Raw genomic sequence first — 56,733 nt, 5'->3', positions numbered from 1 at the left:
GGGCCGGGACGGCGGAGTCGCTGGAGAAGCTGCGCAAGGGTGACGTCATCGCCGTGCCCGCGGGACGGCGGGCGGGGCTGGCCGTGGTCGTCGACCCGGGGCTCGACCCGATCCGCGAGCCGCGGCCGGTGGTGGTGACCGAGGACCGGTGGTCGGGGCCGTTGTCGGTGGCCGACTTCCCGGCGCCGGTGGAGGCGCTGGGGCGGATCAAGCTGCCGAAGCACATCGAGCTGCGGTCGCCCAAGACGCGCCGGGACATCGCTTCGACGCTGCGCAATGCCGGGATTTCGTTGCCCGGCAGGCAGAAGCGGCGGTCGGGGGCGAACGAGGACGGCGAGCTGGCCGCGTTGCGGCGGGCATTGCGCGCGCACCCGTGCCACGGGCTGGCCGAGCGCGAGGCGAACCTCCGCTGGGTCGAGCGGTACCAGCGCCTGTCGGCGGAAACCCAGCAGCTGGAACGGAAGGTCGCCGCGACGACCCACTCGCTGGCGCGGGCTTTCGACCGAATCTTGGCTCTGCTGGGGGAGCGCGGGTACCTGGGGCCCGAGTCGGCCGGCGACGGCGAGGACCGCGTCACCGAGAACGGGCGGCGGCTGACCCGGCTCTACAGCGAGTCCGACCTGCTGGCCGCGGAGTGCATCCGGCACGGCGTGTGGCGCAAGCTCGGGCCGGCCGAGCTGGCCGCGGTCGTCTCGACGCTGGTGTTCGAGGCCCGTCGCGACACCGCCGGTGAACCGCGGCTGCCCGGTGGTGCGGTGCCGGAGGCGTGGCAGGAGACGGTGAAGCTGTGGGTGGACCTCACCGAGGACGAGCGGCGGCACCGGCTCGACCGCACCCGCGAGCCCGACGCCGGGTTCGCGTGGCCGGTCTACCGGTGGGCGCGCGGGGAGTCGCTCGAGAAGGTGCTCACCGCGGCTGAGGCCAACGGCCAGGAGCTGTCGGCGGGGGACTTCGTGCGCTGGTCGCGTCAGGTGATCGACCTGCTCGACCAGATCCGGGACGTGCTCGGCAAGGGCGATCCGGTCGGCGCGGCGGCCGCCGACGCGGTGAAGGCGCTGCGGCGGGGTGTCGTCGCCGCGGGCGCCGCGTGAATTTCGTGTTAGCCCTGCTCCGGACGGGGCAGCGCGGTGAGCGTGGGCACGTGTGCTCGGCTCCGACCTGTGGTTGGATCGCCTGCGACACCGTGCGTACGCGGCTTTACGGCGGTTTCGGGGTGGACAGTGAGATGAGCGAAGCAGGCGGAGGCAGACGATGAGCACGCCGTATGGCGGCAACGACCCACAGCAGCCCCACTACGGGCAGCAGCCGGGCGGCGCGTACCCGCCGAGCGGCCCGCAGGAGCAGCCCCAGTGGGGGCAGCAGCAGCCGCCTTCGTACGACCCGAACCAGCAGCAGTGGGGCCAGCCGCAGCAGCCCCAGCAACCGCAGCAGTGGGGTCAGCAGCCCGGGGGGTACACGCCGCCGCAGCAGCCGCAGTGGGGTCAGCAGCCGCCGCCCTACGGCCAGCAGCCAGGTGGTGGCTACCCGCAGAGCGGCCCGCAGGCGCAGCCCCAGTACGGGCAGCAGCCCGGTGGTGGCTACCCGCAGAGCGGTCCCCAGCAGCAGCCCCAGTACGGGCAGCAGCCGCAAGGCCAGTACGACTACGGCCAGCAGCAGTTCCCAGGCGCGCCGGAGGGCGAGCAGCCGGCGAAGTCGAAGAAGGGCCTGCTGATCGGCGTCATCGTGCTGGTCGTGGTCGTCGCGGTGGTCGGCGTCCTCGGCTTCGTGACGCCCGGGTTCTTCAAGACGCAGGTCTTCAACAACACGCAGATGCAGACCGACGTCCAGAAGCTGCTCACCGAGACGTACAAGATCGAGGGCGTCACCGCCGTGACCTGCCCGGCCGAGCAGAAGGTCGAGGACGGTGCGAAGTTCGAGTGCACCGCGACCATCGCGGGCAAGCCGACGCAGATCCCGATCACGGTCAAGGGCGACGGCGGCAACTACGAGGTTTCGCCCCCCGCCACGAAGTAGCTTCGCCACGACGGGATCCGGTCGCCGCGCAATTTGCGGTGGCCGGATCCCGTCGTTTCCGGAGATGATCCGGGGATGAGCGACTTCGAGATCCGGACGCTGGACCCCGGCGAGCACCGCGCGGCGAGCAACCTCTTCCGCGCGAGCCTGCACGTTCCGCCGAGCGACGACACGGACTGGGAGCGCGCGTCCCGCGCGTTCCAGCCCGGCGGGACGATCGGCGCGTTCGATCCGGACCTGATCGGCACGGCCCGCTCGTTCGACGCCGAGCTGACGGTTCCCGGGGGCGCGCGACGGCCGATGGCGGGGGTCACCGGGGTCGCGGTCCGGGCCGACCGGACCCGCCGCGGGGTGCTGCGGGCGATGATGGCCGCGCAGCTGGAGGACTTCGCCGGGCGGGGTGTCGTGTTCGCGAGCCTGCTGGCGTCCGAGGCGCCGATCTACGGCCGGTTCGGCTACGGCCTGGCCACCCGGTACCGCTCCTACACCGTCGACCGGCACCGCGCGCGGTTGCACCCCGGTGCGCCGGCGACGGGCGAGGTCCAGCTGCTGGAGCTGGACGAGGCGTTGAAGGTGCTTCCGGGTGTCTACGAGGGCCTGGCGCGGCGTCCCGGGGCGATGTCCCGGCCGGAGGTGCTGTGGCGGCTGTACGAGGGCCAGGCCCGCCGGAACACCCAGCCGGTCAAGGCGATCGTGCACCACGGGCCCGACGGGCCCGACGGCTTCGCCACCTACTACGTCGACGGTCTGCAGGCGCACCCGTGGACGAAGAGCCTGCACCTGGTGGACCTGTTCCCGGGCACGCCGGCCGCGTTCGCCGGGCTGTGGCGGTTCCTGCTGGGGGTCGACCTCGTCGACACGATCGTCGCCGAGGCCCGGCCGCTCGACGAGCCGATCGAGCTGATCCTCGCCGACCACCGCCGGAGCACGGTCGACCGGATCGGGGACGAGCACTGGGTCCGCCTCGTCGACGTCCCGGAGGCGCTCTCCGCGCGGGCGTACGGGCACGCCGAGCCGGTCGTCGTCGAAGTGACCGACCCGCTGCTGCCCGCCAACAGCGGGGCCTACCGGATCACCCCGGACGGCGCCGAGCGCAGCGACGACCCCGCGGCGCTGCGCCTCGACGTCACCAGTCTCGCGATGGTGTACCTCGGGACGTGGCGGCCCTCGGCGCTGGCCGAGGCGGGCCGGATCGAGGTCCGGGACCCGGCGGCCGCGGCGGCCGCGGACGTGCTGTTCGGGACGCGGGTGGCGGCCTGGAGCGGCACGCACTTCTGACGCCGCCGGCGGAAATCGAGATGCCGCGGGCGGGGCCGGGCGGCAGGATCGGCGGCATGACCGACTTCGACGTCCGCCCCGTGGCCGAGGACGAGCGCCGCGCCACGTTCGACCTGCTGGGCCGCTCGCTGCACAGCAACCGCGTCAGCGACGAGAACTGGTCCCGGTACGGGGAATCGTGGCCCGCGGCGCACAAGTTCGGCGCGTTCGACGGTGCCACCCCGATCGGGATCGCCAGTTCCTACGACACCGAGATCGCGGTGCCCGGCGGCGGTGTCCTGGCGCTCGGTGCGGTCGACGGCGTCGGGGTCCGCGCCGACCGCACCCGGCGCGGGGTGCTCACCGCGATGATGGTCGCGCAGCTGGAGGACTTCGCCGCGCGTGGGATCCCGCTGGCCGCGTTGCACGCCAGTGAGCCCACCATCTACGGCCGGTTCGGCTACGGCTCGGCCACGCTCGGCAAGACCGTGTGGCTGCCGCGGCCGGCGGCCCGGCTCCACGACCGGGTGGCGGTGAGCGGGGACGTCCGGCTGCTCACCCCCGAGGAGGCCGTGCGCGAGATTCCCGCGCTGTACCGGCGGATCGGGCTGCACCGGGCCGGGATGATCGGCAGGCCCGCGCTGTGGTGGCCGATCGCGCACGACCGGCTCGTGGGCCCGCATGGCAGTCACGTCGTGGCCGTCCACAGTGGACCGGACGGGGACGACGGGTACGTCGTGTACGACACCGTGGACGCCCGCACGCCGGAATCGCCGGACGAAGGCGCGGTGCTCAAGATCCGTGAGCTCAACGCCGCGGACCCGGCCGCACACGCGGCGCTCTGGCGGTTCCTGCTGTCGGTCGACCTCGTCTCCGGGATCCGGGCCCGCTACCGCCCGGTCGACGAGCCGCTGGCCCCGATGCTGGCCGACCACCGCCACGCCCGCACGGCCGACGTCGAGGACGACCTGTGGCTGCGGCCGGTCGACGTCGCCGCCGCGCTCGCGGCCCGCACGTACCGCGCGGCGGATCCGGTGGTGCTGGCGGTGCGCGACCGGATGCTGCCGGGCAACACCGGGCACTACGAAGTCGGCCCGGACGGCGCCCGCCGCACGGACGCGGCCGCGGACCTGGCCCTCGACGCCGACACCCTCGGCATGCTCTACCTCGGGCAGTGGACCGCGACCGCGCTGGCGCACGCGGGCCGCGTCGAGGTCCTGCGCCCCGGTGCGGCCGCGCGCGCCGACGAGCTGTTCACCACGATCGCCGCGCCGTGGTGCGGCACGTACTTCTAGACGCCGGGCAGGGCCTTGAGGAGGCGTTCGACCGAGTTGCCGAGGTTCCACCGCTCGGCCAGCTCGGCGACGCGGTCCGGGTCGGCGGGGGAGGCGGGCACGGTGTCGGGGCGGGACTGCTCCACCGGCGCGTCGACGGCGACCCGGACCACGGTCGGGGCGACGGCGAGGTAGTCCGCGGCTTCGGACAGCCGCAGCCGCGTCTTGAGGGGGACGCGGTTGTCACTGGCGGCCGAAGCCTTCAGGAGCGCGTCGAGCGACCCGAACTGGGTGATGAGCTTCGCCGCGGTCTTCTCGCCGATCCCGGCGACGCCGGGCAGCCCGTCGGAGGGGTCGCCGCGCAGCGCGGCCATGTCGGCGTAGGCGGGCCCGGCGGTCTCGCGGGGGAGGCTGTAGCGCTCGGCGATCTCGGCGGGCCCGAGCACCTCGGCCTTGGCCCAGCCCTTGCCGACGTAGATGACCGACGTCGGGGTCGGCTCGGTGCGGACCAGCTGGAAGAGGTCGCGGTCGCCGGTGATCACCTCGACCGGGTCCTGCTTCTCCTTGGTGGCCAGCGCGCCGATGACGTCGTCGGCTTCGTAGCCGGCGGCTTCGGCGGTCGCGAACCCGAAGGCCTCGAGCAGGTCGAGGATGATCGGGACCTGCGGGGTGAGCGTGTCGGGGACCTCTTCGACGTCGGGGCTGCCGCCGCCGGTCTCCTCGGCCACCCGGTGCGCCTTGTAGCTGGGCAGCAGGTCGGTGCGGAACTGCGGCCGCCAGTCGGCGTCGAGGCAGCACACGAGCCGGGAGGGGCGCCGGTCGGTGAGGATCCGCGCGATGGTGTCGGCGAACCCGCGCACGGCGTTGACCTGCGTCCCGTCGGCGGCGCGCATCGAGTCGGGCAGGGCGAAGAACGAACGGAAGTACAGGCTCGCGGAGTCGAGCAGGGCAAGTGGTCCGGTCACCCGCACAGCCTGCCACGCCGGGCGGCGGCGAAGGACGAGCCACGCACGTTGGGAGAGCACGCGGGGGAGGGGAGGGTGGTGCGTCACCCGGCCCGGCATGTCGCGGCCCCACGCCGACCGGGCACCCCGCCCGCCCCACTAGGCTCGCCCTCATGTCGCGCCGTTCCCTCCACACGCCCGCCCCCGACGCCGCCGCCCTCCGGGCCCGCCTGGACCGCGCCCGCTCCGCCGCCGCGGCCGCGGACACCGATGCCCTGCTGATCGCGCCCGGGTCCGACCTGCGGTACCTCCTCGGTCAGGCCGGCGGCTCGTTCGAGCGGCTCACCACCCTCGTCGTGCCGGCCGACGGCACGCCCGCGCTCGTCGTGCCGAAGCTGGAGGCGCCCGGCTACGCCGACGTCCCGACCGACGAGCTCGGCGTCGAGCTGCTCACCTGGGTGGACGGCGACGACCCGTACAAGCTCGTCGCGGACCGGCTCGGCAAGCCCGGCCGGGTCGCGGTCAGCGACTTCACCCCGGCCCTGCACGTCCTCGCCCTGCGCTCGGCGCTCGGGAGCGCCGAGCAGACGCTGGCCGGGCCGGTCGTGCGCGAACTGCGGATGCGCAAGGACGCCGCCGAGATCGCGTCGCTGCGGGACGCCGGCGCGGCCATCGACCGGGTGCACGCCCGCGTCCACGAGTGGCTGCGGCCCGGACGCACCGAGGCCGAGGTCGGCGCCGACATCGCCGCGGCCATCGTCGAGGAGGGCCACGCCCAGGCCGACTTCGTGATCGTCGGGTCCGGCCCGAACGGCGCCAGCCCGCACCACGACGTCTCCGACCGCGTCATCGAGCAGGGCGACGTCGTGGTCGTCGACGTCGGCGGCCCGCTGCCGGCCGGCTACAACTCCGACTCCACCCGCACCTACGCGGTGGGGGAGCCGCGCGACGCCGACGTGGCCGAGACCTACGCGGTGCTCCAGCGCGCCCAGGCCGCCGCGGTGGCCGCGGTGAAGCCGGGCGTCACGGCCGAGGCCGTCGACGCCGCCGCGCGGGACGTGATCGCCGAGGCCGGGTTCGGCGAGTTCTTCATCCACCGCACCGGGCACGGCATCGGCCTGGACGTGCACGAGGAGCCGTACATCATCGCCGGCAACGCGCTGCCGCTGGAGCCGGGCATGGCCTTCAGCGTCGAGCCGGGCATCTACCAGCCGGGCCGGTGGGGCGCCCGGATCGAGGACATCGTCATCGTCACCGCCGACGGCGTCGAGTCCGTCAACAACCAGCCGCACGAGCTCGTCGTGCTGGACGCATGACACCCGGCGGCCTGGAGCCGCTGGACCAGGCGATCGTCCAGGAGCTCGCGGCCGACGGGCGGCGCAGCTTCACCGACCTCGCCGAACGCGTCGGGTTGTCGGTGTCGGCGGTGCACCAGCGGGTGCGCCGCCTCGAGCAGCGCGGGGTCATCCTCGGCTACACCGCGCGGCTCGACGGCGAGCAGATCGGGCTGCCGCTGACGGCGCTGATCTCGCTGACGCCGAACGACCCGGCCGCGCCGGACGACTACCCGCAGCGGATCCAGCACATCAAGGAGATCGAGTCCTGCTACTCGGTGGCCGGCGACGAGTCCTACATCCTGCTGGTGCGCGTCCAGTCGCCGCTCGCGCTGGAGGACCTGCTGCGCCGGATCCGCGAGGCCGCGAAGGTGTCGACCCGCACGACGGTGGTGCTCTCCACGCCGTTCGAGGGGCGTTCGCCGACGTTCTGACGCCGGCGCCCCGCTGGTGTCGGAACCGGGGCGCTGGTACGGTAAAAGGTATGGCAACACGTAAGGTGACCCTTTCGCTGGACACCGGCGCGCTGGAATTCGCCGAACGAGCCGCGAAAGCCCACGGAATCTCGGTCTCGTCCTGGCTGTCGAAGGCGGCCAGGCGCGAGGCGGTTCGCACGGGCTACACCCCGCAGAAGCCGGAACCGGCCGTCGCGGAATCGGACGAGGCCGAGCGCAGCGCGGCGGAACGGGATCTGCGTGCGCAGGGGTGAAGTCTGGACGTACCACCCCCCGACCGAACCGGCCCGGCAGCGCACCGTCGTGCTGCTGTCCTCGGACGGGGTGAACGAGTCCGAGCGCCCCTGGCTGCTCGGCACCGAACTCCTCGAACGCGACCCGATGGACATCCTCGGCGTGGCGATCGACGCCCGCTACTGGGTGTCGACGCTCAACCTGACCCGGCTCTACCGGCCGTGGTTCGACGAGCGCCTCGCCGAGATCGACCAGGACGTCCAGGAACGCATCGACATCGCCCTGCGAGCAGCGCTCGATCTTTAAGTGTATAACGCCCTATACCGCGTGCCGGGTTTTGAGAAACCGACGCCGGTCAGCGCCTAGCTCACCTGACAAACAGCAGGGACGGGGAAGGCCTCAGCGGGCCACGACCTCCGGGGCCGGGTGGAGCTTGCCGTCGGCGCCCGCCAGGCAGGAGGCGTTGCCTTCGCGTGCCGCGATGAACTCCGTGATGCAGTTCGCGATCGCCGTGTGGCCCGCCGCGTTGGGGTGGAACGACTCCTGCAGCGCGTGCCCCGCCCGGTCCGCCTGGCCGAGGTCCGCCAGCTGGAGCGTCAGGCGGGTGAACCACTCCGTCGCCGGGTTCGCGCCGCCGCTGCACGCTTCGTGCTTGACGCCGGCCTTGGCGAGGTCGAGGAACCGGGCGCCCGTCTGCTGGGCGGCCGCCTTGAGGCCGGCCGACAGGACGCCGATGCCGGTCTGGGAGATCCAGCGCAGGTCTTCGACCCGGAACGGGCAGCCGTTGAGGCTGCGCAGGTCCTCCGGCAGGTCCGGGCCGATGGGGGCGGCGTAGGACTGCAGGATCAGCTGGTAGTCCGCGGGCACGTACCCGGCGGCGGCCAGCACCTTCTTGACGTCGGAGACGGCGGTGACGACCTTCGGCACCATCGCGTCCACTTTGGACTGCCAGGTCTGCTTGAGCGCTTCGCTGCAGGCCGGGCCGCCGGGGTCGAACCAGGCCTTGAAGCACTCGGTGACCTGGTTGGAGAACTTGGGTTCGTCGTTGGCGCCGACCGCGATCACGACGGCGGCGACGCGGTGGTCCTTGACGAGCGCGGCGAGCTGCTGGGCCTGCGAGGGTTCCGTCCACTGCTTGACGTCGCCGAGCGCGACCTGTTCGGCGGGTGCGCCGGAGCAGCCGAGGTTGACGTGGGCGGTGATGCCGGGGACGGCGATCTTGTCGACGAAGGCGTTGGGGGAGCGGTGGCACCAGTTGCCGCCCTGGCCGTTGGTGGCGGGGGTGTACTGGCCGGCGCCTTCGCCGGAGACGGTGCTGTCGCCCATCGCGACGACGGTGAGGGGGCCGGTGCCGGGTGGGCCCTGGCGGGGCTGGGGGCGCCCCGGTTGGCTTTCGGAGCCGAAGAAGACGAAGAAGCCGGCCAGCAGGGCCACGCACGCGAGGACCAGGGCCCCCCAGTACCACTTGAGACGTCGCATCGTCGTCGATTCTACGGATGGGGTGGTCCGGCCGGCGGTGCGTTGCCGATCACGCTGTGCGGGCGATGGGCCGGCGGGGGACGAGTTCGACCGGGAGTTCGCGGACGCCGAAGATCATCGGTGAGGGGTAGCCGACCTGGACGCCGTCGCGGACGCGGATGTCGGCGAAGCGGTCGAGGAGCTGTTCGAAGACGATGCGGCCTTCGAGGCGGGCGAGCGGGGCGCCGAGGCAGAAGTGGACGCCACCGCCGAAGGCGAGGTGGGTTTCCTTGCGGGGGCGGGGGTCGAACTCGGTGGCGCGGGTGTGGTGGCGGGGGTCGCGGTTGGCGCCGAGGACCCAGGGGGTGACCATCGACTTGGCGGGGATGGTGACGCCGCCGAGGTCGGTGTCGGTGGTGGTGATGCGCAGGAGCCGCATGATCGGCGGGCGGTGGCGGGTGACTTCTTCGAGCAGGCTGGGGATGAGGGTGTGGTCGCGGCGGACCGCGGCGGCAGCGTCGGGGAAGTCGTGCAGGGCGAGGACGGTGTTGCCGAGCATCATGGTGGTGGTGATGTGGCCGGCGGCGAGCAGGAGTGAGGCGAAGTTGAGGACTTCGTGGTCGGCGAGCCGTTCGCCGTCGACTTCGGCGTGGGCGAGGCCGCTGAAGAGGTCGGTTCCGGGGTGGCGGCGGCGTTGGGAGAGCAGGTCGGCGAGGTAGTCCTCCATGACTTCGGTCAGGGAGGTGCCGTCTTCGCGGGGTGCGCCGCCGGCGAGCAGGGTGTCGGCCCAGCCGCGGTAGAGGGTCCGGTCTTCGGGTGGGATGCCGATGAGGTCGCCGATGACGACGACGGGGAGGGCGTAGGCGAGGTCGCGGATGAGGTCGGGGTCGTCGCGGTCGGCCATCGCGGTGATCAGGGTGTCGGTGGCGGTCCTGATCCGTGGTTCGAGGTCGGCGACGACTTTCGGGGTGAACGCTTTGCTGACCAGTTTCCGGAGGCGGTGGTGCACCGGGGGGTCGACGGCGGCCATATTGCCGCGCACGGCTTCGGCGGTGTCGGGCAGCAGGATTCCGGGGTCGGAGGAGAAGGTTTGGTGATCGGTGAATACGCGGCGTACGTCGGCGTGGCGGAATACGTGCCAGACGTCGTCTTCGTCCGCGATGACCGGGGAGTTCTCGCGCATTTCGTCGACCCAGCGGAAGAGCGCGGATCCGCCGTCGTCCAGCGAAGGGGGGTGGACTGGGGGCGGGGTCATCCGGTGGCTCCTTTGCTGAAACCGATTTCGCCGGGGGGAGGCAATTGTGTGTTGGCATCGAACACGCTATGAGCGTTGCCGGTTGGGCGTCAACGAGAAAAGGTGATCATGTTGGTCAACGAAATGGGCTTGCCGATCAACTTTGGGTGACAACGGGACGTTTCGGCGTCAGCCGGCTTCGGTGAGGTCGGTGGTCGCGGCGAGTTCGGCGGCGAGGGCGGTGAGCACCGGGATGGCGGGGTTGTCGTTGCCGGGCAGCCAGACGAGTTCGGTGCGGGCGATGTCGTTCTCGAGGGGGACGAACGCGACGCCGCTGCGGCGCAGGCTGTGGGAGGAGCGGGTCAGCCGGGTGACCCCGACGCCGGCGGCGACGAGGCCGAGCAGGCCTTGCACGGTGGCGGCGCGCTGGACGACCCGCGGGGTGAAGCCGGCGGCGGCGAAGTCGTCGTCGTAGCTGCGGTGCCAGGGTTCCCAGCTGGTGCGCGGGGTGAGCACCCAGGGTTCGGCCGCGAGGTCGGCCAGTTTCAGGGACGGGCGGGTGGCGAGCGGGTGGTCGGCGGGGAGGACGGCACAGACCTCTTCGGTGAGCAGGGTGCGCGTGGCGAGGCCGTCGACCAGCGGCGGGCGGGTGAAGGCGAGGTCGAAGCGGGCGTCGCGGAGGCCGTCGACGAGTTCGGCGATCGAGGCTTCGGCGGTCGTCACCTCGAGGTCGGGGTAGCGTTCGCGGACCGTGCGCAGGATCGGGGGCAGCAGGTAGTTGGCGGTGGTGGTGAGGAACGCGAGGCGGATGCTGCCGATTTCGCCGCGCAGCGCGCGGCCGAGGGTGGCGACGGCTTCGTCGGCGCGGGCGAGGACCGCGCGGGCTTCGGGGAGGAAGAGCTGTCCGACGGCGGTGAGGCGGGTGCCGCGGGCGTCGCGGTCGAACAGGCGGGTGCCGAGGCCGCGTTCGAGGACGGTGATCTGCTGGGACAGTGACTGCTGGGCGATGTGGAGGCCGGCGGCGGCGCGGGTGAAGCTGGTTTCGTCGGCGACGGCGACGAAGTAGCGCAGGTGCCGGAGCTCGGGGGTCACAGGCTCCGACTGTAGCCGTGGCAGGGGATCGGTGTTGGCGGTGCGGTGGTGATCGTCCCCAGGATGGGAGGCAGGAATCCACTGGGAGGAACGCGAAGATGACGAACACCGACGGCCGCGTGTGGCTGATCACCGGCTGCTCGGCCGGGTTCGGCCGGGAGATCGCGCTGGCGGCGCTGGCGGCGGGTGACCGGGTGCTGGCGACGGCGCGGCGGCCGGAGACCCTGGACGGATTGCGGGAGCGGGGCGGTGACCGGGTCCGGACCGCGGCGCTGGACGTGACCGACGCGGGGCAGGTCGAGGCGGCGGTGCGGACGGCGCTGGCGGAGTTCGGCCGGATCGATGTCGTGGTGAACAACGCGGGCAACGGTTCGGTCGGTGCCGTGGAGGAGCTGACGCTGGCGGAGCTGCGGGCGTTGCTGGAGGTGATGTTCTTCGGCGCGGTCGCGGTGACGAAGGCGGTGTTGCCGCACCTGCGGGCGCAGGGCAGCGGGACGGTCGTGCAGATCAGTTCGATGGGCGGGCAGGTGGCGCCGCCGGGGTTTGGGGCCTATTGTGCGGCGAAGTACGCGCTGGAAGGGATTTCCGAGGCGCTCGCCGCGGAGGTGGCGCCGTTCGGGGTGCGGGTGCTGATCGTGGAGCCGGGTGCGTTCCGGACGGAGTTCGGGGGTGGGCGCATGCACCGCTCGCGCACGATCGACGCCTACGCCGTGTCGACGTCGGGGACGCGGGCCGCGGTGGAGAACATGGACGGCACGCAGCCGGGTGATCCGGCGAAGGCGGCCGCGGCGATCGTGCGGGCGTTGGGTGACGAGAACGCGCCGTTGCACCTGGCGCTGGGCGCGGACGCCGTGGAGGCGATCCGGGCCCAGCACCGGGCGTTGGCGGCGGACCTGGCGGCCTGGGAAGAGGTCAGCCGGGCGACCGCGCTGGACTAGGCGTCCTGCAGGAGGCCGAGGACGTTGCCGTCGGTGTCGGTGAAGGTCGCGACCAGGCGGCCGTTGCCGACGTCCTTCGGCTCGTCCTTGACCTTGGCGCCCGCGGCGGTCACTTCGGCGAGTTTCGCGGCGATGTCGTCGACGTGCCAGTAGGTCACGGGGCCGGTCATGCCCTGCTGGGCGCCGTTGGGGACGAGGCCGATGTGCTGGCCTTCGGCGTCGTAGCCGACGTAGTAGGGCGCGTCGGCCTGCGGTTCGGTGCCGAGCAGGGCGGTGTAGACGGCCTTGGCGGCGGCGAGGTCGGTGACGGGGTGCAGGACGGTCTTGATCCCCTGGGTGCTCATCGTGGTGCTCCTGAAGTCGTGGTCTGCGGTACGGCGACAACGCTATGGCCGGGCCGGTGACCAGCGCTTCTCGATTCCTGATCGGTTGGGGTGGTCAGTCGAGCAGGGCGGTGAGCACGCCGTCGAGGAGGCGGACGCGGCGGTCGGCGATGCGGTGGACCTCGTCGTCGTGGGTCGCGACGATCACCGCCGCGCCTTCTTCGGCGCAGCGGCGCAGCAGCCGCAGTACGCGGGGGGTGCTGCCGGCGTCGAGGTGGGCGGTGGGTTCGTCGGTGAGCAGAACGCGGGGGCGGCCGGCGACGGCGCGGGCGAGGGCGACGCGTTGCTGCTGCCCGAAGGAGACTTCCAGGGGGTAGCGGTCGCCGAGGTCGCCGATGCCGAGTTCGTCCAGCAGTTCGGTGACGCGGTCGTGGATCGCCGCGCGGGACGGGCGGGGGACGTCGGAGCGCAGGCGCAGCGGCAGGGCGACGTTTTCGGCGATGGTGAGCTCGGTGGCCAGCCCGAGTGCCTGGGGCAGGACGGCGCAGGTGTGCCACGGCGGGGCGCCGCTGATCGGGACGCCGTCGAGCAGGACGCAGCCGGAGTCGGGGGAGTCGAACCCGCAGAGCAGCGCCAGGAGCGCGCTTTTGCCGGAGCCGGAGCGGCCGGAGACGGTGACGAGCTCGCCGGCGCCGACGCGCAGTTCGAGGCCGCGCAGCACTTCGATGTCGCCGCTGGGGTGGGCGAAGCTGCGGCGCAGGCCGACGGCTTCCACGACGGTCACGGTAGGGGCTCCCGTTCTTCGACGCGTTCGAGCGTGCCCTTGTGGAGCCGGGCGACGCGGGCGCCGAGGTCGATGAGGCGGTCGTCGTGCGAGGCGACCAGGACGGCGAAGTCCTGGTCCACCAGGTACTGCAGGGTGTCGAGGACGAGGTCGGCCGACGCTTCGTCGAGCTGGGAGGTGGGTTCGTCGGCGAGGATGACCGTCGAGCGGGCGGCGAGGACGCACCCGAACGCCAGCCGTTGCTGCTGTCCGCCCGAGAGGGCGGAGATCTTCCAGTCGCCGGTGCCGTGCAGCCCGAGCTGGCCGAGGATGTCGTCGGGGCGGCAGTCGGTGCCGGCGGCTTCGGCCGCGGCGCGCAGGTTGTCGGCCACCGAAAGGTAGCCGAGCAGGTTGTCGGCCGGGTTCTGGAACACCAGGCCGAGGTGGTGGCGGCGCAGGGCGCGCCGTTCGCGGTGCTTGAGCCGGTGGACGTCGGCGCCCTGGAAGGTGAGGGTGCCGCGGGCGGGTTGTTCGAACAGGCCGAGCACGCGCAGCAGGGTGGATTTGCCGGAGCCGGACGGGCCGGCGAAGACGGTCATGCCGCGGGCAGGGACGTCGAAGCTGACGTCGTCGACGCCGGTGACGACGCCGGCGGGGGTGGGGTAGTCGACGCCGATGCCGCGCAGAGTGAAGATCGGTTTGTCAGGCACGGATCAGCTCCGCGGTCCGGGCGGTGCGCACCGAGCGCATCGCGATCCAGCCGGCGAGGCCCACGACCAGGACGCCGACGAGCAGCACGGTGAGGACGAAGGGCAGGGGGTCGGGTAGTTCGGAGCGGGGTGCGAGGAAGGTCGCGGGGTCGAAGCGGGGCACGGACAGGCCGGCGACGGAGACTCCGCAGACCACGCCGACGACGATCGCGAGGCCGCTCAGGGCGCCGAGTTCCATGAGGTGGCTGGCGAGCAGGGCGCGCGGGCGCAGGCCCATCCGCAGGACGAGGGCGCCGGCGAGGGCGTTCTGCCGTCGGCGGACTTCGACGGCGACGAGGAGGGCGAGGATGGCCACGACGCCGAGGACGGCGCCGAGCAGGGCGACGAAGGAGAAGGTCCAGGACACGACGAAGAACGGCAGGCCGTCGAGTGCGGTTTCGCGGCTGATCCGGTTGGGGATGAAGACGCCGGCGGCGCGCAGGGCGGCGGTGGCGTCGGCCAGCGGCGTGGTGGTCAGAACGCTCCACTTGGGGACGCCGTCGAGCTGGTCGTGGTCGAGGGCGGTGCGGGAGACGACGTAGCCGGGGGAGGTGCCGATCATGGGGAACACCGGCAGGTCGGCGACGGTGACGGCGTCGCGCAGGCCGTTCGGCAGCTGCGCGGTCTGTTTGGCGGTGTGGCCGATGCGCAGCACGGGCGTGCCGCGCGGGTCCGGTTGGGCGATCTGGCGCAGGAGGCCGGCGAGGTCGTCGGTGGGGACGTCGGCGGTGGCGGCGCCGCGGGTGAAGGTTTCGGGGTCGACGACGAGCACGACGCTGCCGGTGCCGGTCAGTTCGCCGACCACGGTGCTGGTGCCGGCGAGTGGGGCGGGCATCTTGACGGTGCCCATGCCGATCGGGCTGTCGGTGTCGAGGCGGGCGGTGCTGCCGACGAAGATGGCCGATTTGGTCTCGAGGGCCTGCTCTTGGCCGTTCGCGATGCCGATGCCGGTGGCCAGCGTGCCGATGGCGAGGGTGCCGATGACGAGCACGCCGGTGACCGGGGCGCGGGCGCCGGCGAGGCGGCGGATGGCCAGCTGCAGGGCCGGGCGTGACCAGAAGCGGGCGCGGTGGGAGGCGTGGAGGGCGAGCCAGGCCAGCCGGGCGGTGAGCAGCCCGACGGTCAGGACGACGAACACCGGGTAGGTCAGGGCCAGCGGGTCCACCTGGGGTAATGGATTTCCGAGGCGTGAGCCGGTGCTGTAGTGGGCCAGGCGGGTCCAGCCGAGCCAGGCCAGGCCGGCGGTGGCGAGCTCCCAGGGGAAGTAGCCGAGCAGCCGCATCCGGTTGCCGCCGCGGCGGACGCGGCCCAGTTCGAACTCCCGGTGGGCGCGCACGGCGACGACGAGGGCCAGCAGCACGAGGGACACCACGAGCACGCCGGCGGCGACGAGGCCCGCGTTCAGCTCGGCCTCGGGGTCGGGTGCGCCGGGTGGGCCGTAGACGCCCAGCAGCAGGCGGGCGGCGAGGGCGCCGAGGGTGCCGCCGAGCAGGATCGGCAGGCCGAGTTCGGCGACGGCGAGGCCGCCGAGGGCGCCGGGTCCGCTGCCGCGGGCCGACAGCAGCCGCAGCTGTGCGTGCCGGCGCTGGTACCACTGCAGGGCGACGGTGCCGAGCCCGGCGCAGCCGACCAGGACGCTGATCAGCGCGAGCGGCAGGATCGAGACGAACACGTTGTCCTGGGCCTGGCGGGCGATCTGCACCGAGCGGTCGAAGGTGGGGACGTCGGCGGCGACGAGGCTGCCGAGGCCTTGGGCGGTGAGGTCGGCGCGGACGTCGGCGATGAGGTCCCGGGAGCGCTGCAGCAGGTCTTCGGCCGCGCTGAGGGTGGCGGGCGGCGGTTCGTAGAAGGAGATGTGGAAGTACTGCATCTTCGGCAGGCCGATCGCCGCGACGGCGGTGTCGAAGGTCGTGCGGTCGGTGGCGAAGACGATCGAGTCGATGGGGTCGTTGGCGAGCCGGTCGACGACGGCGCCGGACTGCTGCGAGCACCACCACCGCGGCGGCGGGTCGAGCAGGTCGCGGTAGATGCCGGTGACCGGCGGCAGGGCGATGCCCTGGATGCTGGGTTTCGTGCCGATGCCGATGTGTTCGGCGTCGGCGACGACGTTGCCCAGCCACAGGCCGGGCGCGCGGGTGCCCTGCTGGAGCGTGAGGTTGTCGAGGCCGGCCTGGTCGCGGTAGGCGAGGCGGACCTTGTAGTGCGGGTCGCCGTTGAACTGCGTGCCGGTCAGCACGTTCGTGTACTGGCCGACGACCGGGGTGCCGAAGCCGTGCGCGGGTGCGTGCCGCTGGACCGCGCCGGTCAGGGCCGGGATGTCCGAGACGGGGATGTTGCCCTTGCCGAACACCGGTCCGTAGCTGTCGGGGCAGGTGATCCCGGTCTGGTAGGCGACGGCCGCGCCGCCGGCGGCGGAGGCCTGCAGGACCGCGGCGGTGCCGAGGAAGCAGGCCAGCAGCGCGGTCACGGCCGCCACGATCAGGGTGAGCGGGCTGGAGAGGGCGGCCTTGGGGGCCGCGCGCCACGGCTTGGTCACTCTGTGCTGTCCAATGTTCCCCCATTTCACCCGCATGGACGCGCACGCTACCGGCAGATCGCAGGAGTTGGCACGTTTTTGTATCCGATCGTTGCTCACTGGCGGTCATCGGCCGCGGAATGCGCGGTGTGCAACCGCTGCGGCCATCCGGCCGGTTTAGTGGTCTAGACCTTGACGTACAGATTGGTCTGATCCAATCCTGAAGACGTTCTCGCCGTGTTACGCCGCGGCACGGCTCCACCCGGCTTTGGAGCGCAGATGCGTCGACGCAGATCTTTCTCCCGAATGTCCGTTTTCCTTGCCTTGACGGCGATCTCGGCCGGCTCCCTGGTCACCGCCGCCGGCACCGCCCAAGCCGCCACACCGCTGCCCGCGCACGTCTTCGCGCCCTACTTCGAGGCCTGGACCGGCGAAAGCCCCGCGGCGCTGGCGCAGCAGTCGGGCGCCAAGCACCTCACGATGGCGTTCATCCAGGCCGCCACCAAGGGGTCCTGCACCGTGTACTGGAACGGTGACACCGGGATGCCCATCTCGACCGGCGTCTTCGGCGCCGACATCGCCACGATCCGCTCCCGCGGCGGCGACGTCATCCCCTCCTTCGGCGGCTACACCGCCGACAACACCGGCACCGAGATCGCCGACAGCTGCACCAGTGTGGACTCCATCGCGGCGGCCTACGAGTCGGTGATCACCACCTACGACGTCCCGCGCCTCGACATGGACATCGAGGACAACTCGCTGACCAACTCCGCCGGGATCGACCGCCGCAACAAGGCCATCAGGAAGGTCCAGGACTGGGCCGCGGCGTCCGGGCGGTCGCTGCAGATCTCCTACACCCTCCCCACCACCACCCGCGGCCTCGCCGACAGCGGCCTGGCGGTGCTGCGCAACGCCGTGTCCAACGGCACCCGCGTCGACGTGGTGAACATGATGACCTTCGACTACTACGACAACGCCGCCCACGAGATGGCCACCGACACCCAGACCTCGGCCACCGGCCTGGTGAGCCAGCTCGGCGGGCTGTACCCGGGCAAGACGCAGGCGCAGCTGTGGGGGATGGTCGGCATCACCGAGATGATCGGCGTCGACGACTTCGGCCCGGCCGAGACGTTCACCACCGCCGACGCCGCCACCGTCTACAACTGGGCGGTCGCCAAGGGCATCAACGAGCTGTCGTTCTGGGCGCTGCAGCGCGACAACGGCGGCTGCCCCGGCGGCGCGGCCGCGGACAACTGCTCCGGCATCGCCCAGGACACGTGGTTCTTCAGCCACGCCTTCGAGCCGTTCACCGGCGGCACCACCGTGCCGGGCAACGACTTCTCCCTCACCGCGAACCCGGCCTCGGCGTCGGTCGACCCGGGCGGCTCGGCCACCGCGACCGTCGGCACCGCCGTCACCTCCGGCTCGGCCCAGCAGGTGACGCTCTCGGTCACCGGCGCGCCCGCCGGCGTCACGGCGTCGGTCAGCCCGGGCTCGGTCACCGCGGGCGGCAGCGCGACGCTGTCGGTGAGCACCACCTCCGCGGCGGTACCCGGGGCCTACCCGCTGACCGTCACCGGCACCTCGCCGTCGGCGAGCCACAGCACCACGTTCACCCTCACCGTCAAGGGCACCCCGCCCGCGGGCGGAGTCGTCAACGGCGGGTTCGAGACCGGCGCGCTGAGCCCGTGGAGCGCCGCGGGTGACGCGATCGTGGCGTCCCCGGCCCACACGGGCACCCACGCGCTGCAGGTGGTGCCCACGGCTTCGGCCACCGGCGAGGCGGCGCAGAACGTGACCCTGGCCCCGAACCACGCCTACACGCTCAAGGCGTGGGTGCAGGGCAGCTACGCCTACGTCGGCGTCCGCGGCGGGGCGACCGCGTCGACGTGGACCTCCAGCAGCGGCTGGACCCAGCTGTCGGTGCCGTTCACCACCGGCGCGTCCGGCGCGGTGACGGTGTACGTCCACGGCTGGTACGGCCAAAGTGCCCTCTACGCCGACGACTTCACCCTCGGCTGATCCTTCCGGCGGCGGCCCGGTTCAGCAAAGTGGAGGTTGGCCGGGCCGCCCTCGGCCGAAAGACTCACGGGGAGATCGTTCGCCCCCGCGAGGAGGACCCCGATGCCGCACATCCCGCTCGACCCGCAGCTGCCGGGGATCTCGGCGCTCTTCGCCTACCGGCCGGAGACCGCGGTGCCGCTGGGTGCGCTGGGCGAGGTCCTGCTGCGCGGCCCCAGCACCCTCACCGTCGGGGAGCGCGAGCTGATCGCGACGGTCGTGTCCCAGGGCAACGAGTGCCGGTTCTGCACCGGCAGCCACGGCGCGGTCGCGGCCCAGACCATCGACGGCGGCCGGGCCGTCGTGGACGCCACCTGCGCCGGGATCGACGACGCCCCGGTGTCGGCCAAGCTCAAGGCCCTGCTGCGGATCGCGCTCGCCGTGCGCGAGACGGGCCGCGCGGTCACCGAAGACCTGGTCGCCGCCGCCCGCGCGGAAGGCGCGACCGACGTCGAGCTGCACGACACGGTCCTGATCGCGGCGGCGTTCTGCATGTTCAACCGGTACGTCGACGGCCTGGCCACGGTCGCGCCGGAGGACCCGGCGGTCTTCGAGCTGATCGGCAAGCGGCTGGTCGCCAACGGCTACGCCCGCTAGGGCACGAGCACGATCCGGCCCGGGCGCGTCCACGCGGTGCCGGCTTCGGCCAGCGGGACGCGCTCGTGGTCGACGGTGAGGTCACCGGCGATCGCGTGCCCCACGACCGTCAGCAGCGCTTCGCGGCGCCGGCCGGCGTCGAGCTCGTTGTTGGTGTAGCCGTGGATGTGCAGCGACCGGCTGCGCAGCACCGCCGAGGACACCGCGAATTCATCGCCGGCCGCGCTGCCGAGGTTCACCAGCCGCCCGCCCGGGCGCAGGACGCGCAGCGCGGCCGCGGCCGGGAGGCCGCCCACCGGATCGAGCACGAGGTCGACCGGGACGTCGCCCAGCTGCCGCGCGAAGGAATCGACGTCATCGCCGGCCGGCGGCCGCACGACGGTGTCCGCGCCGAGCCGCCGGGCCCGCTCCAGCGCGGCGTCCGACCGCGCGCACGCGACGACGTGCCCGGCTCCGGCCAGCCGCGCCAGCTGCACGGCCGACTGGCCGACGACCCCGCCGGCGCCGAGCACCAGCACGGTCTCGCCGGGGACGAGGTTTCCCTTCCACGTCAAGCACATCCACGCCGCGACCGCCGACAGCCCGAGCGCCGCGACCAGCGCGTGGTCCGCCCCGGCCGGCAGGACCACCAGGTCGGCGGGCGCGACGACGGCGTGCTCGGCCATGCTGCCGTCGCCGGGCCGCATGCCCGCGGTCGTGGCGAACCAGACCGGCGTCCCGGCCGGCTCGGTCGGCGTCGGCCGGGTGAGCACGCCGACCCCCTGCACGCCGGGCACGTACGGCAGTTCCGGCAGCCCGAAGTAGGACGTGCCGGACGCGCACAGCAGGTCCAGCGGGCTGACCGGCGCGGCGGTGACGCTCACCGCGACCTCGCCCGGCCCGGGTTCGGGCGCCGGCCGGTCGGTCACCACCGGGGGAGCGCCCGCCGCCCGGATCTCCGCCGCGCGCACGGGGGTCAGACGGGCTGCAGGACGAAGTCGTACCGGGCCTCGAGCCACGGCTCGGCCGATTCGCCGCCGTCCGGGGTCGGGCCCGGGTCGCGGGGTTCGAAGGCCACGACCAGTTCCTGCTTGGTGCCGAACACGACGTCGCTGTCGAGGTACTCGGCGCCCTCCTGGAACAGGTGCGTGATCAGCGGCTCGTAGCCGGCGGCGTTGATCAGGAAGTGCACGTGGGCGGGCCGGAAGTGGCTGATGTCGGTGCCGCCGATGAGCGCCCCGACCGGGCCGTCCATCGGGATCGAATAGCCCTTCGGCGCGATCGTGCGAAGGCAGTAGGACCCGTCCGGGCGGGTGGCGTACTTGGCACGCAGCCGGGCCTCGTCGATGCCGGGGATCTGCGACTCGTAGGCGCCGTCTTCGTCGGCCTGCCAGACGTCGAGGATCGCGCCGCCGACCGGGGCGCCGTCGAGGCCGCGGACGGTTCCGGTGAGGTAGAGCGGCGTGCCGGGCAGGCCGTCGGACATGTCGCCGCCGAAGTCCTTCTCCGGCGAGCCCTCGATGTGGAACGGGCCGAGCACGGTGGCCGGGGTCGCCTGGGGATCGAAGGCGTGGTTCATCTGCACCACCAGCATGCTCAGGCCGAGCACGTCGGAGGCGAGGATGAACTCTTCGCGCTTGTCGTCGCTGATCTGCCCGGTCTCGGTCAGCCACCGCATCGCGGCCATCCACTCCGGTTCGGTCAGCCGGACCTCGCGGGCGAAGGCGTGCAGGTGCCGGACGAGGGCGGCCATGACCTGCGCCGTGCGCGGGTCGTGCGCGCTCGACCACCGCTGCGCGGCGAGCTCGGTGATGTTGTCCTCGGTGACGAGCTGCATCGGCGTTCCTCTCAGCGTTGCGGGTCCGGCGGGACCGGCCGGTTGTTCAGGTCGACCGACAGGAAGACGTCGTTGGCGACCGGGTGGCGCAGCTCCTCGGCCAGCTGCCCGACCAGCCCGGCCGTGCGGGCCAGCAGCGCGAACCCGCGCAGCAGCTCCAGCGGCAGGCCGAGGTCGGCGAGCGCGGCGCCGCAGACGCCGGCGCCGTTGAGCGGCAACGTCTTCCCGAGCACCTGGGGGTGGACGCGCCCGATGGCGGCGAACAGCTCCAGGTGCGGGCCGCGCAGGCCTTCCTCGTCGGCGATCCGGAACAGCCGGCGGGTGCGGGGGTCGCCGTCCTTGTGGACGTGGTGCCCGAGCCCGGGGACGAACTTCTTCTCCGCGCGGGCCTTTTCGACGGTCTTCAGGGCGAGGGCGTCCCAGCCAGCCTCGTCCGCGGGTGTCCCGGCGGTGGCGAGGACGTCGTGCAGGAACCGGCCGCAGTCCTCGGTGACGCCGAGGAAGCGCGACCCGCCGCCGAGCAGCCCGGCGGCGAGCGCGCCCTGCACGGAGTCCGGCGCGGACAGGTACGTGAGGCGCGTGACGATCGCCGTCGGGGTGAAGCCGTGGTCGGCCAGCGCCGCCAGCACCGCTTCGAAGACCCGGGTTTCCCCGGTGGACGGACGCCGCTGCGTCGCCAGCCAGAACGCCAGCTCGCCGAACCCGACCTTGCCCATGACGTCCTCGGCGAGGTCCTGGCCGAGCAGGGTGATCTTGTCCTTCGTGGACGATCCCAGCGCGGTTTCGTAGACGCGGTCAGTCATGCGGGGTCTCCGTCAGCCAGGCGCGCAGTTCGGCGCCGTGTTCGTCGAGCTCCGGCGGCGGCAGCCGGTAGGCGGCCGGGGTGGCGGAGAACCGGATCGGGTGCCGGGTCGTCGGCACGGCGCGCGCGCCCTCGCCGACTTCGACGACCGGGTCGAGCCCGAAGCGTTCGGCCATCGCGAACCCGCCGTCGATGGTGTTGATCGGTCCACACGGGACACCGACCTTCGTCAGCGCGTCGAACCACTCCACCGCGCTTTTCTTCGCCAGCCGCTCGACCAGGATCGGCCTCAGCTCTTCGCGGTTCTTCGTCCGGTCGGCGTTGCGGGCGAACCGCGGGTCGTCCGGGACGTCCGGCAGGTCCAGCACTTCGCACAGCCGGCGGAACTGCCCGTCGTTGGCCGCGGCGACGATCAGGTCGGCATCCGCGGTCGGCAGCGGCTCGTAGGGGAAGACGCTCGGGTGGGCGTTGCCCATCCGGTAGGGGACCACGCCGCCGGCGGCGTAGGCCGAGCTGTGGTTGACCAGCCCGGTCAGCGCCGAGGACAGCAGGTTGACCTCGACGTGCTGGCCCTCGCCGGTCGCGTCGCGGTGGCGCAGCGCGGCGAGGATGCCGATCACCGCGTGGTTGCCCGCCATCACGTCGAACACCGAGATCCCGGCCCGGTACGGCGGGCCGTCCGGGTCGCCGGTCAGGCTCATCAGGCCCGAGATCGCCTGCACCATCAGGTCGTAGCCGGGGACGTGCCGGCCCTCGCCCGAGCCGAAGCCGCTGATGGAGGCGTAGACGACACCGGGGTTCGCGGCCCGGACGTCGTCGAAGGCCAGGCCGTACTTGGCCAGGCCGCCGGGCTTGAAGTTCTCGATCACCACGTCCGCCCGCGCCGCCAGCTCCCGGGCGACGGCCGCGTCGGCCTCGTCACGCAGGTCGAGCGCGATCGACCGCTTCCCGCGGTTCACGCCGAGGTAGTAGGTCGAGACGTCGCCGCGCACCGGCGGCATCCACGTACGCGTCTCATCGCCCTGCGGGCCCTCGACCTTGACGACTTCGGCGCCCAGGTCCGCCAGCAGCATCGTGGCGTAGGGGCCGGCGAGCACCCGGGAGAAGTCCGCGACCAGCAGCCCGGTCAGCGGGCCGGTAGCGCTGGTGTCCACCCGGTTCCTCACTTCCTGTCCGTCCAACGGACGTGTGTCCGCAGTTTGCCGCTGCGCGCGGCCACGGTCAAGACACCGCCGGCACGGTCACGTGCGGGACGTCGTCGAGCCGGGCGAAGTCGGCGCTGATCTCCCCGGCGGTCTGCAGCAGCAGCGGCAGGTGGTGCTCCAGCAGCCGCTCCACCGGCGTCTCGGCGGCGTGGCAGTTGACGTTGACCCCGGCGATCACCCGCCCGGAGCCGTCCCGCAGCGGCGCGGCCACCGACCGGATGCCGAGGGCGAGCTGCTCGTCGGTGAGGGCCCAGCCGCGGGCGCGGACCTCGCGCAGCTCGGCGTCGCGCTCGGCGCGGCCGGGCTGCCAGCGCGGGACCAGCCCGGAGCGGGTCGGCTGGGCCAGCACCGCCTCCAGCTCCTCCGGGCTCAGTGCGGCGAGCTGGACCTTGCCCAGCGACGTCGGCAGGGCGGGGAAGCGGGTGCCGATCTGGACGGCCAGCGCGACGATCTTCGGCACCGCGACCCGGGCGACGTAGACGATGTCGGAGCCGTCGAGCTGGGCGATCGAGCACGACTCGTTCGTGCGCTCGACCAGGCGTTCCAGGTGCGGGCGGGCGACGTCCCACAGGCCCATCGACCGCACGTAGGCGACGCCGAGGTCGAGCACGCGCGGCGTCAGCGCGTAGCCGCGCCCGCCCGCGCGGACGTACCCGAGCTCCTCCAGGGTGAGCAGGATACGGCGCGCGGTCGGGCGGGCCAGCCCGGCGGCGCCGGCCACCTCGGCCAGCGTCATCTCCGGCCGGTGCGGCCCGAACGCCGTGATCACCTCGAGCCCGCGCGCCAGCGCTTCGATGAAGTCGGGACCCGTTCCCTCGCGTGGCATGCACGACCTCCCTCTCCCAGTCCTGCCCGCAGCGTAGCGGCGGGGATTGACACCGGCCCGGCACTGGGCAAAGGTGACGTCACCCCTTCAGTGTCCGCAGAGCGGACGAGTGTACGCAACCGGAGGCAGCCATGTCTGGATCGATCGTCCTGCGGGGTGGCACGGTGCTGACCCTCGACGACGCCCACCGCGTCCTGCCCGCGGCCGACGTCCTGGTCACCGGCGACGAGATCGCCGCGATCGGTCCTGCCCTGGAAGTCCCCGCGGGCACCGAGGAGATCGACGCGACCGGCGGGATCGTCCTGCCGGGCATGATCGACACCCACCGCCACCTGTGGCAGACCGCCATGCGCGGTTACGGCGCCGACTGGACGCTGACCCAGTACTTCGTCTGGTACTACCTCGAATGGGGCAAGGTGTTCCGCCCCGAGGACATCTACGCGGGCAACCTGCTCGGCGCGTGGGAAGCGCTCGAAGCCGGCGTCACGACCACCGTCGACTGGTCCCACGGCCTGCGGACGACCGACCACGCCGACGCCGCGGCCGACGCGCTCGAAGCCGTCCCCGGCCGGTTCGTGCTGGCCTACGGCAACATCCAGGACGCCCCGGCGAACTGGACGGCCACGCCCGAATTCCGCGATTTCGTCTCCCGCCGCACCGGCGGCGACCTGGGCTTCCAGCTCGCCTTCGACGTCACCGGCGACCCGGCGTTCCCGGAGAAGCCGGCGTTCGAGGTGGCCCGCGAGCTGGGCGTGCCGGTGACCACGCACGCCGGCGTGTGGGGCGCGACCGGCGACGACGGCATCCGCCTGATGCACGACCACGGCTTCATGACCCCGGACACCATCTACGTCCACAGCGCGTCGTTGTCGCCCGACAGCTACCACCGGATCGCGGCCACCGGCGGGTCGGCGTCAGTGTCGACCGAAAGCGAGCAGAGCGCGGGCCAGGGCTACCCGTCCACCTGGGCGCTGCGCCAGTACGGGATCCCGGTGTCGCTGTCGATGGACACCTCGGTCTGGTGGAGCGGCGACCTGTTCACGGCGATGCGCACCACGCTGGGCGCCGACCGCTCCCGCGAGCACCTGGAAGCGCACGCCAAGGGCGAAACGGTGACGCACGCGGCCCTGCGCGCGGAGCAGGTCGTGGAGTGGGCCACCCGCGGCGGCGCGGCCGCGCTCGGGCGCACGGACATCGGCTCTCTCGAGGTCGGCAAGAAGGCCGACGTGGTGCTGCTGAAGAACGACCACTCACCGGTGTCGTTCCCGCTGCTGAACCCCTACGGCCACGTGGTGTTCCAGGCCCAGCGCGGCGACGTCCACACGGTGCTGGTGAACGGCCGCGCCGTCAAACGCGACGGCCGGCTGGTCGGCGTCGACCTCCCCGCGGTCCGGCGGCGGGTCGAGGAGACGGTCGGATACCTGCGCGGGCAGCTGGGGGAGGAGGCGTGGGCGAAGGGGATGAACCCGGACGTGCCCGAGACGAAGATCTTGGACAACCCGTACACCTACACCGACTACCAGAGCGACACCACCCACGGCGGCTGAACTACCGTGGGGCCGTGGTCCAGGTCTTCGTCCAGCCCGCGTACGGCACCGCCGACGCCCGCCGCTACGGCGCCGAGTCGCTCGAGAAGACGGTGGCCTTCCAGGACTACGCGTCGCTGCTCGATCCCGTGGATCTGGCCCGCCTGAAGGCAGTGCACCCGAACGGCCGGGCGCGCTTCTGGGGCGCGAAGGACAAGTACGACCGCCGGATGGACACGGTGACCACCGGCGACGTGGTGCTGTTCACCGGCCGCAAGCACGTCCAGGCCACCGCCGAAGTCGGCCACGGCTTCCGCAACCCCGGCTTCGCGCGTCGCCTGTGGAAGCCGGACCCGGGGAAGTGCTTGTTCAGCAACGTCTACAGCCTCCGGCGCTACCGGCGGGTGGAGATGCCGTACGAGGAGATCTGGGCGCTGCCGGGGTTCAACGCCGGCGACAACTTCATGGGCCTGCGGTTCCTCGACGAGGCAAAGTCCGCCGCGGTTCTGGAGCTGCTTCACTCCGCCTGAGCGACGCCGGACCGCGAAGATCGCCTCGATGATGGCCCCGTGGGTCGGTGGATCACCAACGGGTGAGCCTGCCCGTACGGGCAGCCCGGCGTACCCGAAGGTCTGCCGCTGCGCGGGTGGCCGCCCGCCCGCCCGGCGCTCATCGTGGAAGAACCGCCAGCCCGAGGAGGTCCGCCGGTGATCCACGAGGTCGACGAGGCGCTGCGGCGGCTGGTGAAGGACGAAGCGCTGCGCGGCAGCGAGGTCGACATCGCCTTCGAGGCACCCACCAAGGACTGGGCGGCCCGGCGCAACGCCCCCACCGTCAACATCTACCTCTACGACGTGCGCGAGGACATGCGCCGCCGGTCGCGCGGGCTGCTCAGCGAGTACGACCAGCGCGGCCAGATCGCCGCGCGGCACCTGCCGCCCAAGCACGTCAAGCTGTCCTACCTGGTCACCGCCTGGACCCAGCGCCCGGAAGACGAACACCGCGTGCTGTCGGACCTGCTGCTCGGCCTGCTGCGCCACGAAGCCGTGCCGCCCGAGGTGCTGTCCGGCTCGCTGGCCGAGATGGGGCTGCCGGTGCCGATGACCGTCGCGCTGCCGCCGCCGGAGGACCGCGCCTTCGCCGACGTCTGGACCGCGCTCGGCGGCGAACTCAAGCCGTCACTGGACGTCGTCGTCTCGGCGCCGATCCACAGTGGACGCGTCTACCCCGCCGGACCGCCGGCGAAGGAAGGCCTCAAGCTCGACGCCGGCGGCGACCTCGTCGGGCACCACGTGTCCGAAGCCGGCGCGGTCGACGGGCAGCGCCGCGTCGCCATGGCGCGCGACCACCGGAAGTCCCGGTGAGCCAGGGATACCTGTTCGAGCGGGTCGCCCGGCTCGAACAGCGCATCCGCGACGCGGTCGACAGCCGGCGCGCGGCCGACCCGAACCCCGACGACCCGTTCCGCGGCCTGTACCTCTCGCACGAGGCCATCGACGCGCTGCTGGAAAGCCACCGCGAGCCCTTTACGCCGTTCGCCGACTCCGTGCCGGACGGCAGGCTGCGCCCGCTCGCCGACCGCGCGGGCCTCACCGGCGTCGACGTCGAACTGCTGCTGGTCGCGGTGGCCCCCGACCTGGACAGCCGGTTCGAGCAGTTCTACGGCTACCTCAACGACGACGTCACCCGCCGCCGCGCGACCGCCGGGCTGGCGCTGCGCCTGTGCGGGATCCCCGAGGCCTCGGCCGCCGGCCGCGCCCGGCTCGACGCCGACTCCCCGCTGCTCACCTGCGGCCTGCTCACCGTGGGCGACGACGACCGGCCGTTCCTCTCGCGCACGCTGCGCGTCCCCGACCGGGTGGTCAACCACCTGCTCGGCGACGACCGGGTCGCGCCCGAGCTCGCCGGCTGCGCGCGCCTGGGCACCGAGCTCGTCGAAGTGCCGGGCCGCGACCGGCTCGCCCGCGCGATCCGCGACCGCGTCGGGCTGGTCTACCTCAAGGAACACCCCGGTGGTGGCGCGGAAGAGCTCGGCGTCGGCGCGCTGGCCGAGGCCGGGTTCCCGGCGCTGGTGGTGGACGCGGCGCGCTGGCAGGCCGAGCCCGAGCTGACCGCGTCGCTGCGGCGGGAAGCGTTGCTGCGCGGCGCCGGGATCGTGCTCGGCCCGGTGGAGGACCCGCGGCTGGCCGACCTCGCCCACCCGGCGATCCCGCTGGTCGTGCACGGCACCGGCGCCTGGGACCCGCGGTGGAGCGCGACCGCGCCGTTGCAGCTCGACGCGTTGCCCCTGCCCGCCGCCCGGCGCGCGGAACTCTGGCGCGGCAGCATCGAGGGCAAGCTCGCCCCGGACGTCGACCCCGGGGAAGCCACCGCGCACTTCGTGCTGGGGCCGGGGCAGATCGCCCGCGCGGCGAAAGCCGCGTCGGTGACCGCGCTGGCCGACGGCGGGCTGGTCCGGACCGCGCACCTGCGCGCGGGCGCGCGCAGCCAGAACGCCGCCGGCCTGCAGCGGCTCGCGCGCCGGATCGAACCGGCGGTCGGCTGGTCGGACCTGGTGCTGCCGGCGGGTGTGCTGTCGCTGCTGGACGAGCTGGCCGCGCGGGCGCGCTACCGCGACCAGGTGCTCGACGAGTGGCGGATGCGCCCCGGCGGCGGACGCGGACGGGGCGTGACGGGCCTGTTCGCCGGCGACTCGGGGACCGGCAAGACGATGTCCGCGGAGGTCGTGGCCGCGTCGCTCGGCCTGGATCTGTACACGGTGAACCTGGCGACGGTGGTGGACAAGTACGTCGGCGAGACGGAGAAGAACCTGGAGCGGATCTTCACCGAGGCGTCCGGGGTCAACGCCGTGCTGCTGTTCGACGAGGCCGACGCGATCTTCGGCAAGCGCTCGGAGGTCCGCGACGCGCACGACCGGTACGCCAACATCGAAAGCGCCTACCTGCTGCAGCGGATGGAGACGTTCGACGGCATCGCCGTGCTGGCGACGAACCTGCGGGCCAACCTCGACGAGGCGTTCACCCGGCGGCTCGACGTGATCGTGGACTTCCCGCTGCCGGACGTCGAGCTGCGCCACCGGCTGTGGGACCGCTGCCTGGGTACCCGGCTGCCGCGCGCGTCGGATCTGGATCTCGGGTTCCTGGCGGGGGCGTTCGAGCTGGCGGGCGGGCACATCCGGTCGGCGGCGGTGACGGGCGCGTACCTGGCGGCGGAGGCGGGGCGGCCGGTGGCGATGAGCGACCTGGTCGGCGCGGTCGCGCGGGAGTACCGCAAGCTGGGCCGGCTGTGCCTGGACCGGGAGTTCGGGCCGTACCTGGCGCTGGTGACGGACGGCTGAGCTGCCCGTTCGGGCAGGTTTCCCTGCCCCCGCGGCCGCGCACGCCAATCTGGTGCGGCGCTCGTCGTCGCGGCAAGCTGGACGGGCGTCGGAGGGAGCGGACATGCGCGGGCACAGCCACGAGAACGAGGTCGAACCGAGCCTGCGTCCCCAAGGCGACCGGGCACCCCGGGAGTCCGGCATCCTCGGCCGCGCGGCGGCGGCGGGCCGGACGGACGTGCTGGGGGCGGAAGGCATGCTGGGCCTGCAGCGAGCGGTGGGCAACGCGGGAGTGGGCGCACTGGTGGAGGAGGAGCGCTCCCCGGTCCACGACGTCGTGTCGTCGGGCGGCGGTTCCCCACTGGACGCTTCAACGCGCGCGGACATGGAATCCCGCTTCGGCGCGGACTTCTCGGACGTCCGGGTCCACACCGATGGGGCGGCGCACGAGTCGGCCAAGTCGGTGAATGCGCAGGCTTACACGGTGGGGTCGAACATCGTGTTCCAGCGCGACAAGTACGACCCTTCGTCGGCTGGGGCTCAGCACATGCTGGCGCATGAGTTGACTCATGTGGTGCAGCAGCGGAGTGGGCCCGTGGAGGGGACCGACGCCGGGGGCGGGGTGAAGGTTTCGGATCCTTCGGACCGCTTCGAGCGCGAGGCGGTGGCGAATGCCGATCGGCTGATGTCGGCGCCTGCTCCTGCGCCTGCGGTGCAGCGTTGTGAGGACGGCGGGCACGCCGCTTCGGATGAGGCAGCGGCTGTGCAGCGCGAGGAAGCTCCTGAGGCCGAAGAAGGCGAAGAGGAGAAGATGGCGCAGACGTACGTGCAGCGTGAGGAAGAGGCCGAAGAAGAATCTTCTTGATCGCCGAGCCTCCGCCGGCGGTGGCTGACCTCAGTCACGTCGCGCGGAGAACATCTCCGGTGGAACAGGGCGTCCCCACTTGTGGAGCACGCCCGGGGCAAGACCCAGTGCTTCCACACTCGTCCGGGCTTCGGAAATCCGATTGAAGTCGACGAGCTCGTCGATCTCCAGTCCGGTGATTGTCCGCAGCTCGGCTGCGATTTCCGATCGTCGGTCACCCGAGAGAAGATCGGCCAGCTCGGTGACTTTGACGGGATGCCCCAACCGGTGGCAGACATCGCCGGCGAGCTTCGGCCGTAGGTCTCGCCATTCGGCCTCGATTGCGTCGACGTTGCCCTCGAGGCCGAGGCAGTCGCCGATTCTCACGTGGATCCTGTTCGCGACGTTGTCGTCTCGATCATCGACGTGTTCTATGAGGATGTCGATGCTGTCGGGCGTGCCCAGCAGAAAGAGCGGATCGACAGCTGCTTCCCGCACTTCGGCGTCCGCATCGTTGATAGCCCGATCGAGAACCTCGAGCATCTTCGAGCCGACCACGAGTTGGAGACACGTGGCCGCACGCGCACGGGTGGGTGGAAAATCAACCTCGAGCAGCCTGGCGACGGCCGGAAATCCGCTGTGATCGCCAAGTTTGGCGGCTGCCGCGGCGGCAGCGACGACCAACATCGGCCATTCTTCGGCCTCGGGGTCTTCTGCTGCGGCGTCCACGACGACCTTCTGGAGGAGCGGGGTCACCGAATCGGACCCGAGGTTTCCGAGTGCGTCGGCGGCGTGTGCCCGGGTGGTCGTGAGGCCATCGCGATCGGACAGGAGAAGGCTCAAAGGTTCGACGGCGCGTTGGTCATGGGACCGGCCCAAGGCGGCGATGCAGCTTTCCCCCAGTACGCGCTGGTCGGCCTCGATGTGATCGAGCAGCAGCGGCACCGCTTCCGACCCGTGGAGGCTGCGAACCACCCACGGCAGTCGGCCGACCGGGCTGATCCAGGAGCTTTCGGCCAAGGTCTCGATCACCGCGGGAAGAGCGGCGGTTCCTCGTGCTACCAACGCTCTGGCGGCCTGGTCAGCCGACTCGTCCGCCCCCTTGGCCCGGTCGATCAGGCTTCCGACGTCATCGCTCACTTGATGTCCCTCATGATGATGGACTTTCGGGTGGTCCAGAAGCTGCTGAAGTATTGGTGCTCGGTTCTCCGGATGAAGATTAGGTTGGTCCCGGCATTGGTGCCACCCCAGTTGACCGGTTGGATGTGGTGCTCGTCCCACTCCAGGAGGTACAGGTCGCGCCAGCCCATCCCGAGTTCCCGCTCGACGGCGCGTTTGGCGCCGCTTTCGAGCTCACCGGCCCGCCAGTCGGGGTTCTTCTTCTTGAGCTGTTGCTTGTGTTCCTCCTTACGAGTGGTGACGGCGTCTCGCCAGCTTTCCCGGTTGGGAGAACCGCCGGTCTTTTCGCCCGCCACGGTGTAGTCCCCGACCGGCTTGGGAACCTTGCCGTTCGGATGTGAGTACGTTCCGTTCGCCGGATGCGGGGTCGCCTTGAAGCTGTCATAAGAACCCCAGTCCGGGAAGTTTGCGAAGTTGCCCTTGAAAGACGTGGCCGACAGTTTGACGGCTTTGTACAGTCCCGGGCCGCCACCTTTGATGACCTGTCGTGGTCCGCGCTTCTTGGGATTGACTTCGCCTTCGATGTGAACGACTTCGCCGGCCTCTTCGTGTTGTTCGACGACCAACGTCAGTGACGCCATGCGGTACTTTTCCTTGATGGCCGGAAGCCGTCGGTTGATCGCCTCCTCCGGGAGCCCGCTGTCGACGAGCGCGGTGGCCTCGGCAACCCCCGAGTCGAGGGCACGTTGCTTCTCTGCGGGCGACCTCTGGTCGTCTCCCTTCTTGCCCTTGAGCTTCGACCAAACCTTCTTCCCGGCCTTGACGACCGTCCCCACCACGGAGTCGATCACCTTGCCCACCGGGGCTTGGACCTTCTCCAGCACGGACTTGATCTTCTCCGAAATCCCGCCCAGCCCCAGCAAACTCGCCAGGAACCCGAGCACCATCGGCAACGCCTTGGCCAACGTCCGCTCGATCAACCCCGCCACGGCCCCCGCGCCACCCCGGGCGATCGACTCCACCGAGTCCAAAACCGAATCGACGAACTCCTTGATCTGCGATGCCTTCTCCACGAAGAACATCACGATGTCGTAGATCGCCTTGCAGGCCTTGATGAACGCCGCCGCCGGGTTCAGCAGGGAAATGATCCACGTTATCCCCGCCTTGACGATCTTCTCGATCACGAATTCCTTGATCTGGCCGAGCACCATCTCCTTCAGATCGCCCAGCTTGGAAACCACCCAGCGCCACAGCCCCGGCACGCCCTCGGTGATCAGGATCTTGACCACCTCGAGGGTCTGCTCCAGCTTGGCCAGCACCGGCTCCGGGATGAACCGCAGGATCCGCGCGCGGACGCTCGCCCAGGTCAGGCCCAGGATCGACAGCACCATCTTCAAGATGCCCTTGGCGTCCAGCGCCTCCGGGATCTCGATGCCCGCGCTCGCCAGGTTGCCCAGCAGCCACCCCTTCAGGCCGTCCTTGAGGTGCTGGACGATGTTGGCCCCGAAGTTCATCACCCCGGTCTTCACCGCGTTGACCAGGTTGCCCAGGAACTCGATCGGCTTCCTGATGATCAGCTCGACCGCGTTCGCGGCCCGGGACAGCACCCCGAGCAGCATGTTCTTCAGCTGCAGGATCGTCTCGATCGCGCCGCCGACCGCCTCCTTCGCCTTGCTCCACAGGCCCTTGTTCTCCGCCTGCAGCGCCTTGATCTCCTCGTCGACGGCGTTGCGGGCCTCGCTGTACTTCTGCGCCAGGTCCTCGACCAGCGACTGCTGCTTCTCGTCGACGGACTTCTCGAGCTCGTCGAACTGCCCGCCGAACTCCTTCGCCGCCTCGCCCGCGATCTTGCGCAACGCCGGCGACTGCGACTCCACCTTCTGCTTGACGCGAGCCCGGCCGTCGGCGATCAGCTGCTTCGCCTCACCCAGCTTCTGCCCTACGAAGTCCGCGATCTCGCCGATGACCCCCTGCATCCTGACCTCGTAGACCTTCTTGGCCTCGAGGAACAGGTTGTTCGCCTCGGCGGGCAGATCGGCGAACAGGTCATACGCCCAGCGCGCCGCGCCGCTGATGCCGTCGTAGCGCTCGTCCTTGTAGCGCTTCATCCGCGCCTGGTGATCGGCGGTGAACGCGGCCTTGGCCTGCGCCTCGCCCGCCTCGAACTTCTTCGCCACCTGGTCGTCGAGGGCGCCCAGCACGCCCTCGACCTTCGTCTTGGTCTCGTCGAAGATCGCCTTGATCTCGCCGGTGATCCGCGCCCGGTCCTGCTCGTCCTTCGCCTTCGTGGCCGACTTCGCCGCCTGCCCGCGCTGGGCCGACGACGACCGCGCCCCCGTCATGCCCGCCAGCGCCGCCTGCCCGGACGCCTGCGCCGCCCCGGTGACCGCCGCCAGCTGCCCGGCCTCCGACGAGCGGACCGCCGCCGGCGCGGACGCCGTGTGCTGCTCGCCCGCCTGCTTCGCCGCGAGCGCGCCGGTGAACTCCGGCTCGTTGGACTGCGCCAGCTGCTGATCGGTGACACCGGCCGCGGCCATCGCGCCGTGCGTCTCGCACTGGTCGGCACGCAGGTCGGTCTGCTCGGGCGGTGCCTTGTCCGGGGTGGCCTTGCGCGGGTCCGGTGGCACCAGCGCGGGCGGGGCCGGGGCCGGCGGCAGCGGGGTGACCGGCTTTTCGACCGCGCGGCCGGGGTCCGGCGCCTCCTTCGTCCGCTCGGTGACGTCCTTGGCCGAGGCGTCCTTGCCGCTGGTGACCTTGCCCAGCACCTCGGCCTTGACCTGGTCGGCCTTGCCGGAGGAGGCGAACTTGTCGGCCTCGTCGAGGTTCTTCGGCGCCTGCTTGGCGACGGCGGCGTTCACCGCGGCGATGAACGCCGCCTTGTCGAACCCCGCCGGTTTCGCCGCCGCCATCTTGTCCGCCTGGGCGGCCTTGGCCTGCGCGTCCTTGTCGTCGGCGGGCGCGACCGCGGCGTCCTGCGCCTTCTTGACCTCTGCGCCGGCGGGCGGGTGCGCCTTCGCCGCCTTGGCCTGCGTGCCGACGTCCTTCTTCAGCGACTGGAACTTCGGGTCGGACGCGGGCGTGACCCCGGCCGGCGCGACCGGGGGAGCGGGACAGCCCTGCCGTTGCAACGCGACCAGCCCGGCCACCGCGGCGTTGCCCGCGGAAGCCTGCAGGCGCAGCAACGCGGGCGGCGTCGCCCGGCGCGTGGATCCGGCCGCCCGCGCGGGCGGCGCGGACGGCTCCCGTGGCGCGTTGTCCCGCCGCGTAGGCATGGCTCCACTCTCGGCCCGCGGCGGCGGGTTGCCAACGACCGGACGGGCGGCCCCGGGTGCCCGAACGGGCAGCTGCCTTTAAGGGCAGAGATCGGTTCCCGCCGGCCTAGCCGTGCGGTCGTACCGCCGCGAACGCGCGGGCAGCACGATCGCCGATGTCAAGACTTGTGCGTCGACAAGGGAGGCCCGCATGCCCACCTATCTCACGCCGGGGGTGTACGTCGAGGAGATCGAGGCGGGCGCACGGCCGATCGAGGGCGTGGGCACCGCTGTCGCCGCCTTCGTCGGCTTCGCCGCGGACGGTCCCTTCAACACCCCGACGCTCGTGTCCAACTGGGGCCAGTTCACGCAGATCTTCGGCGACTTCGTCGAAGGCTGCTACCTGGCCCAGTCCGTCTACGGCTACTTCCTCAACGGCGGCACCAACTGCTACATCGTCCGCGTCGGCGGGTCCCGCGCCCAGGACAACGGCTCCACGCCGAAACGGCTCACCGCGCGCCAGGCCGTGCTCGGCGGCTACCGCTTCGTCGCCAAGGAGCTGCCCGAAGGCAAGCAGGCCGGCGAGATCACCGTCGAGGTGGCCGAGCCGACCGGCGAGAACCCCGCCGAAGACCGGTTCACCGTGCTCGTCAAGCAGGACGGCAAGGTCGTCGAAACGCACAACGTGACGACCAAGCGCACCAAGGAGAACGTCGTCACGGCGCTGCGGGAGAAGTCCAGTTTCGTCACCGTCGAAGAGGCGGCGGCCGGCGGCGCGGTCACCAAGCCGGAGAAGGGCACCGCGACGCTCACCGAGCCGCCGAAGGACCCGCAGGAACCGCCGGTGCCGCGCCGGGTCGCGGCCGGCGACTACGTCGGCGACGTCGCCGACCGCACCGGCTTCGGCGGCCTCGAAGCGATCGACGAGATCACCATGGTCGCGGCGCCGGACCTGATGGCCGCCTACCAGCGCGAGCTGCTGGACCTCGACACCGTCAAGGCCGTGCAGCTGGCGATGATCGCCCACTGCGAGCTGATGGGCGACCGGATGGCGATCATCGACCCGCCACCCGGCCTCAACCCGCAGGAGGTCCGCACCTGGCGGATGGACGCGGCCGGCTACGACTCGAAGTACGCCGCCCTGTACTACCCCTGGGTCCAGGTGCTCGACCCCGCCACCGGCACCAACACGTTCATCCCGCCCAGCGGCCACATGGCGGGCGTGTGGGCCCGCACCGACGCCACCCGCGGTGTCCACAAGGCACCGGCCAACGAGGTCGTCCGCGGCGCGCTCGCCCTCCAGACGCACCTGACCAAGGCCGAGCAGGAACTGCTCAACCCGATCGGCGTCAACTGCGTGCGGTCGTTCTCGGGCAAGGGGATCCGGGTGTGGGGCGCGCGGACGCTCTCGAGCGACCCGGCGTGGCGCTACCTCAACGTCCGGCGGCTGTTCAACTACCTCGAAGAGTCGATCCTCGGCGGCACGCAGTGGGTCGTGTTCGAGCCCAACGACGACGCGCTGTGGGCGCGGATTCGGCGCACGATCAGCGCGTTCCTGGTCATGGAGTGGCGCAAGGGCGCGTTGTTCGGGCTCACCCCGGACGAGGCCTTCTTCGTCAAGTGCGACCGCGAGACCAACCCGGCCGAGGGGATCGACCTCGGCCAGGTGATCTGCGAAGTGGGCATCGCCCCGGTGAAACCGGCGGAGTTCGTGATCTTCCGGCTGGCCCAGATGTCCGGCGGCACCAGCCTCGTCAACGAGTAGTGAAGGGACTCCACCATGGCACTTCCCGATCTCGACAAGGCGGTCGGCCACTCCTTCGGGCTGGAAATCGACGGCGTCCAGATCAAGCAGATCTCCGAGGTCTCCGGCCTCAAGATGGAGCAGGACGTCATCGAGCTCAAGCAGAACACCGTCGACGGCAAGTACGTCATCAAGAAGCTGCCCGGCCGCCCCAAGGCCGGTGAGGTCACGCTGACCCGCGGCCTCACCGAGGACAACAGCTTCGAGAAGTGGGTCAAGGACGCCCACTTCGGCAAGATGACGACGGCCCGCAAGGGCGGCGCCATCATCGTCTACGACTACGAGGGCACCGCGCTCAAGCGCTACAAGCTCACCAACGCCTGGCCGAAGAGCCTGGAGATCGGCGCGCTGAAGGCCGGCGACACGAGCGTGCTCACCGAAAAGCTCGTCATCACCTACGAGCAGATGGAAGTCGAGTGAGCCGATGCGCAGGGTGATGGCGTCGGCCCCCGCTGCGGCTTCGGTTTCGGCCGATGAAGCCCCGGCAGGGGAGTCCCGGGCGGACCGGCCGAAGCTGCGGACGGAGTTCGCGTTCGAGCTCCCGCGCGGGTACGTCGACGACGAGGGCAAGGTCCACCACTCCGGGGTGATGCGGCTGGCCACCGCGCGGGACGAGCTGGTCCCGCTGCGCGACGACCGGGTGCGCGAGAACTCGGCGTTCCTCACGGTGGTGCTGCTGGCCCGGGTCGTCACCCGGATCGGCGACATCACCGACGTGCACGCCGGGGTCATCGAGAACCTGTTCGCCTCGGACCTGGCGTTCCTGCAGGACATGTACCGCCGGATCAACAGCGAGGGCCACACCAGGGCGGGCGTGGCGTGCCCCGAGTGCGGTCACAGCTTCGTCGTCGACGTCGCCGGTGGCCGCCTGGGGGAATCGTGACGTACGCGGCCGGCCGGCTGCACGAGGAAGTCGCGTACGTCGCCTACCACCTGCACTGGTCGCTCGACGACATCCTCGACCTCGAACACCCCGACCGGTTGACCTACGTCGCCGAGATCGCCCGGATCAACACCCGGATGAGCCAGGGACGGTGACGCTGCGATGTGGTGGACCAGGAAGGAGTCACCCCCTGCCGCGCCGCCGGTGACTCGCGCGGAATGGCGTGGCGTGCCGCCGATCCGGCGCGTCCTCGCCGAGCACCCGCTGGTCAACCCGGTCCAGCGGTTCAGCGCATCGCTGACGTCCTGGCAGAGCCCGGCCTACCTCGAGCCGCTCGGGCACCAGGTCGGCCCGGACGAGCCGGCCGGCGTCATCGGCGACCTCGCCCGGCCGCGCACGCTCGAGACACCCGCGCCGGCGATGCCGGTGGTCCAGCGGGCGACCCGCAAGCGCAGCGGACTGTCCCGGCTTTGGGGCGGCGCCACAGTGCAGCGTGAGGTCCTGCCGGAGGCGGTTCCCGAACCGGTTTTCGCGCCGGAACCCACGCCGGAACCGCCTCCGCTGGTGTTGCCGGCGGTGGTCGTGCGCGAGGACGTGCGACCGCTGACGTCGGCTCAGACGGTCGTGCCACCGGTTCGGACCGTCCAGGCGATCGTGGAACCGTCCCCTGTGGACACCCCAGTGGCACCGGTGCCGGCACCGGCGCTGCCGGTGGTCCAGCGGGTCGAGCAGGCGACGCCCCGGCGGCTCGGGCTCGGTGCGCCGATTTCGCAGGGCGAGCTTTCGTCCGCAGCTCCTTTGGTCGCGGCGGAAGCGAGTGTGGCGCTGTCCGGTGCTACGGGGGTGGAGCCGGTGCAACGCCTCGGCGAGCCGTCGGCGGGCTCGCCGCCGGTCAACACCTTCCGTCCGCTCGAGACCCCGGAGCCGCCCGGACCTCCGGGCGGCTCGACGAGTGTTTCTCCGCCACCGGAACCAGCACTCCCGGTGGCGCGAGCCGTCGAGGGGGCTGAGGCACCGGTGGCGCGCGCGGCCACCTCTCCGGCGACACCGACGAGCGACGCCCCGCCCCTCCCGGTCAGCCGGGCAGTGCAGGAGTCGCCGCTCTCCGCAACGCCAGCTCCTCCGGCACAGGAGGCAGCCCTCCCGGCCGCGAGTGCGGCTCTTCCGGTCGCGCCCCTTCCGGAGACGACGGTTCTCCCAGTGGCCCGACAGGTGCAGGATTCGCCCCTCCCCACTCAGGTGGCCGAGACGGTTGTTCCGACAGTGCGACCGTTACCGGAAGCCGCCCCACCGGCGGCGCTTCCGGTGGTGGATGCCAGGGGAAGCGAGACAGCGGTCCTCCCGGTAGCGCGAGCGATGCACGAGTCCCCGGTTCCGGCGAAACCAGCATTGCCGGAACCGCCGCTGACGGTTGCGCGAGCCACCGAAACCTCCACACTCCCGGTCAGCCGAGCAGCGCACGAGCCCTCGCTCCCGGCCACCCAGCCGGCGCAGGAACCCTCGACGGCAGGGGCGATCGAAGCGGTGAAACCACTGGCGCACGAGCCGCCGCTCCCGGTCATCCACGCGAGCGAAACCGCAGCATCGCCGGTCAGCCGGGCGGTGCAAGTGCAGGCCGGTAGGAGCGACACCGCGGCGCTACCGGTCAGCCGAGCAACCGCAGACCTCCCACCCCCGGCCAACCCGACAAAGGAGATCCCGGTGCTCCCGGTCAGCCGGGCAATGGAAGACCTTTCGGCCGGCCCGACGAGCGGGACCCCAGCGCTCCCGATCATCCAGGCAGTGGAACACCCGACGAACGGGACCGCAGGGCTGCCGACCAGCCGAGCGGTCCAAGGCCTTCCGCTTCCGGCCAATCCGACAACCGGGGCGCTCCCGGTCAGCCGAGCAGTGCAAGACCTCCCAGCCAATCTGACGAGCGGAACCGCGGCGCTCCCGGTCAGCCGAGCAGCGCAAGACCTGCCGGCCCTCCCAACGAGCGGGGACACAGCGCTCCCGATCAGCCGAGTGGTGCAAGACCTTCCAGCCAACCCGACAAGCGGAACCGCAGCGCTCCCGATCATCCAGGCAGTCCCAGCCGGCCGGAAAGGAGAACCCGCGGCACTCCCGATCAGCCGAGCGGCCCAAGACCTCCCACACCCGGCCAACCCGACGAGCGAGACCGCGCTGCAACTCCTCCCACCCGACCGGGCAAACGAGACGCCCGCACTCCCGCTGGCACGGACCCCCGAGCCACCCCTCGCGGTCGCGAGAACCCTCGACGCTCCGGCCCTGACGATCCCACCGCTGCCGACCGCGGCAAACCCGCAGACCACCGTGGCCCGACCAGCCGACACACCACCCATGCCGGTCACCGGCGAACCGCCGATCACCACCCTCCTTCCGCTGGCGAGAACCCCCGAGGAACCCGCGAGGACGACCACCCAAGACCCCCCACCCGTCCAGCGCGCCCCCGAGCCGGCACCGGAACCCGCGCCCGCCCCGCAGCAGCAACAGCAGCAACAACACCAGCAGCCGGAAACCGAAGAACTCGTCAAGAAACTCTTCGACCCGCTCCTGCGCCGCCTCAAGACCGAACTCCGACTCGACCGTGAGCGCCGGGGTGCGCTCACCGATCGCCCGCACTGAAGGAGATGCCGATGCCGGACACCGAAGAGGCCGTTGCCGTGTGCTACGTCGTCAAGCTGGACGACAAGAACCTCGGCAACCTCGGCGCGTTCTCCAGCTGCGACGGGCTCGGCTGCGAATTCGTCATGGAACAGCGGGAGGAGGGCGGCAACAACGGCATGGTCTGGCAGCTGCCGACCCGGATCAAGTACTCCAACATCAAGCTCTCGCGCCCGGTCACCGAGGCCAGCGGGCAGATCACCAAGTGGTTCGCCAGCCTGGCGAGCGGGATCGAACGCAAGACCGCCACCATCGAGGCCCGCACCCTCGAAGGCAAGGTGATCGCCAGCTGGGCCCTCGAAGGCGTCGTCCCGGTGCGGTGGAGCGGCCCGCAGCTCTCGCCCGACTCGCCGAAGGTCGCCACCGAAACCCTCGAACTGGCCCACCACGGCTTCCTCAGCCCGGCGAAGAAGGGCTGACGCCGATGTCCTCACCCGTCACCTTCACCTCGGCCGGCTCCCGGACCACCGCGGCCTACACCTCGGGCGCGCCCAACAACCTGCAGCGCGCGCTGCTGGAGGTCCGCAAGCCGCCGCAGTCCGGGGGGACCGGGCAGCCGCCCGGCGACAAGATGTTCGACATCAAGTTCCAGTTCAACCCCAAAGAGCTCTCGCTGAGCAAGAACGCCAAGTGGGGCCGCGACGCGCAGCCCAACGCCAAGAAGAGCGCGCCGCCGCAGTTCAAGGGGTCCGATCCGGCCAAGCTCGCCCTCGAGATGTTCCTCGACGCCACCGACAAGATGGACGACGCCGTCGTCAAGAAGGTCGAGCAGCTGTTCACCTGCTGCGTGGCCACCGAGGACAGCCGCCAGCACCGCAAGCCCTCGCCGCCGTGGGTGATCTTCAAGTGGGGCGGCATGACCGGCTTCCCCGCCTACGTCTCCTCCGTCACCGCGAAGTACACGTTGTTCACGCCGTCGGGGACGCCGGTGCGCGCGGTCTGCACGGTGAACCTGGAGGAGATCGCCGGCGAGCTGAGCGGCCAGAACCCGACGTCCGGCGCGCTCGCGGCCCGGGACACCCACGTGCTCGTCGCCGGGGACTCGCTGCAGTCGGTGGCCTTCCGCGCCTACGGCGACGCCGGGAAGTGGCGCGAGATCGCCGACGCCAACGACATCGACGACCCGATGCGGCTGCGGCCGGGCACCCCGCTGCTGGTGCCCGCGCTGGAGGAGCTCGATGGCTAACGAGACCTTCACGAACACCCTCATGGTCGAAGTCGAGGGCACCGCGCTGCCCGACGACGTCAAGGTGATGCTCAGCTACGCCTACGTCGACGACAGCCGCAACCTGCCGGACACGTTCGTGCTGCGGTTCCGCGATCCCGGGACGGTCGTGCTGGACAAGGGCGGGTTCAAGGTCGGCGCCAAGATCAAGCTCAAGGTCCAAACGTCGGACCCGGAAGGTCCGCAAGACCTGCTTTCGGGCGAGGTCACCGCGGTCGCGATCGACCTGGACGCCCACGGCACGTTCACCGAGGTCCGCGGGTACGACCACGCGCACCGGCTGTTCCGCGGCCGCCGGGTCGCGGCCTACCCGAACATGACCGTCGCGGACATCGTGCGCAAGGTGACCCAGCGCGCGAAGATCCCGGCCGGCAAGATCGACGACGTCAAGGGCTTCGGCGGCCGGCCGAACACCCAGCTGGGCCAGGACAACGTCAGCGACTGGGAGTTCCTGACGCGGCTGGCCGACGCGGTCGGCGCGCAGATCGCCGTGCGCGACGGGAAGCTGAACTTCGAGCTCCCCGAGAAACCGTCCGGCGCGCCGTCGACCACCACGAAGGCGACGGCCGACCCGCTGGTCCTCGAGGCACACGGGACGCTGGTCAGCCTGCGCGCCAGCGTCACCGCGGCCGAACAGGTCCCCGAGGTGCGGGTCACCGGCTGGGACTACGAGAACAAGCAGGCGATCACCGCCACCGCGGTCCCGAAGAACGCGGGCGCGGAGGTGCCGGGGGTGGACCCGGTGGCGCTGGCGGGGAAGTTCTCGAGCCCGCCGTTCCTCGACGCCGCCTCGCCGCGGCGAGCGCAGGGCGAGGCGGACGCGACCGCGAAGGCGCTGGCCGACCGGTTCGGTGGTGCCTGCACCGAACTGGACGGTGTCGCGAAAGGCAATCCGAAGCTGCGTGCGGGCACCGCGGTCACCCTCACCGGTGTCGGCCAGCCGTTCTCGGGCAAGTACACGCTGACCAGCACGCGGCACCTGTTCAACGCCGAGGTCGGCTACACCACCGAGTTCACCGTGTCCGGCCGCCAGGAACGTTCGCTCTACGGCCTGGTCGCGGGCGGGGCGCCCGGCTCGTCGTGGCCCGGAGTGGTGTGCGCGCAGGTGAGCGACCTCAAGGACCCGGCGAAGCTCGGCCGCGTCAAGGTGACGTTCCCGTGGCTGGACAAGGACTTCACGAGCACTTGGGCCCGCACGGTCCAGCCCGGCGCGGGCAAGGGCCGTGGCGCGTTCGTGCTGCCCGAGGTCGGCGACGAGGTCCTGGTCGGGTTCGAACACGGCGACTTCGAAGCGCCCTACGTGCTGGGCGGGCTGCACAACGGCAAGGACACCCCGCCGAAGTTCGCCAAGGAGGTCGTCGACGGCACCAGCGGCGAGGCCGCCGTCCGCGGGTTCGTCTCGCGGAAGGGCCACAAGCTGGAGTTCGCCGAGGACGAGGGCATCACGCTGTCGTCCGGGGACGCGAAGTTCGTCGTCAAGATCGACCAGAAGAACCAGGTCATCGAGGTCACCAGCGGCAAGAGCGTGACGGTCAAGGCCCGGAACGGCGTGAGCATCGACGCCGGCACCGGGCCGCTGGAGCTCAAGGGCCAGAAGGTGACGGTGAAGTCCCAGACCGACGCCAGCGTCGAGGCCGGAGCGCAGCTGAAGCTGACCGGCACCGCGGGCGCGAAGCTCGAAGGCGCCACCGTTTCGGTCGCCGGGCAGGGCCAGACGGAGCTGACCGCCGGCGGTGTCGTCACCGTGCGCGGCAGCGTGGTCAAGATCAACTGACGGGGGAGCGACATGCCACCAGCCGCGAGGGTCGGCGACCCGACCGGGCACCCGGGCGTCATCGCCGGACCGGGCGTGCCGACCGTGCTGATCGGCGGGATGCCCGCCGCGAACGTCGGCACGCTGCACACGTGTTCGTTCCCGCCGCCCGCGGTGCACCCGCCGACGCCGATCGCACCGCCGGGCTGCCCGACGGTGCTGATCGGCGGCATGCCGGCGGCGCGGATGGGCGACCTGGCCGCGTGCGGCGCGCCGATCGTCATGGGCTGCCCGACCGTCCTGATCGGAGGCTGACGTGACGGTGCCGATGAAGGACTTCCTCGGCCGGGGACTGGCGTTCCCGCTGCACACCGACGCGACCGGCTCGGTCGCGCTGGTCGGCGGCGAACGCGAGGTCGTCGAGAGCATCCGGCTGATCCTGGCGACCTCGCCGGGCGAACGCCCGATGCGCCCGGAGTTCGGCTGCGCGGTGCACGACCTCGTGTTCGCACCCGCCGACGCGGCGACCGCCGGGCAGATCGCCTACGAGGTGCGGACCGCGCTGGAGCGCTGGGAGCCGCGGATCACCCTCGACGACGTCGTCGTCAGCTTCGACCAGGCCGACCGGGGGACGCTGCTGATCGACATCCGCTACCGCCTGCGCGGCACGAACGACCCGCGCAACCTCGTCTTCCCCTTCTACGTCATCCCGCCGCACGAGTCCTCTGCGCTCGATTCCACTGCGCCCGATTCTCAAACGGACGGTGCGTGATGTCCCTGCCGCTGCCCAACCTCGACGACCGCCGGTTCCAGGATCTGGTCGACGAAGCCAAGTACCTGGTCCAGCGCAACTGTCCGGAGTGGACCGACCACAACGTCTCCGACCCCGGCGTCACGCTGATCGAGACGTTCGCGCAGATGGTCGACCAGCTGCTCTACCGGCTCAACCGGGTACCAGAGCGGCACTACCTGCGGTTCCTCGACCTGATCGGGGTCCGGCTGTTCCCGCCGGCGGCGGCACGCGCCGACGTGACGTTCTGGCTCTCGGCCGCCCGGGACGTCCCGGTGGTCGTCGCGGCCGGGAAGCAGGTCGCGAGCGCACGCACCGAGGTCGAGGACCCGGTGGTGTTCACCGTCGAGCGGACGCTGACCATCGTGCCGTGCTCGCTCGCGCACCTGGCGACCAGCACGTCCGACACCGGGCTGCCGCCGGTCGACCACACCGACGAGCTGCTCGTCGGCGGCGGTCCCGCGGCGTTCACCGAGACCCCGGCCGCCGGGGACGCGGTCCTCTTCGGGCTGTCCGACGCCGTGCCCGGCTGCGCGGTGCTGCTGCGGATGAACTGCGAGGTCGAGGGCCAGGGTGTCGACCCGCTCGACCCGCCGTGGCGGTGGGAGGCCTGGGACGGGACCGGCTGGGTGGCGTGCGAGGTCGACCGGGACAGCACCGGTGCGTTCAACCGGGCGGGCGACATCGTCGTGCATGTCCCGCACGGGCACACGATGTCGGTGCTCGCCCGCCGTCGCGCGGGGTGGCTGCGGTGCCGGCTGGTCGAGGCCAAGGAGAACCAGCCGTTCTTCCAGCGTTCCCCGCGGCTGCACGCGGTCGAGGCCTCGACCATCGGCGGCACGGTCGGTGCCGTGCACGCGGAGATCATCCGCAACGAGATCGTCGGGACCTCCGACGGCACGCCCGGCCAGCGGTTCCCGCTCGGGCGGCCGCCGGTGGTCGCCGGGGACGGCGAGCTGGTCGTGGAGGTCTCGGGCCCGGACGGCTGGCAGCAGTGGACCGAGGTCCGCTCGTTCGCCGGTTCCGGGCCGGACGACCGGCACGTCGTGCTCGACCGGGTCGGCGGCGAGGTCGTGTTCGGGCCCGCGGTGCGCCAGCCCGAGGGCGGCCTCCGCTACTACGGTGCCGTCCCGGCCAAGTCCGCCGCGATCCGCGTGCCCGAATACCGCTCCGGCGGCGGGCGCCGCGGCAACGTCGCCCGCGAAGTCCTCGAGGTGCAACGGGACCCGATCCCGTTCGTGAGCAGCGTCGTGAACCGCCGTCCCGCGATCGGCGGGGTGGACGGCGAATCGGTGCGGGACGCGCAGGTCCGCGGCCCGCTGCTGCTGCGCACCCGCGACCGCGCGGTCACCGCCGAGGATTACGAGCAGCTCGCGCGCGAAGCGGCGCCGGAAGCCGCGCGCGTGCGGTGCATCCCCGCGCACGGCCCCGACGGCCGCGAAACCGGCGCGATCCGGGTCCTGGTCGTGCCGGCGGTGCCCGACACCGGCGAGCTCGCCTTCGCCACCCTGATGCTCGACGCCGGCATGCGCGCCCGGATCGAACGCCACCTCGACGAGCGGCGCTGCGTGGGCGCGCTCGTGTCCGTGGAGCCGCCGTTCTACCAGGGCGTCACGGTGGTCGCGCGGCTGCGCGCCCGGCGCCGCACGACCGCGGGCACGCTCGGCGCCCGCGCGACCCAGGCCCTCTACGACTACTTCAACCCGCTCAGCGGCGGCCCGGACGGCGACGGCTGGCCGTTCGGGCGTCCGGTGCAGTCGGGCGAGGTCTTCGCGGTGCTGCAACGGCTGCCCGGCGTCGAGCTGGTGGAGGACGTGCGCCTGTTCGCGGCGAACCCGATCACGCGCGAACGCGGCGACCAGGTCGACCGGCTCGACCTGCCGCCCCAGGCGCTCGCGTTCTCCTTCGGGCACCAGGTCCGCGTGCGGGAGGCCGGCGCATGAGGACGGGGATCCCGGGGCTGCCGAGCGCGCACCCGATCGGCGAGCAGCTGCCCGCGGTGTACGCCGAGGACCGGTTCGTGCGGGGCTTCACCGGCGCGCTGGACGAGGTCCTCGCCCCCGTCTTGTCCACATTGGACAACTTCGCCGGCTACCTCGATCCCGGGGTGGCGCCCGAGGACTTCGTCGGCTGGCTGGCGCACTGGGTCGCGTTGCGGGTCGACGAGAGCTGGAGCCCGGCGCAGCTGCGGCAGCTGGTGACGCGCTCGGTCGAGCTGCACCGGTGGCGCGGCACCCGGCGTGGCCTGGCCGAGCACGTGGGGCTGCTGACCGGCGGCGTGGTCGAGGTGACCGACAGCGGCGGTGTCGTCGCTTCGCCGACGCCCGGCGCGCCGCTGCCGGACCCGGGACCGGCGTGGGTGCAGGTGCTGGTGCGGGTGCCCGACCCGGCCCGGGTGGACCGGCGGCGGCTGACGGCGGCGGTCGTGGAGGCGGTGCCCGCCCACGTGCGGGTCGCGGTGGAAGTGGTGGAGGGGTAGCGGATGGTCATCTACGCGGAGTGCGGGCACCAGGGGCCCGCCGACGTCGAGTTCTGCGGCGAATGCGGCCGGTACCTGAAGTGGGACGACGACGGCCCGGTCGCGGTGCGGGCGCAGCCGGTGGTGCAGCAGCAGGTCGTGCAGCCCGCCGAGCCGCTCGCCCCGGTCCGCCAGCCGGTGCAGCGGACCGTCGAAGACGAGGTCCTCACCCCCGGCGACCTGATCTGCGGCCGGTGCGGCAAGGGCAACGCGCCCACCCGCAACTTCTGCAGCCGCTGCGGCGCGTCGCTGGCCGAGTCCGAGGTCGTCAAGACGTCGTGGTGGCGGCGGCTGTTCGGCCGCAAGCCGAAGGAGCACAAGGCGGGCGAGCGGCCGGGCAAGGACGGCGTCCGCCGCCGGACCGGCCGGGCCGGGGCCGCGCGCCGGACCGTGGGCAAGGTGATCCGCCGGGCCGTCGCGGTGGCGCTGATCTTCTCGGCGCTGATCTACGCGCTGTACCAGCCGTTCCGCGGCGCGATCAACACCGCGGCGGCCGGGCTGTGGAGCCAGGTGACCGGCATCTTCGAGACCAAGCTGAACCCGGTCCACCCGGTCAAGGTGACCGCGACCGCGCAGACGAACGGGCACGCGGCGCCGCTGGTCACCGACAACGCCAAGAACACGTTCTGGGCGGCACCCGGCGACCGGGAACAGGTGCTGGTGTTCACCTTCGACCACCCGGCGGACCTGCGGAAGGCGTTCGTGTACTCCGGTGACGCGGCGAACTTCCCGGCCGAGCACCGGCCGCAGAAGCTGCACCTGGTGTTCTCCACCGGCAAGACCTACGACATGGTCCTGGCCGACACGCCGGACTCCCAGGAACTCCCGATCGAGAACAGCGAAGGCGCCACGAGCGTCGAGCTGCACGTGACCGGGCTGTACCGCTCGCTCGCCGGCACGGACGTCGCGATCTCCGAGATCGAGCTGTTCGAGGCCGGCTGAGCCACCGAAGTCTGTTGGGGAGGACCGACCATGCGCGCGAACCGAGCGGTGGCGGGCAGCGCGGTCGTCGCGGTGCTCGGCGGCTGGGCGATCAGCGGCGCGCTCGCGCCGACCGCGGCGCAGGCGCCCGCACCGGCGGCGCCCTACCGCGTCGGGTACGTCAGCGAGGCCACCACGGGCCTGTTCCAGGCGACCGGGGAAGGCGCGGAGCCGGCGCTGCCCCCCGGGGCCGGGAGCGTCGACTCCGACGCCTCCGCCGGCCCCGGGGGCATCGTGTGGGTGAGCCACCGCGCCGCGTCCGCCGGGGGCGCCGAACGGGACGGCGAGCTCTACTACCTCGCCGACGGCGCGCGGCTGCCGGTGCGGCTGACCGACGACGAGACCGTCGACACCCACCCTGCGCTCTCGCCCGACGGCCGCACGGTCGCGTTCGCCTCCGAGCGCACCGGCAGCCGGAACCTGTTCGTCATCGGCGTGGACGGCCGCGGCCTGCGCCAGGTGACGGCCGGCCCGGCCGCCGACGACTCGCCGAGCTGGTCGTCCGACGGCACCCGGCTCGCGTTCAGCAGCACGCGCGACGACCCGGCCGGGGACATCTACACCGTCCCGGCCACCGGCGGCGCCCCGGCGCGGCTGACCGCGGACCCGGCCGCCGACACCCAGCCGGCGTGGGGACCGGCGCGGATCGCGTTCACCACCACGCGCTTCCACGCCGCCGGCGACGTCGTGCTGATGGCCGACACCGGCGGCGCGGTCACCCGCGCGGTACCCGACCCCGGGGACTCCACCGAGCCGGCCTGGTCGCCCGACGGTGCCCGGCTGGCGTTCACGACCCACACACCGGACCCGCTCGGCGACGTCAAGCAGGTCGCCGGCGGCCGCGTCTCGGTCGTTTCGGCCTTGCCCGGCACCGGTGAGACCGAACCGGCGTTCCGCGCGAACGGGCAGCCGGTGTTCACCGAACTGCGCACGGGCGGCAGCAGCGACATCTGGAGCGCGGACGCGACCGGCGGCGACCGCCGGGACCTCACCCAGCGCCCGGACGCCGACGAGTTCGACCCGGCGTTCTCCGCCGACGGCACGCTGCTGGCCTACACCCAGGCCGGCACCGGCGAATCCCGGGAGACCGAGGTCGTCGTGGCCGACGCCGGCGGCGGCGCACCCCGCGCGCTGACCGGTCCGGCGGAGGGAACCAAGCACGAGCAGCACCCGGCGTGGTCCCCGGACGCGACGATGATCGCGTTCACGAACACGGTGTTCGAGGGCGAGAGCCAACGGGACTTCGTGCGGATCGCCCGCGTCGCGGACGGCCGCGTCCTCGGCGACATCCCGATGCCGCCCCACCTGCGCGGCGACGACTCGCAGCCGGTGTGGTCGGCCGACGGCACGAAGATCACCCTGACCCGCGCGGCCACGCGGGTCGCGCCGCCGGGACCGTCCAGAGTGGACCCGGCCGTGGTCGACATCCCCGTCGGCCAGGGCTCTTCGGCGGCGATCGACAAGACCGTGCAGACCGACCGCGTTCCGCCGCGGCCGGACATCGTGCTGCTGATGGACCAGACGGCCTCGATGGGCAAGATCCTCGACGAGATGAAGGGCAAGCTGCACACCGTCATCGGCACCGTCCGGGACAAGGAGCCGGACGCGCAGTTCGCGGTGGCGGCGTTCGGTGACCGCGGCGATCCCATCGCGCCTCCGGAGAACCCCGCGCCACTCGGGCGGCTCTTCCAGGTCCAGCAGGACCTGATCGCGCCCGACGAGGCGGGCGAGGTCAAGCTGAACGAGGCCTTCGCCCGGATCACGCAGAAGTACGGCGACGACACCCCGGAGGACTGGATCTACGCGCTGCACAAGATCGCCACCGGTGCCGTCCACTTCCGCGAGAACAGCAGCCGGATCATCGTGCTGGTCGGTGACGCGACCAGTCACGACCCCAGTGGCAATCCCGAACGCGACGCCACCGCGACCCGCCTGTCGGCCAGTGCCGAACTCCTGGGTGCCAAGATCAAGCTCGTCGCGGTGCCCGTGCTCACCACGGGGAGCGCGGAAGATCCCGACTACGGGCTGGACCGCAAGCTCCAGGCCACCGACACCGTCCGCGAGGTCGGTGGCGTGGTCACGCAGACCAGTGACGAAAAGTCGGTCGCGGACGCCATCATCGCGGGCATCGGCGACCTGCCGGTCTCGGTCCAGCCGGTGCCGTTCTGCGACGCCGGCCTGACCCTCACCTTCGATCCCGCCGGGGCCCGGCAGGTACCCGGCGGGACGCCCGCGCACTTCGTGGAGAACGCGATCGTCGCCCCGGCCGCGCCGCTCGGCGCGCGCCTGCACTGCCGGGTGGAGTTCCGCCTGAACGGCGAGAACTTCGTGCGTCCCGGCTACACCGAAGACGTCACCGTGCGCGTGAAGGATCCGCGGTTGCCGCTGATCACCGTGCACGACAAGACCGTGCCCGGAACCGCCCCCACCGTCGTCGAATACCCCGCGACCGCGGTCGACACCGACGGGGAAACAACGCTCACCCCGTTCTGCACCCCGTCCTCCGGCAGCCTGTTCCCCGTCGGCGCCACCACCGTCACCTGCACCGCGACCGGCCGGAACGGCACCGCCACCGAGACCGCCGTCATCGCCGTCGACCCGGGCGGCGAACGCCGGGAACTGTGGCAGGCCGACCTCACCCCGGCCGCCGACAGCGTCGTCACCGGGACCCAGCGGGACCTCTCGCCGTCGTTCGGCCCGCCGTGCGGCAGCGGCAGGCAGGGTTCGGCCGACGTGTCGCCGGACGGCGCCACGATCGTGTTCCACAACGACAACCGGCTGATCTGCGCCGCGCCCGCCGGCGGCGGACCCGCGCGGGTCCTGGTGCAGAACGCCGGCTCTGTCGACGATCCCGCGTGGTCACCCGACGGCACGCTCGTCGCCTTCGACAGCGCGCCCGGGGAAACCCCGTCGAGCATCCGGATCGTGCCTGCGGCCGGCGGCCCGTCCACGCTCCTGATCGACGGACCCGGCGGGGCGTCGCAACCGGCGTTCCAGCGGATCGCCGACGTCGGCGTGACCGCCACCGCCGTCCCGGCCGCGATCGCGTTCGGCGGGCTCACGACGTTCGAGTTCGTGGTCGCCAACCACGGGACCGCGGCCACGTCCGGGACCGGGCTGTTCGTCCGCCTGACCGCCGGATTGCGCCCGCAGGCGCCCCTCACCACCGCCGGCACGTGCACGCCGGAGCTGGTCTGCACGTTCGGCCCGCTCGCGCCGGGAGCGAGCGCGCGGGTGCGGTTCAGCGCCGCCGGCGTGGTGGCCGGGCCACAGGCCGCGACCGGCACGGTCACCACCACCGCCGGCGGGGACGCCGACGCGCGGGACAACTCCGCCACCGCGGTTGTCACCGTCGCCGAAAAGCCGGCGCCGCCGGTCACCCCGGGGTCGCTGTCGCTGGGCATGGCGGTGTCGGCGGTCCCGCTGTTCGTCGGCGGCGACGACGTCGGGCTGACCTTCCTGGTGCACAACGGTTCCGGGGCGCCGATGCCGGACGTCCGGCTGGCCGTCCAGCTGCCGCCGGGGCTGCCCGCGACCTCGGTGTCACCGGGCTGCGCGCCGAGCGGTGCCGCCTGCGCGCTCGGGACGCTCGCGCCCGGGCAGACGGTCGAGGTCCGGATCGCGCTGGCGGCCGCGGCGGCCGTGGACGCCCCGGTGTCGGCGACGATCGCCACGAGCGGACCGGACACCACCGCCGCCGACAACGCGGCGAACGCGCGCGTGGTGATCCGGCAGCCGGTGGTGGCGGTGGACCCGGGGATCGGCCCGCTGGGCTTCGTGCCGCGGGTGACGGGCACGGACTTCCCGCCGGGCGCGACGGTCCGGCTGGCGTGGTCGGCCGGCATCTCGGCGACGCCGGGTCTGGTGACGGTGGGCGCGGACGGGAAGTTCCAGGCGCAGTTCCTGATCTTCCACCACGACCTGATCGGGCCGCGCACGGTGGCGGTGACGTCGGTGATCGGGCCGAGGTTCGGGACGGTGCGGTCGAACCCGATCCTGGTCGTCCTGCGCACGGAGCAGCCGCCGTTCATCACCCGCGGCTGAGCCCGGACGCTGCCCGTAGGGGCAACCACCGGCGCACGGCCGCACACCCGTCCGCCGGTGCCGCACCGGGGAGCGGACGCGGAGACTTCCCTGCATGGGAGCAACGGCGACGCTGTCGGAAACCGGCCTGGTCGCGGAACCGGGCGAGGAGACGACCTGCTCGGTGACCATCCGCAACGCCGGGCAGGTCGTCGACCAGTTCGCGGTCGACGTCGTGGGCGACGCGAGTGGCTGGGCCACCGCGGAACCGGCGACGGTCAACCTGCTACCGGGGGAGACGGGCACGGTGACCGTGCGCTTCGCCCCGCCGCGTTCCTCCGACGTCCCCGCGGGGACGATCCCGTTCGGGGTGCGGGTGTTCTCGAGCGAGGACCCGGCCGGTTCGGTGGTCGAGGAGGGCACCGTCCAGCTCGGCGCCTTCACCGAGGTGACCGCCGAGATCGTGCCGGCCAAGGTGGAGGCCGGGTCCAAGGCCGACTTCGAGGTCGCCGTCGACAACCGGGGCAACCGGCCGGTGGCGGTGGAGCTGAGCCCCCTCGACCCCGAAGACGAGCTGGAGTTCCGGCTCGAACGCGAGCGGGCGGACCTGGCGCCCGGCACGGCCGCGTTCATCCGGATGCGCGCCCGGCCCCGGAAGCGGTTCCTGCGCGGGCAACCCGTGCGGCACCGCTTCCACGTGTTCGTCACCGCCGACGGCGGCGAGCCGCTCAAGACCGAAGGCACCATGGTGCAGCGGCAGCTGCTGCCCAAGTGGCTGCTGCCCGCGCTCGCCGCGCTGCTGGTGCTGCTGCTGGCCCTGGTGACGCTGTGGTTCACCGTGCTGCGGCCCGCGGTGAAGTCCGCCGCCCGCGAGGCCGCCCAGGAACAGAACCAGCAGATCGTGAAGGCCGCGCAGGACGCCGGCGCCGGGGCCGATCAGGCGAAGAAGAACGCCGACCAGGCCAAGCAGAACTCCGAGCAGGCGATGAAGGCCGTCGGCCTGACCCCGCCGGGCGAGACCGCCGGCGGTGGCACCGCCAACGACGGCACCACCCCGAGCCGGGCCAACGCCGCCACCGGGACGCCGACGGACTTCCGGGTGGCCGCCGACGCGAACATCGACTCGAACGTCAACCGGTTCGCCGAGTTCCCCTACACCATGCCCGACCCGAACAAGACCCTGGTGATCACCGACCTGATCCTGCAGAACCCGCGTGGGGACACCGGAACCCTGCGGCTGCTGCGGGATTCCGGTGGCACCAAGAGCGTCCTGCTGGAGGTCGGCCTGTCGAACTTCCGCGACCTCGACCACCACTGGCTGCAGGCGTGGCGGTTCCAGCCGGGGGAGAAGATCGTCCTCGCGGTCAGCTGCCAGAACCCGGGCGATCGCGGCCACTGCACGCCGTCGGTGTCCTTCTCCGGCCGGGTCGAGTGACCCCGTGTCAGATCAGCCCTTCGCGCAGGGCGAACGCGACCGCGTGGGCGCGGTTGCGCAGCTGGAAGCGGTTGGTGATGTCGTGCAGGATCGACTTCACCGTCCGCTCGGAGTAACTCAGCTGGTCGGCGATCTCCTTCGTCTCGAACCCGTCGGCGACCAGCCGCAGCACCCGGGTCTCCCGCTGGGACATCCCCGCGAGGTCCCACCCGTTCGGGTGCAGCACGTCCCGCTGCAGCCGGGAAACCCGCGAGAGCAGGCGGCCCAGCAGGTCGGGTGGCAGCGCGCCTTCGCCGACGGCCGCGGTCTTGACGAGCCGGACGAGGGTGTCGGGGGTGGCGTCGGCCCGGCGGATGATCGCCGACACGCCGTTGCCGACGACGTCGAGCAGTTCCGAGTCCTCGACCTCCCCGGCGACGAGGACGACGCCGGCGTGGTTGGCGCACTGGAGGCTGCGCAGCAGCTGCCGGGCTTCCTCGTTCAGGCGCTCCACGATGACGAGGACCACGGCCGGTTCGCCGCCGTCCTCGTCGGCGAAGCGGATTTCGGGGCGTGAACGCAGCGCGGCCGTGACTCCCGCGCGGGTGATGGTGTCGGTGGCGTGCAGCAGCACCGGAACCTGGTCGGTGAGCATCGGTGAACCCCTCCCTCGAACGACGTCGGTTCCCAGGATCGTGGTGCGGGGGGCTTGCCGAACAGGGAGGAGGAGTCCCGATGTGTCCCGCTTTCCTTACTCCGATCGGGCAATGCCGGCTTCCCGCGCCTTGGCGATGGCCTGAGCGCGGTCGGTGACCCGCAGCTTGCGGAAGATGTGGGAGACGTGGTTGCGCACGGTTTTCTGGCTCAGCACCAGCTGGTCGGCGATGGAGGCGTTGCCCATGCCGCGCGCGACGAGCCGCAGGATTTCCTGCTCGCGCGCGGTGAGCCGCGGGAAGGATTCGTCGCGTGGGGTCGCGGTCCCCAGCAGGGACAGCACCCGGGTGGCGATCGCCGGGCTGAAGATGGCCTCGCCGTCGCCGATCACCCTGACGGCGCGGATGATCTGCTCGTTGCGCGCGCCCTTGAGCAGGTAGCCGCGGGCACCCGCGCGCATGGCGGCGAACACCGCGGCCTCGTTTTCGAACATGGTCAGCATGAGCACGCCGGTGTGCGGGGCGGCGGTGACGATCCGCCGGGTGGCCTCGACGCCGTCGAGGTCCGGGAGGTTGAGGTCCATCAGGACGACGTCGGGCTCGAGCTGTTCGGCCAGGGCGACGGCGGTGCGGCCGTCGGCGGCTTCCCCGGCGACCTCGACGCCGTCGGTGCCGTCGAGCAGGGCGTTGAGCGCGGCGCGGAAGACGGGGTGGTCGTCGACGACGAGGACGCGCAGGGTGCCGAACATGGCGTCACGCCTTGGCGAGCGGGAGCCAGGCGGCGATCCGCGTGCCGCCCGAGGGAACCGGCTCGACGCGGCAGCCGCCGCCGAGGTCACCGGCGCGTTCCCGCATCGACCGCAGCCCGCTCCCGCCGACCGCGGGCAGCGCTTCGCCGTCGGTGCCGACGCCGTCGTCGACGATCTCCACGTGCAGGTCTCCGTCCCGGGGCCAGAGGTGGACGGTGCACTGGCGGGCACCGGAGTGGCGGGCGACGTTCACCAGTGCCTCGCGGATGATCCGGTAGGCGGTGACTTCGACCTCCGCCGGCAGCGCGGGCAGGTCGGCGTGCACCTCGACGTCGACGCGCAGCGGCCCGTGTTCGGCGGGCATCCGCTCGGCGAGCGCTTCGGCGTACCGGCGCACGGCGAGGACGAGCCCGGCGTCGTCGAGCGCGGGCGGCCGAGCGTCGGCGACGATGCAGCGCAGGTCGGTGATCGCGCGGTAGAGCTCGTCTTCGAGCCGGGCGAGCAGGTCCCCGGCGGCCGCGCGGTCACGGGCGATGAGGTCCCGGGCGGCACGCAGCCCGAGCACGGCAACGGCGAGCGTCGGTCCGAGTCCGTCGTGCAGATCGGCGAGCACCCGTTTGAGCCGGTCTTCGTACCCGGCAGGAGCACCGAAATCGGCGACGACGAACGTCCGGCGCATCTTCACCCCCCGTCCGGCGGAACGGTCCCGGCCTCCGGGCGCAAGGCGGAGAGCCGGCTCGTGCGGGTGGTCCAACCGGCGTTGCGCTGTTTCGCGTAGCAGGGTGGTTACCCGTTGTACTAGTCGCCGCATCCGGTTCCGGCGTTTCATCCCGGACCCCCGAGTAAGGTCACGGAATGGTCCCGATGCGAGGGCGCGAGTAACGGGAGCGGCCGAGTGGCGCAGAAAAACGGCCGCGTGGAAATCAATTCATGAACTGCGTCGCGACCTGGTCACAATCCAACGGGTGATCGATGCTGCAGCCGCAGGGGAGTCCGATAGAGCCGGACTGGCCCCGGCGTCGAAGCTGCGGGCCTCGCCTCCGTGGCGGCGCCGGCGCCCTAACATGGGCGGGTGAGCGTGCGCGTACTGCTCGTCGAAGACGACCCGTTGGTCCACTCCGGGCTGCTCATGTTCCTCACCTGTTTCGTGCGTGAAACGGCGCTTTCGACGCCGTGAGTTCCCGATGGGTTCGCCGCGCGTCTGTGGTTCTGGTCCCGGTCGTGTTTCTGGTGGCGCTGCGGATCGGCTGGCTGAGCTGGCTGGTCGCGGACGGCGGTGCGGTCCGACGGACGCTCGAGGGGCTGAGCTGGGTTGCTGCGCTCCTGGCGGTCAGCTTTTCCGCACTGGATCTGCGGAAACAGCGGACGAAGCCGGTTGCCGAGTCCGGAGTTCACATCGGGCGCGCGTTGTACCTCGACGGCGATCGGCTACCGAAGGTGGCCGATGTGTCTCTGCTCGCGCTGCGGGTGAAGCGCGCGGTGGACACGTTCGACGACGAAGGCCGGGATCTCCCTCCATACGTGCCGCGAGACAGGGACGAAGATCTGGACTGGGCGATCGCGAGCGGCGGCCTGGTGCTGTTGCACGGCCGCGCAGCCGCGGGAAAGAGCCGCGCGGCGGCCGAGGCTGTGCGCCGCTTACGCCCCGCTCACGACCTGCTTGTCCCCGTCGACGGCCCGGCGTTGCGGCAGATCGCCGAGTCTTCGCCCGAACTCACCGACACCGTGGTGTGGCTCGACGACCTCGAACGTTTCCTCGTCCCGGGTGGTCTCGACTTGGGCCTGCTCCAGCGGCTGGCTCCCTCCGTGTGTGTGGTCGCCACCATCCGCGACCACGAACTCGCTGCTCACCGCGCTGCCGACGGTGCGATCAACAAGGCTGCGGCCGATTTGATCGCGGGCATCCCGCCGAGCCATTTGATTGTCATCGACAAGCACCTGACCGAGGCTGAGCGGGAGCGCGCAAAAACCGCGCAGGCCGGCGATCCGCGCATCAGCCAAGCGCTGATTGCGTCCGAAGGGTTTGCGGAATACCTCGCGGCGGGAACGCCGATGCTGCAGCGCTGGTCCATCGGCGACAGCCCCCTGTTCTACGTCGGCCAAGCAGTGATCAGTGCGGCGATCGACTGTCGGAGGGCAGGCTATTCCGAGGCGGTGCCGGGCGCCGCTCTCGCCGAGCTGTACCGCGGCTACCTGCCGTCGCCTTGGCGCGATCGCTCCGACCTCCCGCCCGTCGCCGAGGGTCTGGATTGGGCAGCCCGGCCAGTGCTGGGCGCCAGCTCCTGCCTGCAACCGCGGACCGGTGGCGCCTACCTGGCCTCCGACTACCTCGTCGATCGCGCACAGGAGGGGACTTGCCCGCTGGGGGACTCGCCGATCCCCGATCGCACTTGGGAAGTGCTGCTCTCCGTCAGCTCGGGCCAGAACATCGTTTCCGTCGGGCTCGCGGCCTACGACGGGGGCCGGTTCGAAACAGCGGAGAGATTTTTCCGGCGGGCCGTCGACAGCGGAGACGAAACCGCCCTCGGCCCACTGTCGATGACCATCGGGAGAATGAACCGATTTTCCGAGGTCAACGACATACTTCTCAATGCGGCGCAGTCCGGCAATGAGGATGTCATGGCGTACGCCCTGATGGCACTCGCCATCGGCGATCGTTTCGGTGATATATCAGATCTCGCCCGCCAAGCGATCACCGATGATGATTCCGATGTCATATACTTGGCGACTGCTGCACTCTCGGAACGAGGCCGTTCCGGAGATCTCCACGATCTCTTCGCCGTTGCCATCGATCACGGCCGGCCGGATATGATCTACGCAATTTCGGCATCAGCGAGGAAGCTTCTCAGTGCTGAGCAACTCGTCAGTCTTGTACGATGCTCAATCGAAACCGGTAATGCGCCGGCCGTTGCCGCAACAATCTTCAGCCTGAAAGATACCCGCGGAGAATATGCAGAAGGCATATTTGGGCCTGGCTTCGACTGGCTCGCGGGTCAAGATAAGATTGCTGATTATCTGATGTTCCCGCTTGAGGCTATAGAAAACGAAAACCTCGACAGCCTCCACAGGTTCGCCGCGCGCCTAGTCAACCGGAATCAAGACGAAGTCATTGTCCGACTTCGTCGCCATGCCGTCAAACATGGGCGCACCAAGTCAGCGGACCTGCTCAGAAGTTTTGAGCCTGGCGGATAATCCGGATCTTCATTTCGACTCCATCAATGCGGACCGCCGAGCCTGATTATCCGGGAGGGGAGTGGTGTCACGGAGCGGGACCAGCACCGGCTTCGCGTGCGCCACCTGCGTCACGATCGGGTAGGCCTCGAACGA

Annotated in this window: 50 protein-coding genes (1 of these 50 only partly in view); 32 read left to right on the top strand and 18 right to left on the bottom strand. The window is 71.7% G+C overall.

Annotation, left to right across the window (positions count from 1 at the left end):
• The 4 genes from AB0J40_RS24850 to AB0J40_RS24835 form a co-directional block, all read left to right on the top strand.
• Window positions 1–1,091, top strand: the 3' end of a protein-coding gene (locus AB0J40_RS24850) for a DEAD/DEAH box helicase (protein WP_364456943.1). 1,687 nt of this gene lie to the left of the window's left edge; the window shows 1,091 of its 2,778 coding nt (coding positions 1,688–2,778); its start codon lies off the left edge, out of view; the stop codon is at window positions 1,089–1,091.
• Between the two features lie 160 nt (window positions 1,092–1,251).
• On the top strand, window positions 1,252–2,013 hold the full coding sequence (locus AB0J40_RS24845) for a DUF4333 domain-containing protein (protein WP_364456941.1): 762 nt from the start codon (window positions 1,252–1,254) through the stop codon (window positions 2,011–2,013).
• Between the two features lie 75 nt (window positions 2,014–2,088).
• A complete protein-coding gene (locus AB0J40_RS24840; protein WP_364456939.1) occupies window positions 2,089–3,291 on the top strand; it encodes a GNAT family N-acetyltransferase in 1,203 nt (400 codons plus the stop codon).
• Between the two features lie 56 nt (window positions 3,292–3,347).
• A complete protein-coding gene (locus AB0J40_RS24835; RefSeq protein WP_364456937.1) occupies window positions 3,348–4,565 on the top strand; it encodes a GNAT family N-acetyltransferase in 1,218 nt (405 codons plus the stop codon).
• On the opposite strand, the gene AB0J40_RS24830 is transcribed toward AB0J40_RS24835, so the two are convergent.
• Window positions 4,562–5,509, bottom strand: a complete 948-nt coding sequence (locus AB0J40_RS24830) for a 5'-3' exonuclease (protein WP_364456935.1) — start codon at window positions 5,507–5,509, stop codon at window positions 4,562–4,564. The genes AB0J40_RS24835 and AB0J40_RS24830 overlap by 4 nt on opposite strands.
• A gap of 152 nt (window positions 5,510–5,661) precedes the next feature.
• Here AB0J40_RS24830 and AB0J40_RS24825 point away from each other — a divergent pair, with 152 nt between their 5' ends.
• From AB0J40_RS24825 to AB0J40_RS24810, 4 genes are read left to right on the top strand one after another with little or no spacing between them, the layout of a single operon-like run.
• On the top strand, window positions 5,662–6,804 hold the full coding sequence (locus AB0J40_RS24825; protein ID WP_364456933.1) for a Xaa-Pro peptidase family protein: 1,143 nt from the start codon (window positions 5,662–5,664) through the stop codon (window positions 6,802–6,804).
• Entirely contained in the window at window positions 6,801–7,256 is a 456-nt protein-coding gene (locus tag AB0J40_RS24820; RefSeq protein WP_361102323.1) for an Lrp/AsnC family transcriptional regulator, read from the top strand. Before AB0J40_RS24825 ends, AB0J40_RS24820 begins: the two co-directional genes overlap by 4 nt.
• Window positions 7,257–7,306: 50 nt before the next feature.
• The gene (locus tag AB0J40_RS24815) at window positions 7,307–7,531 is read left to right on the top strand and encodes a hypothetical protein (RefSeq protein ID WP_364456931.1); all 225 of its coding nucleotides are present in this window, start codon (window positions 7,307–7,309) and stop codon (window positions 7,529–7,531) included.
• Window positions 7,518–7,817 carry a hypothetical protein gene (locus AB0J40_RS24810; protein WP_086682453.1) on the top strand — a complete coding sequence of 100 codons (300 nt, stop codon included), beginning with the start codon at window positions 7,518–7,520 and terminating at the stop codon, window positions 7,815–7,817. The genes AB0J40_RS24815 and AB0J40_RS24810 overlap by 14 nt, the downstream gene beginning before the upstream one ends.
• Before the next feature lie 93 nt (window positions 7,818–7,910).
• On the opposite strand, the gene AB0J40_RS24805 is transcribed toward AB0J40_RS24810, so the two are convergent.
• From AB0J40_RS24805 to AB0J40_RS24795, 3 genes are all read right to left on the bottom strand, one after another.
• Entirely contained in the window at window positions 7,911–8,990 is a 1,080-nt protein-coding gene (locus AB0J40_RS24805; RefSeq protein ID WP_364456929.1) for a GDSL-type esterase/lipase family protein, read from the bottom strand.
• A gap of 49 nt (window positions 8,991–9,039) precedes the next feature.
• The gene (locus AB0J40_RS24800; RefSeq protein WP_364456927.1) at window positions 9,040–10,224 is read right to left on the bottom strand and encodes a cytochrome P450; all 1,185 of its coding nucleotides are present in this window, start codon (window positions 10,222–10,224) and stop codon (window positions 9,040–9,042) included.
• A gap of 168 nt (window positions 10,225–10,392) precedes the next feature.
• Window positions 10,393–11,295: a LysR family transcriptional regulator gene (locus AB0J40_RS24795; RefSeq protein ID WP_364456925.1), complete on the bottom strand. Its 903-nt coding sequence runs from the start codon at window positions 11,293–11,295 to the stop codon at window positions 10,393–10,395.
• A 98-nt stretch (window positions 11,296–11,393) separates the two neighbouring features.
• Between AB0J40_RS24795 and AB0J40_RS24790 the strand changes: the two genes are divergently transcribed.
• Complete coding sequence (locus tag AB0J40_RS24790; RefSeq protein WP_364456923.1) at window positions 11,394–12,233, top strand: oxidoreductase; 840 nt, start codon at window positions 11,394–11,396, stop codon at window positions 12,231–12,233.
• Here AB0J40_RS24790 and AB0J40_RS24785 read toward each other — a convergent pair.
• The 4 genes from AB0J40_RS24785 to AB0J40_RS24770 form a co-directional block, all read right to left on the bottom strand.
• Window positions 12,230–12,577 (bottom strand): VOC family protein, encoded by a 348-nt coding sequence (locus AB0J40_RS24785; RefSeq protein WP_364456921.1) that lies wholly within the window; start codon window positions 12,575–12,577, stop codon window positions 12,230–12,232. The two genes, AB0J40_RS24790 and AB0J40_RS24785, sit on opposite strands and share 4 nt — an antisense overlap.
• Before the next feature lie 94 nt (window positions 12,578–12,671).
• The gene (locus AB0J40_RS24780) at window positions 12,672–13,340 is read right to left on the bottom strand and encodes an ATP-binding cassette domain-containing protein (RefSeq protein WP_364456919.1); all 669 of its coding nucleotides are present in this window, start codon (window positions 13,338–13,340) and stop codon (window positions 12,672–12,674) included.
• Window positions 13,337–14,029, bottom strand: coding sequence for an ATP-binding cassette domain-containing protein (locus AB0J40_RS24775; RefSeq protein WP_364456917.1), 693 nt, complete (start codon window positions 14,027–14,029; stop codon window positions 13,337–13,339). Before AB0J40_RS24775 ends, AB0J40_RS24780 begins: the two co-directional genes overlap by 4 nt.
• A complete protein-coding gene (locus tag AB0J40_RS24770; protein WP_364456916.1) occupies window positions 14,022–16,604 on the bottom strand; it encodes an ABC transporter permease in 2,583 nt (860 codons plus the stop codon). The genes AB0J40_RS24775 and AB0J40_RS24770 overlap by 8 nt, the downstream gene beginning before the upstream one ends.
• 285 nt (window positions 16,605–16,889) lie before the next feature.
• Here AB0J40_RS24770 and AB0J40_RS24765 point away from each other — a divergent pair, with 285 nt between their 5' ends.
• On the top strand, window positions 16,890–18,605 hold the full coding sequence (locus AB0J40_RS24765; protein ID WP_364456914.1) for a glycosyl hydrolase family 18 protein: 1,716 nt from the start codon (window positions 16,890–16,892) through the stop codon (window positions 18,603–18,605).
• A 102-nt stretch (window positions 18,606–18,707) separates the two neighbouring features.
• The gene (locus AB0J40_RS24760) at window positions 18,708–19,241 is read left to right on the top strand and encodes a carboxymuconolactone decarboxylase family protein (protein WP_364456912.1); all 534 of its coding nucleotides are present in this window, start codon (window positions 18,708–18,710) and stop codon (window positions 19,239–19,241) included.
• On the opposite strand, the gene AB0J40_RS24755 is transcribed toward AB0J40_RS24760, so the two are convergent.
• The 5 genes from AB0J40_RS24755 to AB0J40_RS24735 all read right to left on the bottom strand — a co-directional run bounded on the left by AB0J40_RS24755 (window position 19,238) and on the right by AB0J40_RS24735 (window position 23,890).
• Window positions 19,238–20,191: a zinc-binding alcohol dehydrogenase family protein gene (locus AB0J40_RS24755; protein ID WP_364456910.1), complete on the bottom strand. Its 954-nt coding sequence runs from the start codon at window positions 20,189–20,191 to the stop codon at window positions 19,238–19,240. The two genes, AB0J40_RS24760 and AB0J40_RS24755, sit on opposite strands and share 4 nt — an antisense overlap.
• Before the next feature lie 5 nt (window positions 20,192–20,196).
• On the bottom strand, window positions 20,197–21,057 hold the full coding sequence (locus AB0J40_RS24750) for a dioxygenase (protein ID WP_364456908.1): 861 nt from the start codon (window positions 21,055–21,057) through the stop codon (window positions 20,197–20,199).
• An 11-nt stretch (window positions 21,058–21,068) separates the two neighbouring features.
• Window positions 21,069–21,860: a citryl-CoA lyase gene (locus tag AB0J40_RS24745; RefSeq protein ID WP_364456907.1), complete on the bottom strand. Its 792-nt coding sequence runs from the start codon at window positions 21,858–21,860 to the stop codon at window positions 21,069–21,071.
• Window positions 21,853–23,013, bottom strand: a complete 1,161-nt coding sequence (locus AB0J40_RS24740) for a CoA transferase (protein ID WP_364456905.1) — start codon at window positions 23,011–23,013, stop codon at window positions 21,853–21,855. Before AB0J40_RS24740 ends, AB0J40_RS24745 begins: the two co-directional genes overlap by 8 nt.
• A gap of 67 nt (window positions 23,014–23,080) precedes the next feature.
• Window positions 23,081–23,890, bottom strand: coding sequence for an IclR family transcriptional regulator C-terminal domain-containing protein (locus tag AB0J40_RS24735; RefSeq protein WP_364456903.1), 810 nt, complete (start codon window positions 23,888–23,890; stop codon window positions 23,081–23,083).
• 131 nt (window positions 23,891–24,021) lie between these two features.
• Between AB0J40_RS24735 and AB0J40_RS24730 the strand changes: the two genes are divergently transcribed.
• The 5 genes from AB0J40_RS24730 to AB0J40_RS24710 all read left to right on the top strand — a co-directional run bounded on the left by AB0J40_RS24730 (window position 24,022) and on the right by AB0J40_RS24710 (window position 29,597).
• A complete protein-coding gene (locus AB0J40_RS24730) occupies window positions 24,022–25,437 on the top strand; it encodes an amidohydrolase family protein (RefSeq protein WP_364456901.1) in 1,416 nt (471 codons plus the stop codon).
• 14 nt (window positions 25,438–25,451) lie between these two features.
• Window positions 25,452–25,946 carry a hypothetical protein gene (locus tag AB0J40_RS24725; protein ID WP_364456899.1) on the top strand — a complete coding sequence of 165 codons (495 nt, stop codon included), beginning with the start codon at window positions 25,452–25,454 and terminating at the stop codon, window positions 25,944–25,946.
• Between the two features lie 177 nt (window positions 25,947–26,123).
• Window positions 26,124–26,780 (top strand): DUF4255 domain-containing protein, encoded by a 657-nt coding sequence (locus AB0J40_RS24720; RefSeq protein ID WP_364456897.1) that lies wholly within the window; start codon window positions 26,124–26,126, stop codon window positions 26,778–26,780.
• Window positions 26,777–28,753, top strand: coding sequence for an ATP-binding protein (locus AB0J40_RS24715; RefSeq protein ID WP_364456895.1), 1,977 nt, complete (start codon window positions 26,777–26,779; stop codon window positions 28,751–28,753). Before AB0J40_RS24720 ends, AB0J40_RS24715 begins: the two co-directional genes overlap by 4 nt.
• A 103-nt stretch (window positions 28,754–28,856) precedes the next feature.
• On the top strand, window positions 28,857–29,597 hold the full coding sequence (locus tag AB0J40_RS24710) for a DUF4157 domain-containing protein (protein WP_364456894.1): 741 nt from the start codon (window positions 28,857–28,859) through the stop codon (window positions 29,595–29,597).
• Window positions 29,598–29,627: 30 nt separating this feature from the next.
• Here AB0J40_RS24710 and AB0J40_RS24705 read toward each other — a convergent pair whose 3' ends face one another.
• The gene (locus AB0J40_RS24705; protein ID WP_364456892.1) at window positions 29,628–30,716 is read right to left on the bottom strand and encodes a HEAT repeat domain-containing protein; all 1,089 of its coding nucleotides are present in this window, start codon (window positions 30,714–30,716) and stop codon (window positions 29,628–29,630) included.
• Entirely contained in the window at window positions 30,713–33,967 is a 3,255-nt protein-coding gene (locus AB0J40_RS24700) for a hypothetical protein (protein WP_364456890.1), read from the bottom strand. Before AB0J40_RS24700 ends, AB0J40_RS24705 begins: the two co-directional genes overlap by 4 nt.
• 190 nt (window positions 33,968–34,157) lie before the next feature.
• Here AB0J40_RS24700 and AB0J40_RS24695 point away from each other — a divergent pair, with 190 nt between their 5' ends.
• From AB0J40_RS24695 to AB0J40_RS24625, 15 genes are all read left to right on the top strand, one after another.
• Window positions 34,158–35,711, top strand: coding sequence for a phage tail sheath family protein (locus tag AB0J40_RS24695; protein ID WP_364456889.1), 1,554 nt, complete (start codon window positions 34,158–34,160; stop codon window positions 35,709–35,711).
• Window positions 35,712–35,726: 15 nt separating this feature from the next.
• A complete protein-coding gene (locus AB0J40_RS24690; RefSeq protein ID WP_364456887.1) occupies window positions 35,727–36,170 on the top strand; it encodes a phage tail protein in 444 nt (147 codons plus the stop codon).
• A 4-nt stretch (window positions 36,171–36,174) separates the two neighbouring features.
• Window positions 36,175–36,633: a hypothetical protein gene (locus tag AB0J40_RS24685; protein WP_364456885.1), complete on the top strand. Its 459-nt coding sequence runs from the start codon at window positions 36,175–36,177 to the stop codon at window positions 36,631–36,633.
• Window positions 36,630–36,788 carry a DUF6760 family protein gene (locus AB0J40_RS24680; RefSeq protein ID WP_086682608.1) on the top strand — a complete coding sequence of 53 codons (159 nt, stop codon included), beginning with the start codon at window positions 36,630–36,632 and terminating at the stop codon, window positions 36,786–36,788. Before AB0J40_RS24685 ends, AB0J40_RS24680 begins: the two co-directional genes overlap by 4 nt.
• 2,188 nt (window positions 36,789–38,976) lie before the next feature.
• Complete coding sequence (locus AB0J40_RS24675) at window positions 38,977–39,261, top strand: hypothetical protein (RefSeq protein ID WP_364456883.1); 285 nt, start codon at window positions 38,977–38,979, stop codon at window positions 39,259–39,261.
• A gap of 11 nt (window positions 39,262–39,272) precedes the next feature.
• Window positions 39,273–39,719 carry a phage tail protein gene (locus AB0J40_RS24670; protein ID WP_364456881.1) on the top strand — a complete coding sequence of 149 codons (447 nt, stop codon included), beginning with the start codon at window positions 39,273–39,275 and terminating at the stop codon, window positions 39,717–39,719.
• A gap of 5 nt (window positions 39,720–39,724) precedes the next feature.
• Entirely contained in the window at window positions 39,725–40,486 is a 762-nt protein-coding gene (locus tag AB0J40_RS24665; protein ID WP_364456880.1) for a LysM peptidoglycan-binding domain-containing protein, read from the top strand.
• Complete coding sequence (locus tag AB0J40_RS24660; RefSeq protein WP_364456878.1) at window positions 40,479–42,299, top strand: VgrG-related protein; 1,821 nt, start codon at window positions 40,479–40,481, stop codon at window positions 42,297–42,299. Before AB0J40_RS24665 ends, AB0J40_RS24660 begins: the two co-directional genes overlap by 8 nt.
• Window positions 42,300–42,311: 12 nt before the next feature.
• A complete protein-coding gene (locus AB0J40_RS24655) occupies window positions 42,312–42,593 on the top strand; it encodes a PAAR domain-containing protein (RefSeq protein ID WP_364268765.1) in 282 nt (93 codons plus the stop codon).
• A 13-nt stretch (window positions 42,594–42,606) separates the two neighbouring features.
• On the top strand, window positions 42,607–43,050 hold the full coding sequence (locus AB0J40_RS24650) for a GPW/gp25 family protein (protein ID WP_364457304.1): 444 nt from the start codon (window positions 42,607–42,609) through the stop codon (window positions 43,048–43,050).
• A complete protein-coding gene (locus tag AB0J40_RS24645; protein ID WP_364456876.1) occupies window positions 43,050–45,011 on the top strand; it encodes a putative baseplate assembly protein in 1,962 nt (653 codons plus the stop codon). Before AB0J40_RS24650 ends, AB0J40_RS24645 begins: the two co-directional genes overlap by 1 nt.
• Window positions 45,008–45,547 carry a phage tail protein gene (locus AB0J40_RS24640; RefSeq protein ID WP_364456874.1) on the top strand — a complete coding sequence of 180 codons (540 nt, stop codon included), beginning with the start codon at window positions 45,008–45,010 and terminating at the stop codon, window positions 45,545–45,547. Before AB0J40_RS24645 ends, AB0J40_RS24640 begins: the two co-directional genes overlap by 4 nt.
• Window positions 45,548–45,550: 3 nt before the next feature.
• Complete coding sequence (locus AB0J40_RS24635) at window positions 45,551–46,528, top strand: zinc ribbon domain-containing protein (RefSeq protein WP_364456872.1); 978 nt, start codon at window positions 45,551–45,553, stop codon at window positions 46,526–46,528.
• Between the two features lie 30 nt (window positions 46,529–46,558).
• A complete protein-coding gene (locus AB0J40_RS24630; RefSeq protein WP_364456870.1) occupies window positions 46,559–50,611 on the top strand; it encodes a translocation protein TolB in 4,053 nt (1,350 codons plus the stop codon).
• 94 nt (window positions 50,612–50,705) lie between these two features.
• Complete coding sequence (locus AB0J40_RS24625; RefSeq protein ID WP_364456868.1) at window positions 50,706–52,025, top strand: hypothetical protein; 1,320 nt, start codon at window positions 50,706–50,708, stop codon at window positions 52,023–52,025.
• Between the two features lie 7 nt (window positions 52,026–52,032).
• On the opposite strand, the gene AB0J40_RS24620 is transcribed toward AB0J40_RS24625, so the two are convergent.
• From AB0J40_RS24620 to AB0J40_RS24610, 3 genes are all read right to left on the bottom strand, one after another.
• Window positions 52,033–52,659 (bottom strand): response regulator transcription factor, encoded by a 627-nt coding sequence (locus AB0J40_RS24620; protein ID WP_364456866.1) that lies wholly within the window; start codon window positions 52,657–52,659, stop codon window positions 52,033–52,035.
• 96 nt (window positions 52,660–52,755) lie between these two features.
• A complete protein-coding gene (locus AB0J40_RS24615; protein WP_364456865.1) occupies window positions 52,756–53,406 on the bottom strand; it encodes a response regulator transcription factor in 651 nt (216 codons plus the stop codon).
• Between the two features lie 4 nt (window positions 53,407–53,410).
• Complete coding sequence (locus tag AB0J40_RS24610; RefSeq protein ID WP_364456863.1) at window positions 53,411–54,085, bottom strand: sensor histidine kinase; 675 nt, start codon at window positions 54,083–54,085, stop codon at window positions 53,411–53,413.
• Between the two features lie 542 nt (window positions 54,086–54,627).
• Here AB0J40_RS24610 and AB0J40_RS24605 point away from each other — a divergent pair.
• Entirely contained in the window at window positions 54,628–56,598 is a 1,971-nt protein-coding gene (locus tag AB0J40_RS24605; protein WP_364456861.1) for a hypothetical protein, read from the top strand.
• The last annotated feature ends 135 nt before the right edge of the window (window positions 56,599–56,733 follow it).

This window comes from Amycolatopsis sp. NPDC049691 (assembly GCF_040675005.1).
GTDB lineage: Bacteria > Actinomycetota > Actinomycetes > Mycobacteriales > Pseudonocardiaceae > Amycolatopsis.
This window is presented reverse-complemented; position numbering and strand designations above follow the sequence as displayed.

What these genes read in the sequence shown, in the direction of transcription:
- AB0J40_RS24845 (WP_364456941.1), top strand. Translation starts at nt 1,252, where the DNA reads ATGAGCACGCCGTATGGCGGCAACGACCCACAGCAGCCCCACTACGGG.
- AB0J40_RS24840 (WP_364456939.1), top strand. Translation starts at nt 2,089, where the DNA reads ATGAGCGACTTCGAGATCCGGACGCTGGACCCCGGCGAGCACCGCGCG.
- AB0J40_RS24835 (WP_364456937.1), top strand. Translation starts at nt 3,348, where the DNA reads ATGACCGACTTCGACGTCCGCCCCGTGGCCGAGGACGAGCGCCGCGCC.
- AB0J40_RS24825 (WP_364456933.1), top strand. Translation starts at nt 5,662, where the DNA reads ATGTCGCGCCGTTCCCTCCACACGCCCGCCCCCGACGCCGCCGCCCTC.
- AB0J40_RS24820 (WP_361102323.1), top strand. Translation starts at nt 6,801, where the DNA reads ATGACACCCGGCGGCCTGGAGCCGCTGGACCAGGCGATCGTCCAGGAG.
- AB0J40_RS24815 (WP_364456931.1), top strand. Translation starts at nt 7,307, where the DNA reads ATGGCAACACGTAAGGTGACCCTTTCGCTGGACACCGGCGCGCTGGAA.
- AB0J40_RS24805 (WP_364456929.1), bottom strand. Translation starts at nt 8,990, where the DNA reads ATGCGACGTCTCAAGTGGTACTGGGGGGCCCTGGTCCTCGCGTGCGTG.
- AB0J40_RS24800 (WP_364456927.1), bottom strand. Translation starts at nt 10,224, where the DNA reads ATGACCCCGCCCCCAGTCCACCCCCCTTCGCTGGACGACGGCGGATCC.
- AB0J40_RS24790 (WP_364456923.1), top strand. Translation starts at nt 11,394, where the DNA reads ATGACGAACACCGACGGCCGCGTGTGGCTGATCACCGGCTGCTCGGCC.
- AB0J40_RS24785 (WP_364456921.1), bottom strand. Translation starts at nt 12,577, where the DNA reads ATGAGCACCCAGGGGATCAAGACCGTCCTGCACCCCGTCACCGACCTC.
- AB0J40_RS24765 (WP_364456914.1), top strand. Translation starts at nt 16,890, where the DNA reads ATGTCCGTTTTCCTTGCCTTGACGGCGATCTCGGCCGGCTCCCTGGTC.
- AB0J40_RS24760 (WP_364456912.1), top strand. Translation starts at nt 18,708, where the DNA reads ATGCCGCACATCCCGCTCGACCCGCAGCTGCCGGGGATCTCGGCGCTC.
- AB0J40_RS24750 (WP_364456908.1), bottom strand. Translation starts at nt 21,057, where the DNA reads ATGCAGCTCGTCACCGAGGACAACATCACCGAGCTCGCCGCGCAGCGG.
- AB0J40_RS24745 (WP_364456907.1), bottom strand. Translation starts at nt 21,860, where the DNA reads ATGACTGACCGCGTCTACGAAACCGCGCTGGGATCGTCCACGAAGGAC.
- AB0J40_RS24735 (WP_364456903.1), bottom strand. Translation starts at nt 23,890, where the DNA reads ATGCCACGCGAGGGAACGGGTCCCGACTTCATCGAAGCGCTGGCGCGC.
- AB0J40_RS24730 (WP_364456901.1), top strand. Translation starts at nt 24,022, where the DNA reads ATGTCTGGATCGATCGTCCTGCGGGGTGGCACGGTGCTGACCCTCGAC.
- AB0J40_RS24710 (WP_364456894.1), top strand. Translation starts at nt 28,857, where the DNA reads ATGCGCGGGCACAGCCACGAGAACGAGGTCGAACCGAGCCTGCGTCCC.
- AB0J40_RS24700 (WP_364456890.1), bottom strand. Translation starts at nt 33,967, where the DNA reads ATGCCTACGCGGCGGGACAACGCGCCACGGGAGCCGTCCGCGCCGCCC.
- AB0J40_RS24695 (WP_364456889.1), top strand. Translation starts at nt 34,158, where the DNA reads ATGCCCACCTATCTCACGCCGGGGGTGTACGTCGAGGAGATCGAGGCG.
- AB0J40_RS24690 (WP_364456887.1), top strand. Translation starts at nt 35,727, where the DNA reads ATGGCACTTCCCGATCTCGACAAGGCGGTCGGCCACTCCTTCGGGCTG.
- AB0J40_RS24685 (WP_364456885.1), top strand. Translation starts at nt 36,175, where the DNA reads ATGCGCAGGGTGATGGCGTCGGCCCCCGCTGCGGCTTCGGTTTCGGCC.
- AB0J40_RS24675 (WP_364456883.1), top strand. Translation starts at nt 38,977, where the DNA reads ATGCCGGTCACCGGCGAACCGCCGATCACCACCCTCCTTCCGCTGGCG.
- AB0J40_RS24670 (WP_364456881.1), top strand. Translation starts at nt 39,273, where the DNA reads ATGCCGGACACCGAAGAGGCCGTTGCCGTGTGCTACGTCGTCAAGCTG.
- AB0J40_RS24665 (WP_364456880.1), top strand. Translation starts at nt 39,725, where the DNA reads ATGTCCTCACCCGTCACCTTCACCTCGGCCGGCTCCCGGACCACCGCG.
- AB0J40_RS24660 (WP_364456878.1), top strand. Translation starts at nt 40,479, where the DNA reads ATGGCTAACGAGACCTTCACGAACACCCTCATGGTCGAAGTCGAGGGC.
- AB0J40_RS24655 (WP_364268765.1), top strand. Translation starts at nt 42,312, where the DNA reads ATGCCACCAGCCGCGAGGGTCGGCGACCCGACCGGGCACCCGGGCGTC.
- AB0J40_RS24650 (WP_364457304.1), top strand. Translation starts at nt 42,607, where the DNA reads ATGAAGGACTTCCTCGGCCGGGGACTGGCGTTCCCGCTGCACACCGAC.
- AB0J40_RS24645 (WP_364456876.1), top strand. Translation starts at nt 43,050, where the DNA reads ATGTCCCTGCCGCTGCCCAACCTCGACGACCGCCGGTTCCAGGATCTG.
- AB0J40_RS24640 (WP_364456874.1), top strand. Translation starts at nt 45,008, where the DNA reads ATGAGGACGGGGATCCCGGGGCTGCCGAGCGCGCACCCGATCGGCGAG.
- AB0J40_RS24635 (WP_364456872.1), top strand. Translation starts at nt 45,551, where the DNA reads ATGGTCATCTACGCGGAGTGCGGGCACCAGGGGCCCGCCGACGTCGAG.
- AB0J40_RS24630 (WP_364456870.1), top strand. Translation starts at nt 46,559, where the DNA reads ATGCGCGCGAACCGAGCGGTGGCGGGCAGCGCGGTCGTCGCGGTGCTC.
- AB0J40_RS24625 (WP_364456868.1), top strand. Translation starts at nt 50,706, where the DNA reads ATGGGAGCAACGGCGACGCTGTCGGAAACCGGCCTGGTCGCGGAACCG.
- AB0J40_RS24620 (WP_364456866.1), bottom strand. Translation starts at nt 52,659, where the DNA reads ATGCTCACCGACCAGGTTCCGGTGCTGCTGCACGCCACCGACACCATC.
- AB0J40_RS24615 (WP_364456865.1), bottom strand. Translation starts at nt 53,406, where the DNA reads ATGTTCGGCACCCTGCGCGTCCTCGTCGTCGACGACCACCCCGTCTTC.
- AB0J40_RS24610 (WP_364456863.1), bottom strand. Translation starts at nt 54,085, where the DNA reads ATGCGCCGGACGTTCGTCGTCGCCGATTTCGGTGCTCCTGCCGGGTAC.